This is a genomic window from Natronococcus amylolyticus DSM 10524 (assembly GCF_000337675.1).
In the GTDB taxonomy this organism is placed as follows: domain Archaea; phylum Halobacteriota; class Halobacteria; order Halobacteriales; family Natrialbaceae; genus Natronococcus; species Natronococcus amylolyticus.
Genome location: NZ_AOIB01000020.1, coordinates 1 through 56,586 on the forward strand (window position 1 = coordinate 1; position 56,586 = coordinate 56,586).

The following is a 56,586-nucleotide window of genomic DNA, read 5'->3' on the forward strand; positions in this document are numbered from 1 at the left end:
CTTGAATCGTCTATCGTATATGGGTCCAGTTCGGTGGTGCCGAATCGCGGACCGATCGGGCGTCACCGAACTACCAAGGCTCACATCAGATCCCATCTGTACGGCGGACCGCAGGGGTAGGATCCTCATTTCCTTCGGACGTATTCATAAGCCTCGAGGAGTACTTAACCCCTTCGAAGCTCGAGTTGGCACGTCCAATCCGACGGGCCGCCGAGCGGCGCCGTCGGGTTCTCGATTGCGTTCCATCCGAGTTCCCGTATGTACTTAAGGCCGTCGGATCGGCCCGTCCGGAACTTGCATCCGGAAACGGGATCGATCGTAGCCATCGAAGTCAACTACCGCACTCGTATGAGAGCGGTCGGGTTGGGATGGAGCGCCTGCCTCCGCGCCGGGATTCGGCCGGAGGGAACGCGGCGGGTGCGCCACGTCGTTCGCATTACTGACGAGTGCCCGGTGTGTATATAAGGCCGTCGTCTCGATCGGCGAGTGGTCCACGTTGATCGTTCTCGAGCAAGCGTGTAGTTCGATCGCGCTCCGGAAGGGAAGTAAGCGAAACGCGCACGAGACGGCAAGATCGACTCGAGACTTGTCCGATCCCGATCTCGAGCTGGACACCCTCCTGGTCCGAAGTCGTCCGTTCCGTCCCCCCAACGGCGATCGGTACGATTTAGCGGTAACGGGCTGTAGGGTCGCGTATGGATCGTTCGGGGTTCGTCAGACTCGCTCTCGTCGCGCTCGGACTCGTCGTCCTGAGTTTCTTCGTCCGCGGGTTCAGCCAACTTCTGTTCGGTCGTGGCGTCGCGGAGGTGCTCCAGGCGCCGTTCGCCGTAGTGGGGTTCGCGTTGCTGGTCTATCTCTTCCTCAGAGCGACTCTCGACGCGACCGGAATCTGGCCGATCGAACGGTCGGAGTCGTGATGGAAACGGTTTTTCGAACGCCGCGCAAAGAGCGGGATATGACAGTCGAGATGCGGGAGATCGCCGATCTCGGACCGGACGACCGGGTCGCGTTCTTCGAGCGCGACGCCGGTATCGAGGCCGTCAGAGGCGACGTCCGGGAGATCGTCGACAGAGTACGGGAGGAGGGTGACGTCGCCGTTCGGGAGTTCACGAGCGAGTTCGACGGCGTCGAGGTCGGCAACCTCGAGATCACCGACGATTGCGAGCGCGCCCTCGAGGCGGTCGACGACGAGCTGCTCGAGGCCATCGAGACAGCCGCAGCGAACGTCCGGGAGTTCCACGAGGCCCAGCTCCCCGAGGACTGGCGCGAGGAGTTCGGCGACGGACGGGAACTGGGACGGAGATTCCGTCCGCTCGAGCGCGTCGGCGTCTACGTCCCCGGCGGCTCGGCGGCCTACCCCTCGAGTGCAATCATGGGCGTCGTTCCGGCGGTCGTCGCGGGCGTCGACCACGTCGTCGTCGTCACCCCGCCCGCGGAGGAACTCAGCCCGGCGACGCTGGCGGCGATCCACGTCGCGGGCGCGGACGAAGTGTTCAGCGTCGGCGGCGCGCAGGCCGTCGCGGGGCTGGCGTACGGAACCGAGACGATCACGAACGTCCAGAAGATCGTCGGCCCCGGAAACAAGTGGGTCACGGCGGCCAAAGCCGAGGTTCGGGGTGACGTCGAAATCGACTTCCTCGCGGGGCCGAGCGAGGTCGTCGTTATCGCCGACGGCACGGCCGACCCGGAACTCGTCGCGAGCGAGCTGGTCGCCCAGGCCGAGCACGACCCGAACGCGTCGGTCGTAGCCGTCACCGACGACGAGGCGACCGCGGCGGCCGTCGTCGACGCCGTCGACGAGCAGGCGAGCGCACGCGAGCGCGAGGACGTGATCCGAGAGACGCTCGCGAACGACGCCAGCGGCGTGCTCCTCGCTCGCTCGATGAGCGAGGCGATCCTCTTCACCGAGTCGTACGCGCCCGAACACCTCTCGATCGTCGCCGAGGACGACGAATCGATCCTCGAGCGGATCGACAGCGCGGGTAGCGTCTTCCTCGGTCCGGAGACGCCGGTCGCAGCGGGTGACTACGCGAGCGGGACGAACCACGTGCTGCCGACCAACGGGTCCGCGCGGATCACTGGGGGCCTCTCGGTCGAGACGTTCCTGCGGTCGACGACCGTCCAGCGCCTCTCCGCCGGGGCTCTCGCCGACCTCGGGGAGACGGTGACGACCCTCGCCGACGCGGAGGGACTCGAGGCCCACGCCGAGAGCGTTCGGCGTCGACTCGACCGGAACCGGGACACGTAGCCCGATCCTACGCGCGGTAGGCACTGTCGATACACATCACTAATCTGTAATTGGATTTACGTAGCTGCGGAACAGAGTACCAGAGGAAATGGAGCCGTGTCAGGTCGATCCGACCGATGCACGCGTCCTCGAACGAAACTACGATTACGCACAGAAGAACGTTCGACTGCTCTCGATGTGGTACGAGTGCGACCTCGAGCGGATAATCGAACTGCTCGCAGAGAACGACATCGAACTCTCGGCGAACGACGAACGGCTGTTCGGGACGTACTATCGGTCGGTTCAGCAGCGCCCGCGCGTATAGGGCGAAAACGGGGTATCGATGGTTGACGACGGACTCGGAGCCGTGCGAACCGCGAGTCGACCCGCTCTCGGGGGTCGGGAATTCGGCGTCAAGGTTAACACCGTTGCGCGGGAAGGGACGTACATGAGCACCGATAGCGTGGACGGCGCGAGCGCGGAGACGCGTCCAGAGATCGAGGTAACCGAGTCGGCAGCCGAGCAGGCGCTGTCCCTGCTCGACAGCGAGGGGCTCGACGCCGGGGTGGCCGGCCTTCGGCTGTTCGTCCAGCAGGGCGGCTGTGCAGGACTGTCCTACGGGATGCGGTTCGACGACGCACCCGACGAGGACGACACGATCTACGAACACCACGAGCTACGGGTGTTCGTCGATCCGGCGAGTCTGAAGTACATCGAGGGAAGCATCCTCGACTACGAGAGCGGGCTGCAGGCCGAAGGGTTCCACGTCGAGAACCCGAACGTCGTCAGCGAGTGTGGCTGTGGCGAGTCGTTCCGGACGTAGTTACTCCTCGAGTTCGAACGCGACCGTTACTTCGGCCTGATACTCCCGGTTCTCGGCGCTTGCGATCTCGACGCCGAGTTCGTCGACCTCGACCCAGTAGACGTTCTGAAGGGTGTTCTCCGCGCGGTCGATCGCGTCGTCCGCGGCGTCGTCGAAGCTCTCCGTACTCGTGCCGATCAGCGTGATCTTCTTGAATACCATCGCCCGTAATCGTACACCGCTGCGGGTATTCAATGTATGGTCGGTGATAGCAAGACGCCGGTGAACGAGACGGTCTCCGCTGCCCCACAGACGGTTCGTCAACGCTTTTGGCGTCCCCACCGCAGTACGGGATATGAACGGCTCCGACGACTCGATCGACGTCACCGAGATCGACGAACTGACCCCACCGGACCGGACGCTGATGGGACCGGGTCCCAGCGACGTCCACCCCCGCGTGTTGCGAGCGATGAGCACCCCGCTCGTCGGCCATCTCGACCCCTCGTTCGTCGAGATCATGAACGAGGTACAGGAGTTGCTGCGATACACGTTCCGGACCGACAACCGGTGGACGATCCCGGTCTCGGGGACCGGCTCGGCCGCGATGGAGGCGGCGATCGGCAACGTCGTCGAACCCGGCGATACGATGCTGGTGCCGACGAACGGCTACTTCGGCGGCCGGATGGCCTCGATGGCTCGCCGCGCCGGCGGCGACGTCGTCGAGGTCGACGCGCCGTGGGGCGAACCGCTCGAGCCGGCGGCCGTCTCGGACGCGCTGGCCGAACACGATCCCGACGTCTTCGGCTTCGTTCACGCCGAGACGAGTACGGGCGTGCTCCAGCCCGACGTTGCCGAACTCACGGCAGCGGCTCACGACCACGACGCGCTGGTGATCGCCGACACCGTCACCTCGCTGGGCGGGGTCGAACTCCGCGTCGACGAGTGGGACATCGACGTCGCCTACTCCGGCCCCCAGAAGTGTCTCTCCTGTCCGCCCGGCGCGAGCCCGCTGACGCTGTCCGAGACGGCGATGGAGAAGGTCCTCTCCCGCGAGGAAGAGCCCCGGTCGTGGTACCTCGACCTCTCCCTGCTCGAGGGCTACTGGGGCGACGAGCGCGCGTACCACCACACCGCACCCGTCACGAACGTCTACGCGCTGCGGGAGGCGCTCCGACTGGTTGCCGAGGAGGGAATCGAACACCGCTGGGAGCGCCACGAGCGTCTGGCCGGCGCGCTGAAAGCCGGCGTCGAGGGGATGGGTCTGGAGATGAACGCCCCCGATGAGTACTGGCTCCCGAGTCTGAACGCCGTCCGAGTTCCCAACGGGGTTGACGACGGCGAGGTCTGTACCGAACTGCTCGAGCGCTACGATCTCGAGGTCGCGAACGGACTCGGCGATCTGGAGGGTGAGATCTTCCGCGTCGGCTGTATGGGCCACTCCGCGCGACCCCAGAACGTGATCTACGCGGTGACGGCGTTGGGTGACGTCCTCGAGTCGATGGGGGCGGACGTCGACCCGGGCGCCGGTGTAACTGCGACGCGCGGGGCGCTGGAGTAACGTTGTTCGGAGAAGGGAACGCGGGTATCAGGCGGAGACGGGCGGTCCCGACGGAACGCGTTCGACCTGATAGTCGTCGCCGTCGACGACGATGATCGCCCACTCGTAGCTCGGATCCGTGCGCTCGAGTTCGCGCTCGAGTGAGTCGGCGTCCTCCGGTCGGGCGACGAAACAGTGGAACTGTCCGGCCGCGGACGGAAGCGTTCCGGGCTCGAGGACGGGATTGACGTGGACAACCTTCCACTTTCGTTCGGCGCGAAACACGGGGCCAGTACCTTCGACGGTGTAACCCAGGTCGGCGAAAATCGACTTGGCCTGTTCGACGAGACGCATGTTAACAGGTCCCATTCAATACAGAGTATGTGACCCACCCTCATAAATCTAGGTCTGGCACATGCATTCGGCTGGGGAGCAAAAGATCGCGAACTAATATCGGCGATCGGACAACGACTACAAGGCGACTGTCCGTCCGAACGACAGTAAGCCACGATTGTCGTCGGTAGTCGCCGAACGTGGCACGTCACCGCTCGAGTCAATTGCGGTTACTCGTGGGCGGCGTCCCACTCGGTCGGCTTTCGGAAGTTCCCGCATTGGTTACACTGAATACGTCCCATCGAGTCCATCGCGTTGTCGAAGCTCTCGCAGTTGGTACAGAACCAGCCGTACCGTTGCCGTGTCTCGGGCGACTCGTAGGCGACGAGAAACGGTCCCTTGGATCCTCTGTCGCCGTCCGTTTCCGAGACGTAGACGGTGTCACCGTCGGCGGTCGACCTCGTTTCCATACTCGCCGATAGTATCGCTCGGAGTAAAGGACTGTCTCTCCGAACCCATGCGAGTTAGTCCCTTCCGTGTGAAAAATTGGCGTGCAGAACTGTCCCAACTGAAAGGTTTACCCGGGCGGGTACCGTCCGACTTTGTGATGACGTTGGTCGTGGTCCCCGTCCGATACCCTCTGTCGAAACACTCCAGACGAACCCTCGAGCGGGCGATCGAGGTCGCTCGCGAGCGCGACGCGGAGCTGACGATTCTGCACGTCGATCTCTACCAGAACGGGAAGAAGGTGAGCCGCATCGACCTCAAGGATGCCGTCGAATCGACGTTCGGTCGGATCGAGAACGCCCGGTACGTCGTCCGAACGGGCTTTCTCGTCGAGGAGAGCATCCTCGACGAGGTCGCCGCCGAGGAGGCCGATGCCGTCGTGATCGGAACCAAACAGGCGAGCCGGCTGCGCCGTCTCTTTCGGCGGTTTACCGACAACCCCGACATCGACGGCTACCTGCGAACGCACCTCGACTGTGAGGTTATCACCGTCGAGGGAGCCCGCGCGAGGTAACGATTACTTGTCGGGGTTTGCTGTGTCGCCGTCGGCGTCGACTGTGGGACCGACGTTCGGACGGGCCGTCTGGGAATCGTCGACGACCACTCTTGCGGTTCCGCTGTCTGCATCGAAGACGTGGTGGCGGTGGGGGTAGGCGAACTCGATGTCGGCGTCGGCGAAGCGTTCGCGGACCGCCGTCCGAACCGCCGATCGGGCGACCGCCTGCTTGTAGGGGTGTTGAACCCAGAAGAACAGCTCCAGCACGATGCCGTTGTCGGCGTACTCCCGGACGTTACAGATCGGGGCGGCGGCGTAGCGTGCGCTTCCGATCCGGATGTCGGGTCCGCCGGTGATGACGACGTCGACCGACCGCGCCGCCCGCTTGGCATGGTTGCGGGCGGCCTCGAGGTCACTCTCGTAGGTGATCTCGAACTCGAGGGAGAGTCGCGTTCGCTCGTCCTCGGCCGAGTAGTTGATCACGTCCCGTTGCTGGATCTCGGAGTTTGGAATGACGATGAAGGTGTTCTGAACGGTGAAGATCTTCGTGTACCTGATGGTGATATCCTCGACGAACCCGGTGTGGCCCTCGTCGACGATTTCGATCATATCACCGATCTCGTACGGTCTATCCGCCAGTACGAACAGGCCGTTGACGAAGCTGCCGACGAGCGGTGCGAGCACGACTGCGACCACGGCCGAGATGACGGTCACCGAGAGGAGGATCTGCGTGTCGCCGACGCCGAGAATGCCGGCGACGACGATGAGGGTCACGAACAGAACCGAGAACCTGACCGCTCGCAGGACCGTTCGCGTCACGCTCGGTCGTTCGATGCGACGCGCGACGGTCCGACCGGTCAACCGAACGACGAGCTTCGAGAGGTACCAGCCGACGACGATCACGACGGCCGCGAGGAGGAGCTGGCCGACGATTCCGGGAATCGCCTCGGGAAGTATCTCGTTGGTGCGCTCGAGGGCTTCCTCCTCCGGAACCTGTGCGACCTCCAGCATGGCAGCACACTCATGGGCGGCGTGGTTAAGGGTTCTGACCGTCATCGACGCCGAACGGTGACTCGATTTCCGAATCCGGTAGTACTCGCGTTGTAATAAATCATTTATCCGTCCGAATCCTGCCATCGGGTATGGCACCAGACGAACTTCGCTCGACCGTCGAGCGGGTCGGGGATCGGTTCAACCTCGGCGAGTACGAGATCGACGCCTACCTGACCGTCCTCGAGCAGGGACAGCTGACCGCAAGCGAGATCGCGGATCGGACCGAGATTCCCCAGCCTCGCGTCTACGACACCGTTCGCAGTCTGAGCGACCGGGGACTGGTCGAGCTGCGCGAGTCCCGACCGATGAAGGTCGTCGCGATCGATCCGGCCGACGCCTTCGACGAGGTCCAACACTCACTCGAGCAGATGATCGACGAACTCGAGGCCAGGTACACGGCGCCCGCGCGGGACACCGAGGCGGTGTCGCTCGTCAAGTCCCGTTCGACGATCCTGCGCTATCTCGAGGAGATCATCGCTGACGCCGAGTACGAGCTCTCGCTGTCGCTGACGCCCGATCTCCTCACCCGATTCGAGGACGAGCTTTCGGGGGCGCTCGACCGCGGCGTGAGCATCGATCTGATCGTGACCCCGGCCGCAGAGGCGCCCGCACCGGACGATTTCGACTACACCGCTATCGCGACGACGACGCGTGCCCGACGCGGGATCACGACGCCGGTGCTCGCCGTCGCCGACGGTAACTACTCCATCTACGCGACACAGGACGCGCTCCGGGACGACAAGGACCGCTACGGCGTTATCTTCAACCGCTCCGCACTCGGGTTTCTGGTGTCGGGCTTCTTCGGTACCGTGCTCTGGACGACCGCCGAGGAGACGCTCGGCGAGGACGCGGATCCTCGAAGCTACCCGCGAAAGTACGCCTCGATCCGACGCTGCGTGAAGGACGTCATCGAGGAGGGGGGAGAGTTCTACGCGACGATCGTCGGCCAGGACGTCGCCGTCGGCGGCCAGCGGGTCGTCCGCGGCCAGATCATCGACGTCTCCTTCGAGGTCAGCGAGGAGGTCGCCGCGATCACCCTCGAGAACGAGGACGGCTCGGAGGTGACCGTCGGCGGCCGGGTCGCCGCCCTCGAGGACGTCGAGGCTCACGAGATCCACATCGGCAGACACCGACCGCCCGAACTCGAGGAGTAGTCGCTCGAGTGCGGAGAGTAAATCTCCGATCGTAACGGTATTCGACGATTACGCGGTCCGTTCGTGGAGATTTTCAGCACATTGTGACCTTTATACGCCAACGATTAAGGTTCTGAGAGTGGTCGCGAACAGGGATGGTGCAAGACAGGTGTGAGCATACAACACCCACCAGCGTCTCTCGCCGATCGTTCGTCGCGGCGGCCTCGGTGGCCGGCGCCGGATCGGTCGGGATAGCGGGATGTCTCGGCCGCGGTGCGGAGGAGGGGGCTGTCGTCGTCTACGGCGACACCGACTTCCAGAACATCATGGATCCGGCGGGGGAGTTACATCAGGCGCTCTGGGACGCGGGTCTCGACGAGGCCATCACCGTCGCGGTCCGCACCGGACCGGACGAGACCGAGCAGCGCAGATCCGCCGCACAGTCCGCACTCCAGGCGGGGCGATCCGAGCCGGACATCTTCATGATGGACAGCGGATGGACGATCCCGTTTATCTTGCGCGGCCAGACGGTCGACCTCGAGGATCGGCTCTCGAGTGACACCCTTGGCCTGATCGAGAGCGACTACCTCGAGGCCGCAGTCGAGACCGCTCGCCACCCCGAGAGCGGAGAACTGCACGCACTGCCACTGTTTCCCGATTTCGGGACGATGCAGTTTCGACGGGATCTCGCCGAGGATGCCGGCTACGACACCGACGACTGGGGGACCGAGCCGATGTCCTGGCAGGAGTTCTCCGAGGTCGCGGCCGACGTTCGCGCCGACTCCGGTGTCGACTTCGGGTTCACCACGCAGGCGGCCGCCTACGAGGGGCTGGCCTGCTGTACGTTCAACGAGGTGATGAGCACCTGGGGCGGCGCGTACTTCGGCGGCCTCGACGAGCTGTTCGAGGCGGGTAACCGCGAGGTTACGGTCGACGAGGAGCCGGTCCTCGACGCCATTCGGATGATGCGGACGTTCGTTCGCGGCGCCGAGGACGAGTACGCCCTCGAGGGGTACGAGCAGATCGCCCCGACCGCGATCGCCCAGTACACCGAGGAGGACGCCCGCGGTCCCTTCGCGGCCGGCAACGTCGTGATGCATCGCAACTGGCCGTACTCGATCGCGATCGCTCACGACGACGGGATGGGCGACCAGGTCGGGATGATGCCGATGCCCTACGGCGTCGAGGAGGACGAGGCCCTCTACGACGGGGTCGGAGGGACCGCCGCTGCACTCGGTGGCTGGCACCTGACGCTGAACCCCGCAAGCGAGAATCAGGAGGAGGCGCTCCAGGTGCTGGACGCGTTCGCGACCGAGGAGGTCATGCTCACGATCTTTGCGATCCAGGGCTGGATCCCACCGATCGTCGAGCTGCTCGAGGAGGTCGATCCCGAGGAAACCGGTCCCGTCGCGGAGTACGCCGAGACCATTCAGATTGCGGGCGAGAACGCTGTTCCCCGGCCTGTAACCGACATCTGGCCGGAGCAGTCGGCACACATCTACCAGGAGATCAACAGGGCCTACCGGGGCGTGAAGTCACCCGAGGAGGCGATGACCGACCTGGCGGACCGACTCGAGGCCAGCGAGGCCGACGTAGGTGAGCAAGATGTCGAGTGATACCGGAATCGGCAGCGAGACCCCCGAACGCGAACGAACTGGCAACGCCGTCGTCAACTGGATGGAGGGGTTGAGCGAGGCGGCCTACGCCTACCTCCTGTTGATCCCCTCGTTCCTGTTGCTCGCCTTCATCGCCTTCTACCCGCTACTCATGACGTTCGTCATGTCGCTGCGGGAGGACCGAACGCGGGGTGCGGAGACCCTGGGCGGGTTCGTCGGCGTCGAGAACTACGTCGACGTGCTCACGGGTGACGTCAGGCTGGCCCAGCAGTTTCTGGACGTGTCGCTGACGGCGTCGTTTCCCTTCGTCGACTTCGGCGTCCCGCTCCTCCAGCAGGCGCTGTTCGTCACCCTCGGCTTCGCCGTCATCAGCGTCTTCTTCGAGACGGTCTTCGGCTTCGGGCAGGCGCTGATCCTCGACCAGGAGTTCCGCGGCCGGCGCTGGGTCAGGGTCGCGATCATCCTCCCGTGGGCCGTCCCGATCGTTATTCAGGGGATGATCTTCTTCCTGCTGTTCCAGCCGGAGGTCGGCTTCGGGACCGACCTGATGCAGTGGCTCGGCCTGTTCGGGCCGAACCCGCTCGCGGACAGCGGGGACGCGTTCGTCATCGTCCTTGTCGCCGACATCTGGAAGTCGACGGCGTTCATGGCGCTGCTGATCCTCGCGGGGCTCCAGAGCGTCGATCGGAGTCTCTACGACGTCGCGCGCGTCGCGGGTGCCTCCCCCTGGCAGCGGTTCAAACTGATCACGCTGCCGCTGATTCTGCCCGCCTTACTGGTCGCAATGTTGTTCCGGACGATGGACGCGATGCGCGTGTACGGGCTGATCGAGTCGAGCGTCGGCTGTACGACGGTGCCGTCGCTGACGTGTATGGTCGTCGAGGCGATGTTCGGCGGCACGCGCATCTTCGGGACCGCGGCGGCCGTCGCGTTCATGACCGCGCTGGTGATCGGACTGTTCATCTCGGTGTACATCGCCCTGTTCCGGGATACGGAGGCGGGATTCTACTGATGAGCCCAAATGACTACGACGAGACACGAGACGACGGAACCGCCTCCGAATCGAGCGACGAGAGCGCCAACGTTCGTGGAAACCGGACGGATCCGCGCCGTCATCTCCCGGACGGCGGTCGGGCTCCGAGTCGTCTCGCCGACGGTGGCGCCACACTCGGGGCCGGCGGTGACGCCGAACTCGATCGCGGCCCGTTCTCGCGGTGGGTCGACCGATCGATCCAGAATCCCCAGCGCGTCTACCGGGCGATGTTCTACGTCGCGGCGATCTTTTTCCTGTTCACGACGCTGTTTCCCTTCTACTGGCTGTTGATGGTCGCGCTCACGCCCGAGGGACAGCTCCGGGACATCGTCTTCACGCCGAACGGGTTCAATCCGGGCGCGTTCGTCGAGGTGTTCCAGACCCTGCCGTTTCACTGGTACATGTTCAACAGCTTCGTTATCGCGACAGCCTCGACGGTGCTGGTGCTGGTCGTCGCCAGCCTCGCGGGCTACGCGTTCGGTCGCCTCGAGTTCCCGGGGAAGACGCCGCTGATGTTGCTCGTGTTGGTCGTGTCGTTCTTCCCGCCGGCGGCGTTTTTCATCCCGCTGAACGACCTGTTCAACACCCCCGTCGAGATCCTCGAGCCGGTGATGAGCGACGGGACGCTGTACAACACGCCGGGGGCGATGGTGATGCCGATCTCGGCTATCTTCATGCCGCTGGCGATCTTCATCCTCACGACCTTCTACGCCCAGATTCCCGACGGGCTCGAGGACGCCGCTCGGGTCGAGGGAACCACCCGATTAGGCGCGCTGTTTCGGGTCATCATCCCGCTGTCGGCGCCCGGCGTCGCGACTGCCGGCGTGTTGACGTTCATCGCGGTGTACAACGAGTTCTTCTTTTCGTTCCTGATGACCGACGGCGAGGCAGAGAACTGGGCGCCGATCCTCGATGGGATTCTGGGCTACCAGGGCCAGTACGAGATCCTGTTCAACCTGATGGCCGCTGCGAGCATCATCGGCGTGCTCCCGGTCGCGATCCTCGTGATCGTGGCCCAGGAGAAGATCGTCAGCGGGCTCACCGCGGGCGCACTCAAGGAGTAAGACACTATGGCACGAGTACGACTCGAACACGTTACGAAACGCTACGACGATGTCGTCGCGGTCGACGACATGAACGTCGAGATCGAGGACGGGGAGTTCGTCTGCCTCGTGGGTCCCTCCGGCTGCGGGAAGTCGACCACGATGGAGACCATCGCCGGGTTGACTCGCCCCTCGGAGGGAACGGTGTACATCGGCGACACCGACGTCACGAACCTCGCTCCCAAGGATCGGGGCGTCGCGATGGTCTTCCAGAACATCGCGCTGTTTCCCCACATGGACGTCTTCGACAACGTCTCGTTCGGCCTCCGACTGCGGACGTTCGACGACGACGAGGTCGAACGGCGCGTCGAACAGGCCGCCGACATCGTCCAGCTCGAGGGGATGCTCGACCGGATGCCCGACGAGATGTCCGGCGGCCAGCGCCAGCGGGTCGCGATCGCCCGGGCGATCGTCCGCAACCCGGACGTATTCCTGATGGACGAGCCGCTCGCGAACCTGGACGCCAAACTTCGGGTTCACATGCGAACCGAACTCCAGCGACTCCACCGCGAACTGGAGACGACGATCATCTACGTCACGCACGACCAGGCCGAGGCGATGACGATGTCCGATCGGATCGCGGTCATCAACGCGGGCGAACTCCAGCAGATCGATCCGCCGCTGGTCTGTTACAACGAGCCCGCGAACCTGTTCGTCGCCGGCTTCATCGGCTCGCCGTCGATGAACTTCGTCCGGGGCGAGGTCGTCGCCGACGGCCTCGAGACGAAGAACTTCACGCTCGAGTTCGACCCCGCGGGAGCGACCGGCGTCGGCGTCGGCGACGACGTCACCCTTGGGGTCCGGCCCGAGGACGTCCACCTCTCGAGGGACGCCGACGATCTCTCCCGACCGACGAAGGGGGTCGAGGTGACGACCGACGTGCTCGAGCCGATGGGCGACGAGATCTTCGTCTACCTCGTGCTCGACGAGGGGGCCGAGCGGACGATGGAGGAGGACCCGTTGGACTCCCCGGATCAGCTCCTGATGAGCGTCTCGCCGGACACCGACATCAGCGAGGACGAGACCCTCGAGGTTGTTCTGGACGGGTCGAAGATCCACCTGTTCGACACCGCGAGCGGCGAGGCGCTCGTCCACGGAATCGCCGATCGTTCGGGGTCGGATCCGGGGACAGCGCCGACCGAAGCCGAAGACTGAGTTTCGTTTCGTTGCCGGTTCGATAGTTTCGACCGCAACCGAACGGCGGCGGCGGGCCGATAGACTCACCTACATAGAGAATAGCTACCAGTAGACTGAGCGAAACGCGTTCGTGCCACGGGAGGTGTCAGTGAACGAACGACGGAACAAAGGAAATCGAATACCAAGCCCCGCACGACTCCCGAATTCGAACCGCCGATCGAACCACCACACCCCCAAGCATGACCACATGACAACAGCACGAGGCGACATCAGAACCGGTATCGTTGGACTCGGGAACATCGGTCGCTACCACGCCGAACGCCTCCTCGAGCTCGACGTTCCGCTGGTCGGCGGGATGGACGTCGCGGCTGACGCACGAACCCGTTTCGCCCGTCGATACGACGTCGACGTCTACGACGATCACCACGAACTGTACGACGCCGTCGACGCCATCATCATTACGACGCCGAACAAGTACCACGAGGAGTACGCCGTCGGCGCCTTCGACCGGGACCTCCACGTCCTCCTCGAGAAGCCGCTCGCTCACTCCCTCGAGAGCGCCGAACGGATCGCGAGCGCTGCGGCCGACAGCGACGGCTACTGCATGGTCGGGTTCAACAATCGGTTCGCGAACACGGTCCGAATCGTCAGCGACCGGATCGAACGGGGCGAACTCGGCGATGTGTCACACATCGAGGCGAACTACGTCCGCCGACGGGGGATTCCGGGGCGCGGGTCGTGGTTCACCCGGCGCCAGATCGCGGGCGGCGGCGCGCTGATCGATCTCGGCGTCCACGCCATCGATCTCTCGCTGTACCTGCTCGGCGACCCGCCGATCGCGGAGGTAACCGGCGTCACCCGCGGCGAGTTCGGCTCTCGAGAGGAGTACGCCTACCTGGACATGTGGGGCGACGACGCGGGGCCCGCCGGCTTCGACGTCGACGACTCCGCTAGCGCGTTCATCCGGACCGCGGACGACCGAACGATCTCGCTCGAGGTCGCCTGGGCGACCAACCGTCCGGAGAACAACGAGTTCGTCGTTCGCGGAACCGAGTCCGCCGCGGTGTTCGACCTCCTCGACGGCGATCTCTCCGTTCACTCCGCGAGCACCGCCGGCCCGGACCACCTCGAGGATACCTCGATCGAGACCAGACAGAACGACACCCACACCGAGGAGCAGCGATCGTTCTTCGACTCGATCGCGGCCGGCGAGGTCGGCAACGAGAGCATTCAGCAGGCCCTTACCGTCCAGCGGGTGATCGACGGGATCTACCGCTCGAGCGAGACGGGTCGGACGGTCGCGATCGACGAGGAGTAGCCGGGGCTCACTCACGAAAGCGACCGACGGCCGTCTCTCCCGTCGACGGATCGGTCACGTCGACCCGACCGTTACCGGAGACGGTGATGTCGTATCCGGCGTACTCAAAGGAGAGTGATAGCTCGGTCGATGGATCGCTCCGAAACAGTGCGTCGAGCGCCTCGGGGTCGACGACGGCGTACAGCGGTTCGTAGGCCGGCGGCTCGATCGCCGTCACGTCGACCCCCTCGTGTTCGGCGACTGCCTCGATGATCACCCGTATCGGATACTCCGCTCCGTCGGCCGTCGACGGATCGCTCGGAGCGGTCATACGAGCAGTACCAGACACCTACGAATAAGGGTAGTGGTCCGTGTACGTTTCTGACAACCGTCCAGTACGGTCCGCCTACCCCTCGTCGCGGGCGTCCTCGAACGTCGCGATCGCCTCCTCCCGTCTGTTCGCGTGGTCGACGATCGGCTCGGGGTAGTCGGGGGCGAGTTCGGCTCGCTCCTCGGTGTCGAGGTCGGGCCACTCGTGGATCCGATCAGCCGGGACGTCCTCGAGTTCGGGGACGTGTTCCCGGATGTAAGCAGCGTCGGGGTCGTACTCTCGACCCTGTTTCGTCGGATTGAACACCCGAAAGTACGGCTGGGCGTCCGCCCCGGTCGAAGCCGCCCACTGCCAGCCGGCGACGTCGCTCGAGGTCTCGTGATCAGCGAGGTAGTGCCGGTACCAGTCGTACCCCTCGCGCCAGTCGACCAGCAGATCCTTCGTCAGGAACGAGGCGACGAGCATCCGAACCCGGTTGTGGACCCATCCCTCGGACCGAAGCTGGCGCATCCCGGCGTCGACGATCGGGTACCCGGTCTCACCAGCCCGCCAGGCTGCCAGTTCGTCCGGATCGTTTCGCCACTCGAGGTCGCTCTCGTAGCCGCTGAAATCCTCCGTGACGGTCTCGGGGTTGAACGCCAGCAGGTGAACGTAGAACTCCCGGAACGCTAGCTGCCGGCGAAACGCGACGACGCTCTCACGGGCGTCCTCGTCGGGCGCGTCCTCGAGCGCCCGTTCGGTTTCGACGTACACCTCCCGGGGGCCGATCGTTCCCCACTTGAGGTGTGTCGACAGACGGGAGGTCGTCCCGGCCGCGGGGACGTCCCGTTCGTCCGCGTAGCGGTAGATCGCGTCCGAGCAGAACGTCTCGAGGCGCTCCCGCGCCGCGTCGCGGGTTACTGCTGGGGGGTCGGCGTCGGGCTCGTCGAATCCGAGTTCCGAGAGTGACGGGATCGGGTTGGCCTCGCTCTCGCTTGCGTCCTCGAGGTCGGCGAGCTCGTCGGTTGTCGGTGCCGGCGCGGGATCGGCTTTCTCCCGGTCGCGCCACTTCTTCCAGAAGTAGGAAAACACCGAGTAGTGGTCGCCCTCGTTCGGCGAGATCGATCCCGGCTCGTGGTGAAGGCCGTCCGTAACCGACTCGTGATCGATCCCCTCCTCCTCGAGGGCCGCCCGAACCGCCTCGTCTCGCTCGGCGGCGAGTCCGCTGTAGTCCTCGTTCCAGACCACTCGAGCGGCGTCGCGCTCGGCTGCGAGGGAGGGAATTACCTCCCTCGCGTTCCCGCGGACGACGAGGAGATCGGAGCCGCGGTCGCGGTACCATGCCCGGAGATCGGCGAGCGCCTCGAGGAGACAGGCGACGCGGACCGGCGAGGCGTACTCGAGAATCGTCGGGTCGAGAACGAACACGGGGACGAGCCGATCGGCTTGGGCAGCCCGGGCGAGGGCGCGGTTGTCGACGCCCCGCAGGTCCTTGCGGTGCCAGTGAACGATCATATTCGGTGCGACACGGCTAGGGGGGAAAGTTTTGGACCCTTACTCGATTGGGAGTCACTCGCTCCCTGGCTTCCCGATCCGATCGAATCGTCTGGCGAGGTACCGGCGACCGGTGGAGACGATCCCGTCGACGGTGTAGTTAACGCCGATGTAGACGCTGATCAGGGCGAGGACGGTCCCCGCGACGACATCCAGGAACCAGTGAATACCTAAATACATCGTCGACAGCGCGACACTGATGGCGAGAAAGCCCGACAGCGGAACCCACAGCGGGTACCGGTCGCGAGTCAGCCAGGCCAGGAAGAACACCGTCATCGATAACGACGTGTGCAGCGACGGGAAGACGTTCGTGTTCTGATTGACCTGATTGGTGAGCGTCCGCGACTGCGGGAAGGCGTCGTACAGCAGTGGTTCGAACACCAGCGGATCGAAGTTCCGGGGACCGTAGGCGATAAAGAGCATATAACAGACCAGGCCGATCCCGTAGTTGGCCGTAAACGCGAGCAACAGCGTCGACAGCTCCTCCATCTCCTCGAGCGCGAAGTAGGCGACGATCGGGAACAGCAACAGGAACGCGTAGCCGTAGATGTAGATGAAGACGAAGAACTCGGTCAGCGCCTCGGTCTGGATCGACTGGAGGAGGACGACCGGCGTCTCGCCGAGCAGTCGCTGCTCCAGCGCGAACAGGGTGTGAGTGATGTTGTGTCCGACCACCCGACGCTCGAGACGCAGGACGACGTCCCGGGTGGACCACCGCAACGCGAGCACGACTCCGAGCGCGGCGATCGGCAGCAGGCAGGCCTCCAGTCGCCATCGATAGCCCCGAACCGCGGCGACGAGACGGCGGGGCCCGACGAACACGAGCGTCGCCGTGACGAGCATCGTCGTCACGACGAGCGCGAGTTCGAGGACGACCTGGGCGAGGGTCATACGGGATACGTACGTCGCGGGAGACATTAATACGGCCCGGTCGGATCATCGCCGTCTCGTACGGGCGACTGGACATCGTCGGAGCGAGCGTGAGCCGTGCTACGGTCGCTCCGGGTACTCGGGACGGCAGACCGTCCGGATACTCGGGGCAACAGACGGTCTCACTCGAGCAGAGCGCCGTCCTCGTACCGATAGTTTTCGGCCTCGAAGAGCGATCGTGCCTCCTCCGCGTCGACCTCGCCGTCCGAGCCCGGAAACGCGGTGAGCTCGGTCTCCTCGTCGGTCAGTTCGCTTTCGCGAACGCCGAACAGCGAACTCAGCGATCGGGCCGGCTCCGCGAATCCGTCGAGCAACTCGGCAGCGGCGTGATCCCGGTCGAGCAATCGCGAGAGAAGCCGGCGGAAGTGGGGGTTGCCGAGCTGTTCGTGGTGGCTGTTGTAGCCGATCATGTAGAACTCGTCGGTCTGTTCGGTTAGCACGGACCGACCCGGAAGGTCGCTGACTCGTCCGGTCTCGTCGGCCGGGAGCGGGGTCCCCGTGAGGTCGATCTCCTCCTCCTCGAGCAGGTCGACGACTGCCCCCGAGTTCGGCGCGACGACGAACCTGATCCCGTCGAACTGCGGAAACTCCTCGACGACCGAGGGTCCGTCGTCCGCGTCATAGAGGGCGTGATCGGTAAACGGAACGAGCTCCACCTCGGTGTCGTCGGTGACCGCCTCGAGTTCGAACAGTCCAGAACCGACCGGTTCCTCGTTGTCGTGAACGAGCGCCTCGGTCTGGCGTTCGCCGACGACGGTCGACCGGGGTTCCCAGACGTGAGCGGGCAACACCGGAACCTGAAACGCCCGGATCGCCGTCTCTCGGTTCGTGGTTCGAAGCGAGAACTCGACCGTTCGGGAGTCGACCGCCTCGACGCTCTCGGCGAGACTCTGCTGGCCCCGATACTGGGGTGCGGGGACGCCGCTCTCGGTCTCGCCGAGGGACGTATCCCGAAGGAATCGATGGGTGAACGCGACGTCCTCGGCATCGAGAGACTCCCCGTCGTGCCAGCGCTGGTCGTCTCGCAGGGTGACTCTCGCCTCGAGCAGTGAGCCGCCGTCCCACTCGACGTCCTCGGCCAGCCAGGGGATCGCCCCGTCGTCAGTCCGATACACGAGCGGGTCGTAGAGCAGCGCCAACAGCGCGGGAATCTGGTTGGAGTCGACGACGATCGGATTCATTCGGCTGGTGAGCGCCTCGCCGAAGACGCCGACCTCGAGTGGGCGGTCCTGCGGCCCCTCGTCGGGGGGCTCCGAGAGAATCTCGAGGTAGTCGATCGGCTGGTACGGCGGGCCCGAAACGGTCTCCGACAGCGTCGCTCCGACGGCGCCGATCCGGGACGGAAAGGCGACGGTCGTGTACGGGACCGTCTCGGTGAGGTGGTCGAACAGCTCCGAGAGCACCCGGTCGCGGTCCTCGTCCGCGGTGGTAAGCTGGGTCTCGAGCAGATCGTCGGCGGTAACGTCCGAGAACTGAAACGGGTTCTGCCAGCCCGCTTCGGTGGCGTACCGAGAGTGCAACAGCCCGCGAAGCGCGTCGTACTCGTCGATACCGGCGTGTCTGGCGACGAAGACGTCGTAATCGCCCTCCAGCAGAACGTTGCGGTGTAACTCCGCTTTGGCGATCGGCTCGAACGTCGCGTCGATTCCGGCGGTCTCGAAGTTCTCCCGAAGCTGGCTCGCGATCTTCGCGGCGATGATGTCGTCGTCCGCGGGGACCGCTTTGATCGTCAGCGAGACCTGGTCCGGACCGGGACTCTCGGCGCGAGACCAGAGCCTCTCGGTGCAGCCGGCGAGCGAGCCGGTGATACCGGTGGCGGTCCCCGCGAGTACTCTCCGACGCGTCGTCGGAGAACCGACGTCCTCCATATACGGAACGGTATGGTACCGCGGTGTATAGGACTTACTCCCGAAGCGACAACTCGTATATCCGCCGTACGGAAGATCTACCGCGCCATATCACGACCTGGAGCTGCTCTGCTAGGCGGAGGAAACGTTAAGAGAGTTGATTGTGTACGTCAGATCCGTCTCCCGTCGCGACTCCCGGCTGGACCGATCGGTCCGCGATCGAACGCGTCGGAGGCCGACAGCGTGATCCCGATGACAGACAGAAGCCTTCACCTTCCGGTCGCAGCACAGCCCTCGGTCGACTCGCTCGTCGAACTCGCGGCGCTCGGCGAGTCCCACGACTACGAGTACGCCTGGCTCCCCGAGACGTGGGGCCGGGACGCGGTCACCGTCCTGACCGCGATGGCTCGAGAGACCGACGAGATCGGGCTCGGCCCGAGCATCGTCAACGTCTACTCCCGGTCGCCGGCGTTGCTCGGCCAGACGATGACGACACTCCAGGAAGTCGCCGACGGACGGCTTCGGGCGGGAATTGCGCCGAGCGGTCCCGCCGTTATCGAGGGCTGGCACGGGGTCGAGTTCGACCGTCCCCTCCGGCGGACCCGCGAGTATCTCGAGATCATGCGCGCGGTGATGAGCGGAGAGACGGTCAACTACGACGGCGATATCTTCTCGCTGGCGGGGTTTCGACTGCGCTGTGAACCCCCGTCCGAACCTGTCCCGATCGACGCCGCGGGAATGGGACCGAAATCAGTCGAACTTGCCGGTCGGTTCGCCGACGGCTGGCACGCGATCGTCTTCACCCCCGACGGGCTCGCGGACCGTCTCGAGGATCTCCGGCGCGGGATGGAACTCGGTGACCGCGATTCCGACGACGTCCGCGTCACGCTCTCGGTGACGGCGTGTGCGCTCGAGGACGGCGATCGCGCCCGCGACCTCGCGCGCCAGCACCTGGCGTTTTACGTCGGTGCGATGGGAACGTACTATCGGGAGTCACTCGCTCGGCAGGGGTACGAGGAGGCGGCCAACGAGATCGCCGCCGCGTGGGCCAGCGGCGAACACGACCGTGCCGTCGAGCGGATTCCCGACGCACTGCTCGACGACCTCGGTGCTGCGGGAACGCCCGAACGCGCCCGCGAGGAACTCGAGAAGTTCGCGGCTATCGACGGCGTCGACGATCTCGCGATCGGATTTCCCCGCGGCGCCGACCGGGACGAGATCGAGGCGACGATCGAAGCGCTCGCACCCGACCACTGAGAGAGCGGACGAGAGCCGTCGCTACGGGGAGAGCGAGGACGGGAACGGACCCGTAGCCGACACGAGGAGCTGCAAAACGGAGCGGAAATCCCTCGGTGCAGAGGTCGATCGCTGCAAGCATCGGGCGCCGGTCCTGTTACCGTGACGAGATCCCGTAATCGACGTGTACTTCGGGTGTGCTCGCCGAGTCGGACATCTCGACGCCGTTCCAGTCGACAACATAAACGTTGGCCATCTGGCCCGAGAAGCGAAACCGCTGGACGCCGACCTCGATCGTTCCTTCCGCGACGCCACCCGAGACGACCGTCCCTTCCGCAACGGGATCGTCCGCGAGCATTTCGATCTCGCCGTCGACCGCGATCTCGAAGTTCGACGGCACCCCGCGGCCGACGATCGTAACCAGATTCGGAAGCCGATCGTCCCGGCTACCGGAAGCATCGTTCTGCACCGAAGTGTCTGATGACATAATTCCATAAGTTGAGCATTCCGGCATAAGCTTTCTTGTGCAATAAAAAGTAGCTCAAAATTAAATACAACGTTCCGAACGGAACGGCCCCGGAAACCACCAGTCGTGGTTACTTCGTCCGCTGGACCGTGTGTCCGCTGCTATCGAAAGAGTGTTCATCGTACATCATAATAAGGATTTCTGATACTGTACTGCGGGTGAGGCGTCCGCGGTGTCACGTTGCCGACCGATGGTGGGTCGTCTCGAGGGGCGAACACAGCAAGCTCATTCGATCGGGAGCGGGGTCGTCTCGATGCTCCCTCGCCGTCCGTCTAGCACGTCGAACCGCTCCCCCCGCCGGCGCTCGAGCCAGTGCAGCAGTCGCTCGGCCCACTCGAGTTTGCGGGCTTTCGTTGGGCCGACGGACGGGTCGTCGAACGCCCAGCCGACGAACCGGAGTCGGGCGGCCCCCAGGTGATCCGCGAGAAAGGCGGCCCGATCGCCGTCGGTAAACCCCCCGAGATTTCGGACCGGACCGCGGGACGCGACCTGCGTCGTCGGCAGGACCCAGTCGTCGCGACAGCCGGGAACGACCGCCCGAAGTTGCGCCACGTTGTCGCCGTGAGCGTGAACCGCAACAGGCGTCTCCCGCTCGGTCAGTCGCCTGACGGTGTCGGGGTTCTTGTCGAGATCGGTGACCATGCAGTCGACGCCGACGCCGGCTTCGAGAAGGGTGTCGGCGGCCGTCGAGGCGGCGAAGACGACGTCGGCCTCGCGGGCATCGTCGAGTTCGTCCGACAGGTTCGGGCCGGCCCCCGCGATCGCGACGGTCGCTCCGTCGGCTGCGTCGAGCCGCTCGAGGTCGAACGGCTCCGTGAGTGAGGCCAGGACGTCCCGTGCGCGCTCGTCGCCGTCGCGGTCGTAGCCGAAATCACGGCGAATCGCCTCGTACACCGGTTCCCACTCGTCGAACTCCATACGCGTACTCTACGCTGCTGGCGTATGTGTCTGTGCGTTCCACTGATGGCGTGTGTGTCTGTGCGTTTCGCTGCCAGTATCTGTATCCGTGCGTTCGACGGAGATCGGCGTCGTTACTGGTCGACGTAACACCACAATAATTCCGTGTTGTGGGCCGGGCGTCGCCTCCAGAGTACCCCTACCCGGGAGACCGCCCGGCGTCCATCACGTCCTTTCGGAGCCTCCGACATAAGCTTTCTCTTGACTTACCAGTTCGATTGAACGGACTCGAGCGGACCGATACTGCCCGCTCTCCGTGTAAATGGCGTCGAGGACGCCGATCGCCGATGCGTTCCTCAGTCGGTCCGCCCACCGAACGCGTCGGCGATCACGGCCGCGTCCTGCGTCTCCGCGACGTCGTGCGTTCGGACGACGTCCGCGCCGCGTTCGATCGCCATCGCCGTCGCCGCCAGACTCGCCGGGAGGCGGTCCTCGGTCTCCCGGCCGACGAGATCGCCGAGGAAGTTCTTCCGGTTGATCGAGACCAGCATCGGTCGCTCGAGTGATCGAAACTCCGCGAGTCGGCGGAACGTCTCCCGGTCGTCGTCGACGGTCTGGGCCTCGCTCCAGCCGCCGAAGGCGGGGTCGACGATCGTCCTGTCGGTGAGACCGTTCTGTTTCAGCGCCTCGTACACCTGATCGACGTAGTCGGCCTCGGCGGCCCAGTCCGGCGACTTCCGGGTGGCCCAGTCGGTTTCCTCGACCGCACCGGGTCGCTCGAGATCCGGCGGGCTGGCCATCTTCGCGACGACGGCGTCGTGGGCCTTACAGACAGCCGGCATCTGTGGATCCGCGAACCCGCAGATGTCGTTGACCATGTCGAACCCCCGCTCGAGGGCCGCGTCGGCGACCTCGTGGTATCGGGTTTCGATCGAGAAGACCGCCTCGCCCTCGACGCGGTCGATCGTTTCGCAGGCGACGTGGAGCCGCTCGAGTTCCTCTTCGGCCGACAGCACCTCGAAGCGCTTGTTCGCCGACTCGAGGCCGACGTCGACGATGTCGGCACCCTCGCCGATCAGGTCCTCGTCCACGTAACGGGCCGCCTCGCCGGGGTCGTCGTAGACGCTCGGATCGTACGGCGACTCCTCGCTGACGTTCAACACACCCATGATTCGGGTCGGATGCCCGTCACCGATCCCGAGTCCGGCCGCGTCGACGCTGTGCATACCGCCACTGAGGAGGCGAGGTAAAAAGCTACCGCGGTCCCGGCGAACGGCGACGTGCAAACCGTATCGCGAACGGTCGGCAGTACTCGATCGGCTACGAGTCGCTCTCGAGCGGAGCCAGCCGGGAGTCCCGGAGGAGGACCTTCTTGACGATGGCGGGGTTCTCGAGCAGGCGGTGTTTCGCATGGGCGCCACGGCCCCGTCCCCGACCCTCGCGTTCGGACTGGATGACGTTCAGGAAGTTCTGCTCCTGAAGGATCTCCTGAACCCGTCGCTCGGAGAGGACGTCGAAGTCGAGCCGGCGGGCGACCTCCTTGTACTGGTTGTAGATGATCTTCGTCGGGAACTCCTTCTCGGAGCTGTTCTCGGTCAACAGCGTCAGCGAGTAGAGGATCGCCTTCGCCTGCTGGGGCGAGCCCTCGATCAGCTCGTTGAACCGGTCGGCCTCGGTCTTCTCCTTGGCGTCGCGAACGTGGTCAGCGGTGACGCGGTCGGCGTTCTGTTTTTTCGCGATGCGGCCCGCGTTCCGGAGGATGTCGATCGCCTTGCGCGCGTCGCCGTGTTCCTGGGCTGCCAGCGCGGCCGTCAGCGGGATGACGTCCCCCGAAAGCACCTCGTCGTGGAAGGCGTCGCGGCGTTTTTCCAGGATCTCGACGAGCTGGTTGGCGTCGTACGGCGAGAAGACGAGCTCGTCCCGCGAGAGGCTCGACTTGACCCGCTCCGAGAGGTGGTCAGGGAAGTCGATCTTGTTCGAGATACCGATAATACCGATGCTCGAGTCCGAGATTCGGCGGTTCTCGCCCGCTCGCGAGAGCTTTCGCAGCACCTCGTCGTTCTCGAGCATGTCGATCTCGTCTAAGATGACGATAGTGACGTCCGTACAGCGATCGACGGCCTGCCAGAGCCGCTTGTAGTAGTCACCGGTCCCCAGCCCGCGGTCGGGAACGGTGATTCCGCTCTGTTCGGGGTCGTTGACTAACTGGGCGATCGTTTTGACGATCGACGCCTCGGTGTTCTGTTCGCCACAGTCGATGAAGGCGTAGTTGACCGTAACGTCGTCGCGCTTTGCCTCCGATATGACCCGCTTGGTCACCGACCTCGAAATCAGGGATTTGCCGGTTCCGGTCTTCCCGAAGATAAACAGGTGGTTCGGCTCACTGCCGAAGATAGCGGGGTTCAGGGCGTCCGCAACGCGTTGCATCTGCTCGTCGCGACCGACGATCCGGTCCGGGCCGGGCAGGTGCGTGATCTCGAGCAGCCGCTCGTCGGCGAAGATCGGATCGTCGTATCGGAAGAGCGGATCACGGTCGTCGTTCGCGGACATTGCAGTACCCCGTCCCTTCCAACCGGACTAAAATAAAGGTATGGAGATCAGTCGCGGATGTAAACCAAACGCGTGAGGGGCGCTATACCGCATCTAAAGGCCATCCACTTGGTCCGGAAGATATCGCCGGCCTCGCGCTTGTGAACGGGGCGGACGCGTGGGAACCTCCGACGGGCACCCCCCTCGCGGATGTAACGGGTTCCGAGCCCCGCTACTCTGCGGGAACCTCCGGCCACCTTCCCGACCCGGAAGGGAGGAGAGATCCGAAAAATCAGTACTGGCCGTATGAGGAGCCGAAGGCAGCGTTGTTACCGGTTTCCGTTCGTGTCAACCGATCCGCGGGAGGACACACACCTCCGTCGCGGATGTAACGCCGAACGGGTGGGGGGTCTCGAGCTAAGGGCCGAAATTCGACGGTTTCTGTCGCTGAGAATATACATTTACAACCGCGACGGAGGTGTGTAACCGATCAGAACCCTCCCACACCTGTACAGCGTTACAAACGCGAAGGGGGTGTGTCCCCTCGAAACGGAACGCTCGACCCGGGTGGACCGCCTCGAGAAGGTCGAAACCGTCGAAGAAAAGAAGAAGCGAACGGACGGAGAGAGTGTTCTCACGGCCGAGAACGATCACGGACGGCGGTTGGCAGTAGATACGGGAAGTCGAACGATGCTTCGGGAGTTGGCCTCAACGTACTACTACTAGACTAGTTCTTCTTACTAGACTAGTTCTCTCTTCTCCTCCACCCATCCACCTACTCCACCTATTGTACCCATTGCATTTATTGCACCCATTAAATAACCCCTACAACTCACACCTATCGATTCTATCGTAGAAATCCTGCAATTCTCTTCTCTTCACCGCTCCGATGACGTCGCTCACCGAGAGACACCTTCTCATGACGACATCGCCAGCCCGGATCACTCTCGCTACCGCTCGAGCGCTCCCCCTCGAGTCAGCTTCCGGCTCGAGACGCGTCCGGGACCAGTCGACTTTTGCGAGCGGCCTCGCTACCGACGGTATGAACCGCCGACTCCAGTCTCTCCCTCGAGTCGACGCTCGCACTCGAGTACGCCGAAACAGCTTCCGCCAGCGACGGCCGAACCATGACTGAACCGACCGAACCAACCACGGACGACCCGAACACGACCGCCGCCGACCGAACGCCGCCATCGGTTGCCATCGTCGACGCGAAGACGCCGGGCAACGTCGGCACCATCGCCCGCGCGATGAAGAACTTCGGATTCGAGGACCTCCTGCTCGTCGACCCCCCCGAGCTCGACCCCGACGGCGAGGCGTACGGATTCGCCGGGCAGGCCCGAGAGGATATCCTCCCGAACGCGACCGAGCTCTCGTTCGACGAGCTCGCCGAGAGCTACCATACGATCGGCTGTACCGCGGTCACGAACGAGGACGACCGCAGCCACATGCGCTACCCATACTCGACGCCGGCCGACTTAGCCGAGCGACTGCCGACCATCGAGGCGCCGACGGCGCTGGTCTTCGGTCGCGAACGCGTCGGGCTCACCAACGAGGAGCTCGCGCGGATCGACGAGATCTGTGCGATCCCCGCGAGCGAGGACTACCCCGTGCTGAACCTCGGTCAGGCCGCGACGGTGACGCTGTACGAACTCCGTACGCTCACGCTTCCCGCCGACGGAACGCAGCTACCCGACCTCGAGCGCACCCGGGCACCGGAGCCGACCCTCGATCGGCTCTACGACCAGTGGGGCGCCCTGCTCGAGGAGCTCAACCATCCCGACGAGAAACGCGACAAGACGATGCGGATGCTCCGGCGGGTGTTCGGCCGCGCGGATCTGACCGAACGCGAGGCGAACACGCTGCTTGGGGTTCTCCGCAGAGCGACGGAGCGCCCCGCCGAGGACTGAGATCCGTTCGGTATCCGAAGACGAACCCGTTCCCCACCGGACCGCGAACCGTTCCCTATTCGGAGACGGACCACGCACCTCTCAAAAACGAATCGTCGAGCGTGAACGATCGACGCTTCGCAGTTCTACAAATTCGAAGTTTGGCGGCTCTATCGATCCGGAACCGCCTGAACGGGTTTCCGATCCGCGACGCGCTCTACCGACGTCCGCGTGTAGCCGCCGTCCTCGGCGATCGTCCCGGTCCACCCGCAGTCCGGACAGGTCACCAGCCCCTGTCCGTCGACGAGCCCTTCACCGCAGTCGGGACAGCCATCCGATCGCGGCGCCGGTGCCGTCTCGGCACCGGTGTCATCGCGCTCGAGACCGTTCGCCTCCACGTCGCTACCCTCGTCGATACCGATCGGATCCGCCGATACGAGACCCTCGCCACATCGGATGCGAGCGATCACGTCCTCGGTCGTGATCGTCTCTTCGTCCGTCGAGTGCGGGTAGGCGGCCACCAGTTCGTCGTCGGCGTAACACTCGAGACACAGCAGCGGGGTCACGAGGACCTCGCGACGCTCGTCGGTCACCTGCGAGGTCGCCGTCCGGGTTCGGAACGGCGGTTGGATCGAGACGTTTCGTCGGTCGGCCCACTGTTCGAATCGATCGTAGGTCTCGAGGACCTCCTGGTAGGGACTGTTCTCGGACAGCCGCACCTCCTTCGGCCAGCTCCGCACCAGCAGTTCGTCGATCGTTCCCTCCTCCTCGCAGGCGCGCAGGCTCTCGACCTGACTGTCGACGGGCTCGAGCAGCAACGGTGCCCGCACGTGACACACCACGGTCAGTGTTCGTGTTTGTGCGTTCATACTGGATCCCCTCTGTCGTGTGAGCTAGCCAACGTTACTTTGTATAAACCTTTGTGAGGGTGCTTCCCGAGGCATTCGATACCGGTTGTCGTAAGCCGTGTCTCGTCGTCGGTGTCGAGTCCTCAGTCGGCGCTCGACTCCGGACTGACCGCCTCGGTATCGCGAGGGACACCGCCGTCGGTTCTGGCCTCGGCGGGAGACGAGCGGCGAGTCTCGGTCGGGTTTCGCAGCGTCCGAATCACGGCGGTCGGGCGTCGGAGCATCTCGGGTCGACGTTCGAGGACGCGAGCAAGCCGTCGGCGCTTGATGACGGCGAAGCCGGCGAGGATCGTCACCAGACCCAGTATCGTCAGCGAGTCGACGACGTATCCCAGTAGGACCCAGCTCACGCCGATCGCGACGGCGGGCTCGGCGTACCCCACCAGCGCGACCTGGGTCGGTCCCGATCGGTCGAGCAGCTGGAAGTACAGCAGGAAGGCGAACACGCTCGAGACGAGCGTCAGGTAGGTAAACGAGAGCAGCGCCGTCGGCGTCACGTCGATCGCGGCAACCGACTCGCCCCGGAGCGGGGCGCCGACCAGCAACACTGCCGCGCCGACGAGCATCGCCCAGGCCTGCAGCGTCTCGAGGGGAAGCCCGGCGTCGAGCGGCCGCGCGAGAACGGTCCCGACCGCGAACGCGATCGCGGCGCCGAAGACGAGCCCCGCACCCAGCAGGAGCTCGGTGTCGAGCCCCGCCGGCGAGGGACGAACGACGGCGACGACCCCGATCAGGCCGAGCACGAGCCCGACGACCCCCGCGGACGAGAGTCGCTCCCGCGGGAGGATCGCCCCGGCGAACGCGGCGGTGAGGATCGGTGCGGTGCTGGCGACCGTCGCCGCGATCGCACCCGGAACGTACAGCTCGCCGACGTACAATAGCGCGTGGTAGAACGCGATGAGGAAGAGCCCGGCGACGCCGACCGAGAGCCACTCGGTCCGATCGACGGGTCGGAGCCGATCGGTCACGACGGCAGCGTAGCCGAAGACGATCAGTCCCGCAACCCCGTAGCGGAGCCCGGCGAACAAGAGCGGCGGCACGTACTCGAGACCGATCTCGATCGCGACGAAGGAGGTTCCCCAGCAGATTGCGAGGATCGAGAACAACACTAAATCTCCGTATCCAGACCGAAAGAGCGCGCGTCGAATCATAGAACGTTCGAAATCAGTCGATGCACTTAGACCCTTCTACAACAACTCTCTCGAGATCAGATGCAGAATTACACATATGATTTCGATCCGAGCCAGTCCCCGAAAAGAGGGGTTGCTATTAGAGAAAGATCCAACATCGAGCGTCCGAGTCGAAAGGCCGATCACGCCATCGCTCGAACTTGCGGTATGGACGAACGCGACGTGCGCCTGCTGAAGGCGATCTCCGAGCGCGAGACGGGCAGCCCCGAAGCGCTCCACGAGGCGACGGGAATTCCAGTGTCGACGATCCACTACCGGCTCAACAACCTCCGCGAGGAGGGGATCATCGCCAACGACCGCTACGAGATCGACCTCGAGGAGCTCGGCCTCGACGTTACGGTCATCGTCGAGATCCACGCCGACTACCGGGGTTCCTACGAGGAGTTCGCGGACCGCCTGCTGACCGTCGAGGGCGTGACGAACGTCTACTTCACGATGGGCGAGACCGACTTCATCGTCGTCGCCCGCCTCAGCGAGAGCGGGATGGTCGAACGGCTGATCGCCGAGTTCGAACAGCTCGAGGGCGTCGACCGCACCGACTCGACGTTCGTCATCTCGGCGATCGAGGAGCGGGAGGCCCTACAGAGCTACAAGCTGGAAACGCTGCTCGAGGAGCTGGTCGACTAAGCAGATCGATAGCGCCTTCGAACTTGGTCATCGTCGCCGCGGTTCCGAGGGGCCGCTATGTAGCGAGTGCGAATGGAACGTCCGGCCTCGAGTCTGCAGTGCCGATCAGCCGCCGCTGGGTGGGACTGAAAGCGGCTGGGCCGCTCGAGGAGCGAGGCGGCGCAAGCACTGGAACGAACGGAGTGAGTAAAGTCGTTCGAAAGACGCTTCGCGTCTTTCGTGAGTGAGCGAATCGAAGATTCGCGATCTCCGCGAAACCGACGGTTTCGCTTGATGACGAGAGAGCTTTGCTCTCTCGAACCACGCGTAGCGAGCCGCAGCCCTCGAGCAACGGGAGAGCTTCGCTCTCCCGAGGATCGCGGACGCGAAGCGTCCGCTCAACGCGCCAGGGGCTTTCGGGGTGATGCTGACGGATAGCAGGACCTGCTCGCACGAACACAGGGGATGCCACACCCTCCCCAACCGACTCGCTCACTCCCTTCGTTCGTCCCTCGCACAATGTCGTCGACCGTCCTCACTGACGTTCGGCCGGTCTGCTCACGGGTCACTCCTTCCCCGTTCGCTCTTTCGAGGCGTTCCCTTCGGTCGCGCCTCGCCGACAGCGCGCGCCACCGCAGGTGGAATGGTCGGACCGAGCTGAGACATCATTCACCTGTACGCAACGCGTGATTTTGCTCGAGCATACCCCACACACTACGCGAATCGCCGATTCCGCTGGAACTTTGACCCGGTACCGTTCCACTCTGTACCATGGCACAGGAGCAAGCCGAGGTCGCCGGCCCGCTCGACGCGTTTCGGCAGTTCTTCTCGCTTCAGCGGGACGTGCTGGTGCTGTCGCTAGCGATGTTCGCGTTCAGCCTGGGCTTTCAGATGACGAACCGCTTTCTTCCGGATTACCTCGTGTACCTCGGCGCGGGCGGGTTCGTCGTCGGGCTGTTCGCCACGCTGGGCAACGTCATCGGTGCCGTCTACCCCTACTACGGCGGGGTCGTCTCCGATCGCGTCGGCTCGCGGTACGCCCTGACGGTCTTCGGCTTCCTCTCGACGTTCGGCTTCGCAATCTGGCTTGGCTCCGCCTACGTTCCCGCGATCGACCTCGGCGTCGTCGTCCTCGAGCCGTGGGTGTGGGTGTTCGTCGGGCTACTAGTAGCGCAGTGCTGGAAATCGTTCGGCATTGGCGGCCACTACGCAATCGTCAAACAGGCGACCGAGCCGAGTCGGCTGGCCCGCGGGTTCGCCAGCACGGAGACGTTCCGTCGGACCGCGTTCCTGATCGCCCCGCTAATCGTCGCGGCCCTGGTCGCCGACGAGCTCATGCCCGGGTTCCTGTGGGTCCTCGTAATCGCGATCGTCTTCGCAGTCCTCGGGACGATCGTCCAGCACCTGCTGTACGAGGCCGACGCCGACTCCGTCGGCAAGGAGTTCGAGGGCGTTGGCCAGATCGTCGGCGACCTGCAGGCGCTGCCCGACCCGCTGCGACCGCTGCTCGTGGCAGACACGTTCGTCCGCTTCGCCAACGGGATGGTGTACGCCTTCTTCATTCTCGTAATCACTCAGCTGCTCGAGATCGGACTGACACTCTCCTTGCCTCTCGTGGGGACGATCAACCTCTCGCCCGCGGCCTTCTTCGGCGTCCTCCTGGGCGTCGAGATGTTCGTCGCGCTGTTGACGATGGCACCGACGGCTAAGGTCGCCGAGTACGTCGGCCTCAAACCGGTCGTCGGCCTCGGGTTCTTCGTCTACGCGATCTTTCCCGTACTGCTGATCTTCGGTCCCCAGTACCTCGGCGGAATCGACGAGGCGTGGCTCCTCGTCGCGCTCTTTGCCTTCTCCGGGCTGCGGTTCGCCGGCCTCCCCGCTCACAAGGCGCTCGTCGTCGGCCCGGCCGAACAGGGGGCTGGCGGCCGCGTGACGGGTTCGTACTACCTGATTCGTGGCGCGATCGTGATTCCCAGCGGCGCGCTGGGCGGGTTCCTCTGGCAGTTCGTCAGCCCCGAACTCTCCTTTACGATCGCTACCGTCGTCGGGATGATCGGCGTCGTCTACTTCGCGCTCTTCGGCCAGGAGTTCGAGGCCTACCAGTAACGACGCTGCTCGCCCGCAACCATCACCTCGAGCTCGGAGCCGAACTCGATCTCCAACTCAGGCCCGCTGCTGGATCTCCTCGCGCAGCAGCCGACTGACGAGGTCGCCGTCGGCCTTCCCGCGAAGCGCGCCCATGCACTCGCCCATCAGGCCAGAAAAGGCCTGCATCCCTTCCTCCTCGACCTGGTCTTCGTTTCGCTCGACGACCTCGACGATAGCCTCGCGGACCTCGCTCTCGTCCGCGCCGCCGAGCCCTTCCGCCTCGGCGGCCTCCTCGGCCGTGCGATCGGGCTCCTCGGCGAGCGCCGCGAGCAGGTCACCCACACCCTCGTTGGGGAGGTCGCCGTCGTCGGCCATCTCGAGCACCGCCTCGAGGTGCTCCCGCTCGAGGTTCTCGACGGGGACGTCGTCCCGTCGCAGCTCGGTCAGCGTCGACTCGAGAGTCGAGGCCGCGAGCGTCGGGTCGATCCCCGCTGCGGTGACGTCCTCGAACAGCGGCATCCGGCGGCCGTAGGCGACCTGCTCGGCCAGTCCCTCGCCGAGGTCGAACTCGTCTTGGTAGCGCTCGACCTTCTCGGTCAGGAGTTCGGGCTCGGGCACCTCGCTCGGATCCGGCTCGACGGGCGGAACGTCCGTCTCGGGATACATCCGCGCCGCGCCGGGCAGCGGCCGCAGGTAGCGGGTCGTCCCGTCGTCGTTCGCGCCACGGGTCTCCTCGGGAACGCCCTCGAGGGCCGTCCGGGCGCGCTCGGCGACCGCCTCGATCGCCGACTCGGCGGTCGCGGTGTCGTCGGCGACGATGGCGACCGCGTCCTCGGGATCGGCGCCGACGGCCTCCCGCAGGGCTGCGACCTCCTCGTCGGTGACGCCGTAGGCGGGCAGCTCGTCGGTGTGGAAGATCCCCCCCGCACCGTGGCGCTTCGCGTGGTCCGAGAACTCGGTGCCGAGACGGCGGTCAGGGGCGATCTCGCGACCCACGAGGCCGTCGAACCCCTCGAGGAGAACTGCCATCACGGACCCACCGGAACTCAGGGCGCCGCCGATGACGCCACTGTCGGTATCCTCGAAGACGTCGCTCGCGTTCTGGATCGCGCCTACGGACGCCTCCCGCGCCGCGAGTTCGTCGCGGATCTCGACGAGCTCGACCTGGCGGGCGACCTCGTTGCGGACGATGTCGTCGATGTCGTCGAGACTCTGGACGCCCTTGATCTCGACGCGGGCGCCCTCGGCGATGGAGACGTTGACGTCCTGGCGGATCGTCCCTAAGCCGCGCTTTACCTTCCCCGTCGAGCGAAGCAGCATGCCGATCCGCTCGGCGGCCTCGAGGGCCTGCTCCGGCGACGAGATGTCCGGACTGGTGCCGATCTCGACCAGCGGAATCCCCAGCCGATCCAGGCTGTAGCGAACCCCATCATCGGTCTCTTCGACCCGCTGGGCGCTCTCCTCCTCGAGCAGCAGGTCCTCGATCCCGACCGCGCCTGCACTCGTCTCGATCTCGCCGCCGGTGGCGATCAGCGTCGAGCGCTGGAACCCCGACGTGTTCGAGCCGTCGACGACCAGCTTTCGCATGACGTGGGCCTGATCGACCGGGTTCATCTCCATCAGCTGGGCCACCTCGAGGGTCGTCTCGAGGGCCTCTCGATCGAGTTCGTGGGGCGGCTCGTCGTCCTCCTCGACGAGGCAGGTCGAGTCATACGCGAGGTACTCGAACTCGCGGTCGACCTTGCTCTCCTCTAAGGCGGCGTCGTCGATCTCGCCCAGCTCGCTGCGAGTGGGGTGGAGATAGCGGGTGAACCGCCGCGTCGATTCCTCGGGTTCGCGCAGTTCGGTCGGACACTGGCAGAACAGCTTCGTCGCCGTGTCGAGTTGCTGGTGGATCTCCAGCCCGGCGACGAGTCCGAGCTCGTCGTAGTCGTACTCGGTCATTGACGGCCACTCTGGGGCGCGAGGGTAAAAAACCGTTCAGTCCGGCCCGCGGACGCGAGCGGTTCGTCCGCCGACCCCGTCGGCCCGTTCGTCCTCGCGAACTCAGTCGTCGTCGGCCTCGAGTTCCGTCCTCGACGGTTCCGTCCGAGTCGCCGCCTCGGCGATCGCCTCGAGGACGTCCGTGGGCGGGGTCACGACACCGCGCTGCCGGCAGCGCTCGTACAGTTCCCGCGCTCGCTCGCCCGCGTGGTTTCGCTCGGTGAACGGCCGGTCCTCGACAACCGCGATCGACTCCCTACCGGCGAGCTCCTCGAGTAACAGTTGATTCCCGGCGCCGACCTCGAGATCCGCCACGACTGTCACGCCGGCGGCCTCGATCGCTCCGCGGACCGCCGCCCGGTCGACGTCCGAGAGCGGAGCGAACGGCTCGACCGAGATCGTCTCGAACCCCTGCCCGCGGGCGAGTTCGGCGGCGGCGTCGCCGCCCGTGACCGGGCCGACCGTACACGTACAGTCGGCCGCGGCGAGTTCAGCGACGACGCTCGCGGCCGTTGAGCCGCCGCCGACGACGTGGACCCGATCGGGAACGGTCGCCTCTGCGTCGGTTGCCCGAAGCGCGCTCACCGTCGGCGTCCTCGTCACCGGGCTCTCGGTTACGACAGCGTTGGCGTCGAACGCCGCGGCGAGGACGTTCCGGTTCAGTACCGATTCCGGGGGGCCTGACTCGAGGACCGCTCCCTCCGAGAGGACGACGAGTCGGTCGCAGTACCGCGCAGCCAGATCCAGATCGTGGATCGCGGCGACGGCGGTGCGGCCCTCCGCGACGAACTCGCGAACGAGCTCGAGCGTCTCGATCTGGTGGTTGACGTCGAGACTTGCCGTCGGCTCGTCGAGCAGGAGAACGGGGGTTTGCTGGGCGATCGCCCGCGCGAGGACGACCCGCTGGCGCTCACCGCCGCTGACCTCGTCGATCGGTCGGTCGGCGAACTGCGCCGTGCGGGTTCGCTCGAGGGCGCGATCGACCGCTTCCCGATCGGCCTCACCGGGCGGCGAAAAGCGCGATCGGTGGGGGTACCGGCCCATCTCCACGACGGTCCGGACGTCGAACGAAAAGGAGAGGCCGGTGTTCTGGGGGACGACCGCGACCAGTCGGCTCGCGCCCTTCGAGGACCGCTCGTGCAACGGCGCGCCGTCGACGTCGACGGTCCCACGGTCGGGCTCGAGCGAGCCGCTCATCGCCCGCAGCAGCGTCGTCTTTCCCGCCCCGTTGGGGCCGACGAGACCGACGAACTCGCCGGGCTCGATCGTGAGGGAGACGTCCTCGAGGACGGCCGTCTCGCCGAACGAAACCGCAACGTCCTCGACGTCGATCCGTGCCCCCTCTCTCGCGGTCGGCAGCGCGTCACCGTCGGTCACAGTGCGTGCACCTCCCGGCTCGTCAGCAGGTAGAGGAAGAAGGGCGCGCCGACGGTCGCGGTGACGATGCCGACGGGGACGATCGGCAGCCCGAAGGCGCCGACGCGGGCGACGGTGTCGGCGATCACGAGAAAGGAGGCCCCCGCGAGTGCGCTTGTCGGCAGCAGGATCCGGTGGTCGGGGCCGACGATCAGGCGCATCATGTGGGGGACGACGAGGCCGACGAAGCCGATGACGCCGGCGACGGCGACCCCCGCGGCAGTGACGAGACTCGCCAGTGCGAGCAGGAGGAGCTTGGTTCGCTCGACGCTCACGCCGAGGTTCTGGGCGTCCTCCTCGCCGAGCAGGAGGACGTTCATCTCGCGGGTGTAGGCGCCGAGCACGAGTACGCCGACGAGCGTGACGGGGAGCGCGAAGCCGACGTCGCCCCAGCTACTGCGGTGGAGGTGACCCATCATCCAGATGACGGCCTCCCGGAGGTTCTCGCCGCTGTGGACGACCATAAACGAGATCACCGCGCCGAGAAACGCCTGAATCGCGACGCCCGCGAGCAGCAATGTCGCGACCGGGGTCCGCCCGCCCTCGGTCGCGATGGCGTAGACGAGGAAGGCGGTGACCAGGGCGCCGACGAACGCGGGCAGGTGGACGCTCCCGATCGGCACCAGCGCCGGAAACGCGATGGCGGCGACGGCGCCGACCGCGGCGCCCGAGGAGACGCCGATGATCGACGGATCGGCGAGCGGGTTTCTGAAAAAGCCCTGCATGACCGTTCCCGCGGCCGCCAGCGCGAAGCCGACCGTCGCGGCCAGCAGGATGCGGGGCAGCCTGACGTCCGCAACGATCGTCCGGTGGGTCGCCGGCACCTCGTGGGCGCCGACGCCGGCGAGGTTGAGGATCACTCGCGAGACGGTCAGTGGGTCGATCCGAACCGGGCCGAGTGCCGCGCTCGCGATAACGACGCCGACCAGCAGCGTCGAGAGCGCGACCGACCACGCGACGATACGGTTCGGAGCGGACACGGCTGCAAACTCGCTTGCAGTAGACAAATATTTGTTGGAGTGCCTCGCAGTGTCGGCTGATGCGAAATTCAGTGATCGTTTTCGTTGCGGTGCTGACGGCGCTGGCCGCGTTTGCTCCCGCCGCCGCAGCGGGAGGGGGGATGGCCGACGTCGCACAGGAGGAACCGACCTGCGAGTTTCCGTTCGAGGGGGAGGATGCCACAGGGGAGACGGTAACCGTCGATGAGGAGCCCGAGTCGGTCGTCGCCTTACAGCCCAGTGATGCACAGGTGATGCACGAGATCGGGGCCGAAGACAAGCTCTCGGGGATGCCCGTCGGCGAGTACACCGACTACCTCGAGCCAGACGAGGAGCTCGACATCACCGAGGACGACGGCGTCACGCCCGTCACCGAGGAAATTATCGACCGTGATCCCGACGTCGTCCTGGCGGCCGCCGCCCTCGAGGGCGACGACGTGATCGACCAGCTCCGGGACGCCGGACTCGACGTCTACGTCTTCCCGACCGAAGAATCGCTCGACGGCGTCGCCGAGAACGTCCGTCTGACCGGCGAAATCGTCGGCGAGTGCGATGGCGCCGAGGACGCCCTCGAGGAGTTCGAGGAGCGCCTCGAGACCATCGAGTCGACCGTCGAGGACGAGGACCACCCGCTCGCGTACTACGAGATGGGTGACGGGTTCACCGCGGGCGAGGGTACCTTCCAGGACGAGATCATCACCACCGCCGGCGTCGAGAACCTCGGCGCGGAGGCCGGCATCGAGGGCTGGGCCGAGATCAGCGACGAGGTCGTCGTCGAGGAGGATCCCGAGTGGATTATCTACGGCGAATCCTGGGGTGACGAGCCTCCGGTTAGCGAGGCCGCGATGGGGACGACCGCCTACCAGGACGAGCAGTTCGTCGCGGTCGACGACCAGTTCATGAGCCAGCCCGGTCCGCTCGTCGTCGAGGCGATCGAGGAGATCGTCGCCGAGGTCCACCCCGAGGCGTACGCCGAAGCGACCGACGAAGCCGAGGACGACGCCGCGGACGAGACCGACGATGCAGACGACGAGGCGGACGCTGACGACACGGCAGCCGACGACGCCGACGACGCCAACGACGCAGCCGAGGACGACGACTCGATCCCCGGCTTCGGCGTTCCCGCAGTCGTCGCCGCGCTGGTCGCCGTCCTCGCCGTTCTCGCTCGCCGTCGGTAGTATCGACTCACACACCGCCGACCGACCATCCGCGCTCGAGGGACCGACTCGAGCGCGGACCCGACGCTTTTGAAAAGTGTTTACCCGGAGGCCGCTCGAGTCGGAGGTATGGTCGAGAACGTCATCTGGCCCGCCTATCTCGATGCCGACCTCTCCCGGGCCGAGGGACGACGCGTCGCCGAGGAGCTGGCCGTCGAGGAGCCGACGGTCGACGAGATCGCAAAGGCCGTTCAGCAGATCGGCTACGACGCCACGATCGAGCGCGAGAAATCCTACTCCCGGGAGCACTGGGCCGATCGCGGCCGAGTCGTCGTCCGGGGGTCCGACGACTCGAAGAACGACCTCGTCCAGGCCGTCGCGGCGTACGTCGTCGCGATGCGAGACTGATGCGCCGGGTTGGCCAGGTCGTCCGTACCGCCCAGGGGCTCGCAATCTTGCGGGCGAACCCGGACACCGACGACGACCGCCTCCGCGAGGAGATCGGAACCATGGTGCTCGACGACTCGCTGGAGTCGGTCGGCCGGGTCGTCGACGTCTTCGGCCCCGTCGACGGTCCCTACCTGGCGGTGACGCCGGACGACGACGTCCACCTCCCGACGCTGGTCGGGTCGGCGCTGTACGCGCGCTGATCTCTGACGAGGGCTCGAGGGGGTAACGAAAAGCACCAAGAGGAGCGGGTGCGAACGCCGCGCCATGGACCATCGGACCCGGGTGCTCGCGGCCGTCGGCGCGACCGTGGCGCTGTTTCTGGCCGTGCAACTCGGCGCGCTGGCGCTGATCGAGCCGTTCCACGACGCCGACCGCCAGGCCGTCGAGGACCCGGAGAACCCGACCAACAGCCTGGTCTACTTCGCGGTGATCCTCGTCGCGACCGGATTCATGCTCGCGACGTTCCGGTACGACCTCGAGTGGGTCATCAGGGCGCTGGTCATCGGCGTGAGCGTCTTCCTCGCCTGGTTCGTGCTCACCGAACTCGTTCCGCCGGTGGTTACGGCGGGGCCGGTCAACGTCGTCGCCGTCGGCGCAGCCCTGGGTGTCGGCGCCGCACTCCTGTTGTATCCGGAGTGGTACGTCATCGACCTCACCGGCGTGCTGATGGGCGCCGGCGCCGCCGCGCTGTTCGGGATCAGCTTCGGTCTCCTGCCCGCGATCCTGTTGCTCTCGGCGCTTGCGATCTACGACGCTATCAGCGTCTACCGGACCGAACACATGCTCGATCTCGCGGAGGGCGTGATGGATCTCAAGATTCCGGTCGTGCTGGTCGTTCCGACGACGCTGTCGTACTCCTACCTCGCCGACGGCTCCGAGGCGTCGCTCGAGGACGATCGAGAGGGCGGTGAGCCGGGTCCCGACGAGCGCGACTCGGGTCGGGCCAAGGAAGCCTCGGCCGACGGGACGCCGACCCCCGAAAGCGAACCCGACTCACCAACGTCACCGGAAGCCGACTCCGACGCCGAGAAGCCGGCCGACGCCGGCCGCGACGCCCTGTTCATCGGGTTGGGTGACGCCATCATCCCGACGATCCTGGTTGCCAGCGCGGCGTACTTCCTCGAGGCGGGCGCGCTCGAGGTCCCCGGCATCGCGCTGAACGTGCCCGCGCTGGGGGCGATCCTCGGAACGCTGGCCGGCCTGCTCGTGCTCATGGGAATGGTCTTGAAGGGGCGACCCCACGCCGGGCTCCCCCTGCTCAACGGCGGCGCGATCGGGGGGTACCTGCTGGGTGCGCTCGCGAGCGGCGTCTCGATCGCGACCGCGCTCGGCCTCTAATCGGAGAGCGGTTCTTCCTCCTCGCGGCTCTCGACGATCTCCGCGTCGACGTCGTCGTCGTGCTCGAGCCCCTGGACCATCACGTCGATCCGATCGCGCTCGGAGTCGATCGGGAAGTCCTCGAGGTCGGGGTAGACGCCGACGATCACGAGGTAGTCGTCGTCGTGCTCGAGCTGGGCGATATCGAGCAGGATGTCGATCCCGTGCTCGCCGTGTAACACCGCCTCCCCCTCGAAGGTCTCGAGCGTGATCGTCTCCTCGAGCGCGCTCACCGACCGCTCCCCGACGGACTCCTCGATCCGCAGCTCCTCGTACTGGGTCTGGATCTCCTGAACGAGCTCCTCGTTTTCCATCTCGCCGACGGGATTGAACTCCTCGCCGGCGACGCTGACCTGCGGCGTCGAGATGACGGCGAACACGCCGGCCTCGATCTCGCCGCCGAAGATGTCGAGCGGGAGGTCGATCGGCCGGGTGTACTCGGAACCGTAGCTGGTCACTTCGATCTCCTGGCCGGCGACCGACTCGGTGGAGACGATCTCCTCGGTCCCCTGGTACTCGTAGCCGGTGTCGTCGGTCGCGCTCTCGGCGACGACCGCCGGCGTGGCCGAAAACGTCGTCGCGTCCTCGAGGAAGTCGTCGAGACAGCTGGCCGACACGCTGACTCCCCCGACCGCGCCCGCGGCGACGAACTGTCGTCGGTTCATCTAGCCTGAAAGAACCGCTTGCCGGGCATAAGTGGCGCGGCCGACTCGAGGCGTCCGTTTCGTGATCAGCAGTTCAGCGGAAGAGTTTCGACAATCCTCCAATCAGTGACGGTTCTACCTCCCGACATGAGTAGTATGGACCGTCCGGCGTTATGTCTGCAGTGCGAATGGAACGTTTGGCCTCGAGTCTCCAGTACCGGTCAACCACTGCGGGGGTGGGACTGAAAGGGGCTGGGCGTTGAGCGGACGCAAAGCGTCCGCGATGCTCGGGAGGGCTTCGCTCTCCCGTTGCTCAAGGAGCGAGGCGAAATAAGCACCGCAGGGAGCAACGCGACCGAGGAGCATGGTTCGAGAGAGCACAGCTCTCTCGTCATCAAGCGAAACCGTCGGTTTCGCGGAGATCGCGAATCGAAGATTCGCTCACTCACGAAAGGCGCAGAGCGCCTTTCGAACGACAGCGAGCCACAGCCCTCGAGCGGGACAGGAGCTTTCGGGGTGATACTGACGAGTAGCAGTCCTGCTCGCACGAACACAGGAGATTGCTACGTCCTCCCCAGCCGATTCGCTCACTCCCTGCGGTAGTTCGCTCATCCCTCGCGCAGTATCGTCGACCGCCCTCGCTTTCGCTCACGGTTCCCTTCGGTCACCGTTCGCTTTTCGAGGCACTCGCATACTCGCACCTCGCGACGCTCGGTCGGTCGACAGCGCACGCCACCGCAAGAAGAACGGTCGGACCGAACTGATACGTGGTCCGCCTCTATGGAACGCAATGTCTACGGATCAATCGGCAGACCACTTTTCGCTTGTCAATCGACACCCACCGACATTCTGCGAAACGGTCGACTTTCGATATAACAGGATGAGGTTTACTCGACGCAGGGCGGACAGTCCGAGGACGACCGCCGATCGCACCGCTCGGAAAAATCGTCGAACGAGACGCGCGAAACCGATCCGGCCTGAGAAGAAGTCGTCGACCGCTACTCGCCGGAGGGGAGCCGATAGCTTGCCCCCTCGTCGGTGTCCTGGACCTCGACGCCGAGCCCCTCGAGCTCGTCGCGGAGCTCGTCGGCTCGCTCGTAGTTCCCCGCCTCGCGTTCGTGCTCGCGCACGTCGAGTACGAGTTCGACGACGTCGCCGGCCAGCTCCGCGCTGCCGTCGGTCTCGCCGGTAAAGGAGAGCCCGAGTACGCTGCCGAGTTCCTCGAGGGTCTCGACGGCCTGGCGCAGTCCGCGGTAGTCGGCCTGCCCGCCCTCGCTTCCCTCGAGGTGGCGGTTGATCGCCGCCGCGATCTCGAGCAGTGCGGACTGGGCCTCGCGGGTGTTGAAGTCGTCGTTCATCGCCTCCCTAAAGGCCTCGCGGGCCTCGTCGACCGCCTCGCGGAGTTCGCCGTCCTTGACTTTGGTGCCCGCGTTCGGGGAATCGATCGCTGCGGTCGCCGCCTCGTGGGCTCGCTCGAGGCGGTCCCACCGCTCCTCGGCTTCGGCGATCGTCTCGTCGGAGTAGAGCTGCTGGCTGTTGTACGAACCCGCGGTGAGGAACGTGCGGACGACGTTTGCCCCCCAGCGGTCGACGGCCTCGTCGACGGTGACGAAGTTGCCGAGGCTCGAGGACATCTTTTCTTCGTCCATCTGGAACAGCTCGCAGTGGAGCCAGTAGTTTGCGAACTGCTGGTCGGTCGCCGCCTCGGACTGGGCGATCTCGTTTTCGTGGTGGGGAAAGACCAGATCGCGACCGCCGACGTGGATGTCGAGGGTGTCACCGAGGTGGGTCGTGCTCATCGCCGAGCACTCGATGTGCCAGCCGGGGCGGCCCTCGCCCCACGGCGACTCCCAGGTCAGCGCGGTCTCGCAGGCCTCCTTGGCCGGCGCGGCTCCCTCGTGGCGGTGTTCCTCGATCGCGTCGCTGTCGACGCCGTCGGCCTTCCAGAGCGCGAAGTCCGCGGGGTTTCGCTTCTCGGAGCGCTCGTCGGGGTCGCCCTGGGATTCGATCTCCTCGAGTTCCTGGTTCGAGAGCTTGCCGTACTCCTCGAAGCTGGTGACGTCGAAGTAGACCGAGCCGTTCGCCTCGTAGGCGTACCCCTTCTCCAGTAAGGTCTCGACGAGGGTGACGATCTCGGGGACGTGCTCGGAGACGCGGGGGTAGACCTCCGCCCGCAGGAGGTTCAGCGAGCGCATGTCCGCGAGGGTGCGTTCGATGTAGGTTTCGGCGACCTCGCTCTCGTCGTCGCCGAGGTCGTCCTCGCCGACGCGAGCGACGATCTTCTCGTTGACGTCGGTGAAGTTCTCGACGTGGCGGACGCCGTAGCCGAGCTGTTCGAGCCAGCGGTGCATGACGTCGACGTGGACCCACGAGCGGGCGTGGCCCAGGTGGGGCGGGTCAGAAACCGTCAGGCCGCAGTAGTAGAGCAGAACGTCGTCGGGATCCTGCGGCTCGAACGGCTCCGTCTCGCCCGTCAACGTGTTCGTCACGTTCAGGGTCATTACAGGGGTGTATCCGCGGCCTGCAGTTAAAACGTGTCTTTACCTCCGAAGCGCTACTCCCGGACGGGAACGGCCTCGAGGGCGTCCTCGACCGTCCGAAGGGCGTCGGCTCCCGCGACTCCTTCCACGACGAGCATCATCGCCCCTTCCCCGACGCCGGCTGCGGTCGGCTCGATCCCCTCGATCCCGAGTCGTTCCAGCGTCGTCCCGAGCGCGACCGTGTCGACGTCGCCCGTCGCGACGATCGCCGTCAGGTCGCCGCTGTCGGACCTGAACGACGTCCCGCCGATCGCGAACAGCGCCGTCTCGGGCTGGGAGCCGTCGATCGAGGCTGGCGTGATTCCGCGTTCCATCCTGACCCGAACCTCTCGAGCGTCGGTCCCGTAGGCAGGAAGCTCCTCGGCGTAGCGGCGGATCGCCGTCGCGACTGCGTCGGTCTCGCCGTCGACGTCGAGATACCGGGCTGCCGCGGTGTAGTTGACGACTCCGGCCCGCAGTGCGTCGACGAGAAACGGGCTCCCGTCGACAGCTCGACGCGTTTCGCTCGCGAGCGACATAGATGTACAGCTGTGACACACAACCGCGGAGGGATAAGCCTCGTGGTCGGCGGCGACCGCGGTGCTTTTGCCGCGAGCGCTCCATCGATCGAGTATGAAACCCGACGACGTCGAAGCCGTGATCGAGTCCGAACTCGAGGGCGCCGAGGCAACCGTCACGCACGCACGTGACAAACACGACGACGATCACCTCGCCGCGACGGTCGTCTCGCCGACGTTCGAGGGCGAGTCGCTCGTCGGCCAACACCAGCAGGTGTACGACGCCCTCGAGGACCACATGACGACCGATATTCACGCCCTCGAGCTGTCGACGTACACGCCCGAGGAGTACGACGACCTCGAGTAGCCGGCGTCGGTCGGCCTGCGACCGCCTTCCGATCCGTCTCCACCGACGGTCGAACCACAGGATACTCGTGTTCGCTCGCGAGAACGTTCGTATGGAGTCGCTTCACCCGCGAATCAGGCTGTTGTGGATCGCACAGACGGCGATCCTGGCGGCCGTGCTCGGTGCCGTCCTCGTCGCCGTCGACCGGTGGCTCGTCCCCGTGCCGACGGCCGGACTGGTGGGTATCGTCGCCGTCGCGGCGGTCCTCGGAATCGCCTACGCCGTCCGGCTCTACCAGATCTGGCAGTTCGAACTGCAGGGCGACGCCCTCTATCTCGAGCGCGGTGTCATCACGTTCGTCGAGACGGCCGTCCCGTTCGTTCGGGTCCAACACGTCGACACGCAGTTCGGCCCCGTCGAGCGAACGCTCGGACTCTCGAGCGTCGTCGTCTACACGGCAGGCTCGCGAAACGCCGACGTTCGGATCCCCGGACTGACGCCGGATCGCGCCCGGAAGCTACAGGATACGCTCCGAGAACTCGCCGTCGAAAGTGAGGCCGACGACGCCGTATGAATCGGCTCCACCCCTTCAGCGCGGTCGTCTACGCGCTTCGGTACGGCCTGCTGTGGCTGTGGGTTCCGTTCTTCCTCGTCACCGCCCTCGCGGGGACCGTCGCGGCCGTCAGCATCGCCTGGCTGCCGGTGGTCACGGCGCTTGGCTTCCTCTTTGGCGCCGCGTACGGTATCGTCTACTACTACCGCTTCGAATACGGAATCACGCCGGACACGTTCGACGTCGCCTCCGGGGTCGTCGCGCGTCGCTCCCGCGAGATACCCTATCGGCGGATCCAGAACGTCGACGTCCGCCAGGGCGTGTTACAGCGCGTCCTCGGGCTCGCGGTCGTCACCGTCGAAACCGCTGGCGGCGGCAACAGCGAGGCGGCACTCCAACTCGTGAGCAAGTCGGAGGCCGATCGCCTCCAGCACCAGATCCGGCGTCGAACCGCCGGCGTCGACGCCGACGACCCCGACCGAGCCACCTCCGAGGCATCCGAGGACGGCCGACCACTCGACGATGAACCGCTCGACGAGCAGCCGTCTCGAGTCGATAGAACTCCCGAGACGCCGCCGGCTTCCGAGACGCGACCCCGGCGCGAACCGACCGAACCGAGCCGAAAACGGCTGTTCGCCCTCGATTCTCGAGAACTGCTCCTCTACTCGCTGACGACGCTGCGGCCAGCTGCCCTCGCCGCCGTTGGATTCCTGTTTTTCTTCGCGACCGATACGATTCTCGACTTCCTCGTGACCCTCTCGCAGCCGTTCGGCGGTCCGCAGGACCTCCAGACGGGCGACACACAGAGCTACGGCGTCCTGACGGTCGTCTCGATGATAAACGGGATCGTCATTACCTACCTCGTCAGTGTGGCCTACACCTTCGCGACGTACTACGACTTCCGGCTCGGTCGGGTCGACGAGGACTTCGTCTACGAGCGAGGGTTGCTCCAGCGCTACAGCGGCTCGATCCCCGCGGAGAAGGTACAGTCGGTGACGATCACCGACAACCCGCTCCAGCGGCTGATCGACTACGCCGGACTGTGGGTCGAGACGGCCGGCTACGGCCCCGACAGCAGCGGCGGCAGCCAGTCGGCCGTTCCCATGGCCCGCGCGGCTCACGTCCACCGGTTCGCGGAGAACCTCACGCACGTCGAAACGCCCGCGTTCGCGAGTCCGTCGCCGATCGCCCGCCGTCGATATCTCGTTCGCTACTCCCTGATCGCCGCCGTCGTCGTCGCCGCCGCCCTCGCACTCGCACAGGTGGCGCCCCTCGAGCGGTGGTATCTCGCCGCGGTCGTCTTTGCGGCGGTCCCGCCCGCGGCCCACCTGCGGTACGTCCATCTTGGCTACTACGTCGGCGAGGACCACCTGGTGATCCGCCGTGGATTCTGGCGCCGACGGACGACCGTGATCCCCTACTTCCGGATCCAGACCGTCTCCACCCGACGATCGGTCTTCCAGCGCCGGCTCGGCATCGCCTCGCTGGTCGTCGACACCGCCAGCTCGCGGACGCTGTTCTGGGATACCCCGACGATATACGACGTCGACCTCGAGGACGCCCGTGGCGCCCACCGAACCGGCCGGAAGCGTCTGCAGTCGGCCCTGCGAGAGCGGGCTCGCGCCGACGACGCCGGCTTTTCGGTGGATTTTACCTGACCCCTCTCGAGGTGTCGGGTATGACACGCGACGACGAGTTCCGCACCGAGGAGGACAGTCTCGGCGAGATGCAGGTGCCGGCCGACGCCTACTGGGGCGCCCAGACCCAGCGCGCGATCCAGAACTTCCCGATCTCGGGGATTTCGTTCAGTCGGCGGTTCGTCCGCGGGCTCGGCGTCGTCAAGAAGGCCGCCGCCCAGGCCAACCGCGACCTCGGCCTGGTCGAGGACGACGTCGCCGAGGCGATCGTCGAGGCCGCGGACGAGGTCATCGCCGGCGAGCACGACGACCAGTTCCCGGTCGACGTCTTCCAGACCGGCTCCGGGACCTCCTCGAACATGAACGCCAACGAGGTCATCGCCAACCGCGCCGCCGAGCTCATGGGAAGCGAGATCGGCGACCGCGTCGTCCACCCCAACGACCACGTCAACTACGGTCAGTCGTCCAACGACGTGATCCCGACCGCGATGCACGTCGCCTCCCTCGAGGCCGTCGAGAAGGATGTTATCCCCGCACTGGATACGCTCCGGGAGTCCCTCGAGCGCAAAGAGGAGGAGTTCGACGACGTCGTCAAGACGGGTCGAACCCACCTCCAGGACGCGACGCCGGTGACGCTCGGCCAGGAGTTCGGCGGCTACCGCACCCAGGTCGAGAAGGGGCTCGACCGCGTCGACAAGGTTCGGAACCACCTCGCGGAGCTCGCGCTGGGCGGCACCGCGACCGGGACGGGGCTGAACACCCACGAGGAGTTCCCCGGCCGCGCGGCGGAGTACATCACGAAAGAGACCGGCGTCCAGTTCCGCGAGGCCGACAACCACTTCGAGGCCCAGGCGGCCCACGACGCGATGTCCGAAGCTCACGGCGCCCTCCGAGTCGTCGCGGGCTCGCTGAACAAGATCGCCAACGATCTTCGGCTACTGGCCTCCGGCCCGCGAAACGGGCTGGGCGAGATCGAACAGCCCGAGAACCAGCCCGGCTCCTCGATCATGCCCGGCAAGATCAACCCCGTCGTCGCCGAGGCGGTCAACCAGGTCCACAAGCAGGTCGTCGGCAACGACGCCGCCGTCTCCGCGGGCGCCGCGGAGGGCCAGATCGACCTCAACCTCTACAAACCCGTCCTCGCCCACAACTTCCTCGAGTCCGCGGAGCTGATCGCGAACTCGAGCCAGATCTTCGCCGAGCGGTTCGTCGACCCGCTCGAAGCCAATCGCGAACACTGCGAGGAGCGCGTCGAACAGTCGATGGCGATGGCCACCTCGCTGAACGTCCACATCGGCTACGACAAGGCCAGCGAGGTCGCCAAAACGGCGCTCAAGGAGGACAAGACGGTTCGCGAGGTCGTTCTCGAGAAGGGCTACCTCGACGAGGAGGAGGCCGACGAGGTGCTCGACCCCGAGAAGATGACCCAGCGCGGTATCCTGGGCCGCGAGGAGTGAGCCCGGCGTTCCGAACGGACGTCTCGTAGCTCACCGCCGGATCAACTCGAGTATCGGCCCATCCATCACAATCCTGTCATAGCGTGACAGGGGTCGGCCGCTCGAGGGTGCGTTCTCGGGAACGTCTCGCGAAACGAAGCACACGGACTCGAGTACTATCGACTACTGATCGTTCTTTCTTGTCTGTCGGTCGAACCCAAACCAACCGAATGAGGCCGAATCAAGCGCGATCCGGGCGCAAGAAAAGAACCCAAGCAGTTTTTACGGATGCTCGCGTCAGACGAAATATGCACACCTGTCGTAACTGCAACCAGTCGTTCCAGACCGAGCTCGCCCTCGAACTCCACCGGGATACCTGTGAGAAAGCCCAACTGTTCTGTCAGGTATGCGGCGACCGATTCCGCGAGCGAGACGCGACCGAGGACGGGTGGCACTACGAGTGTCCCGCCGAGGACTGCGACGGAGAGGGGCTCCGAGAGGATCTCTATCAGGTCGACGACGTCCGAACGGCGACACACTGACCGCCCCGGTTTTCCGCGCTTTCTCCCTCGATTCGGGGTTCTATCCGTTTCTGACTCCTGCCCGATTCCGAGATCCGACTTTTTATTCGCACCCCTTCCCTTCGATTCCTCATGGAGCGACTCAATCCCCGGGTCCGCGTCGTCTGGCTGTTCTTGGCGGTATTCCGGGCTGGAATCGTCGGCGGATTTCTCGTCGGCGCCGCGCTGGTACTCTCAGAGACGGGGCTATGGGCGAACTCGCCGGACCTACTCGTTCCGGGTGCGATCGGTCTCGCGGTCGCCCTTGGACTCGTCCGCATCATCGTCGCCTGGCGGCGCTACGCCGTCTGGCGCTTCGAGGTGCAGGACGACGGGCTCTACATCGAGCGGGGGGTCTTCACCCGGATCAAGACCGTCGTCCCCTACGTCCGCGTCCAGCACGTCGACTCGAGGCGGTCGCCGATCGAGCGAACGACCGGGCTGGCGACGGTCGTCGTCTACACGGCGGGCTCGCGAAGCGCCGACGTCGCGATCCCCGGACTGACGCCAGAGCGAGCCGAGCAGCTCCGTGAGGACCTGCGCCGGCTCGCGATCGAGAGCGAGGGTGAGGACGCGGTATGAGAAAACTCCACCCGCTCTCGATCGCGGTCAGATCGATCTCGCGCAGCGTCAACGTCGGGCTCCTCTTTTTCATCGCCGGCGTCTTCGCCTCGCCTGGCGGTGCCGGGGGGACACTCGTCTCCGTCGGCGGGATGGTGTTGCTCGGAATCGTCGTCGCAGTCGTCTACGAGGTCGCCTACTACGAGCGGTTCCGGTACGAACTCACGGCGGACACGTTCGACGTCGCCTCCGGGGTCCTCGCGAGGCGCGACCGGGAGGTTCCGCTGCGACGGATCCAGAACGTCGACGTCCGTCAGCCGGTTCTCAGCCGACTGTTCGGGCTCGCGGCCGTCCACATCGAGACCGCCGGCGGCGGCCAGACCGAGGTCTCCCTGCAGTACGTCGACGAGGAGGAAGCTCGACGACTCAGACGCCAGCTTCGCCGCGGCGCGCGAGCCGAAGACGACGAGGGCGAGGAGTCGGCGTCCGAGACTCGAGACTCGAGCCCGGACGACGAAGAGGAGCTTCTCTTCGAGATCGAACCCCGGGAGCTGGCGATCCTCAGCGTGTTCACGATCGACCCCGGGGCCAGCCTGCTGGGCGGAATCGCGCTGTCCTTTCTCAGCGGGTTCGACCCGTCGACGCTGATCCCGGCCGACCTGGTCGACGGCCTACCCGGCGCCGAGGGTGGGCTCGTCGCCCTCGCGTGGCTCGTCGTCCTGTTCCTGCTCGCGGCCTGGGTCGTCAGCGCCGTCCTCACCTTCAACCGCTACTACGGGTTCCGACTCACCCGCGGCGGCGACGAACTCTACTACGAGCGGGGGCTCGTCCAGCGCTACAGCGGAACGATCCCCCTCGAGAAAGTTCAGACGCTGACGATCACCGAGCGCGTGCCGTTCCGGTGGTTCGGCTACGGCGCGCTAGCGGTCGAAACCGCCGGCTACGCGCCCGGGCAGGGCTCTCGAGGGACGGAGTCGGCGATCCCGCTTGCGGGCTACGACCGCGTCGTGGGCCTGGCCCGATCGATCGAGCCCTTCGGCGAGGTCGACCTCGAGGCCCCGCCCAAGCGCGCACGGGAACGGTACGGCGTTCGGTACCTGCTGGTCGTCGGTGCGTTGGTCGGCGCCGGCTACCTGCTCACGACCGCGACGGCGCTCGAGCGGTGGTACCTCCCCGCTGCCCTGATCGTCCTCGTCCCCGCCGCGGCCCACCTGAAGTGGCGCAATCGGGGCCACCAGCTCGGTGACCGCTACGTCTTCACCCGAACCGGGTTCTGGAACCGGACGACCAAGGTCGTCCCCTACTACCGCGTCCAGGCGGTGTTGCACACCCAGTCGATCTTCCAGCGACGGCGCCGCCTGGCGAGCGTCACCGCCGACACCGCCAGCTCGGCCTCGCTTCTCGGCCGCGCAGCGACCGCCTACGACATCGACGACGAGCGCGGGCTCGAGATGCAACTCGAGATCGAGGAGCGGTTGCAGGAACGGCTTCGGGCACGAAAGCGAGAGCGGACGGTCGGAGAGTGGTTTCAGCACGACCTTTCGAACGACGAATCGGCCGGTGACGACTCGGAATAGCCCACGTCTGCCGTTCGCCGAACTCGGTCGTAGCGTCTCTCCGTCGAACCGCAACCGATCGAATCGATATATCGAAATAGGATTTACGAGTCCATTTTCCATCATCCGATACCCTCATACGGACCGATCATTCCAATAGACACCTCACTGTAACGATATGTTTTCATTGTGTGCTCCCGGATCGCCGGAGACGTAGCACATCACAACGAGTCGGACACGGTGAGGAGTCGGCAACGGGGCCCCTATATAGTTGGACTGGGAACGGCTGAACTCGAGTGTTGCGGACCGAGCGAGTGTGCAAGCCGCGGTTCGTCCAGACGCCTCGGGGCCCACCCTCGTTGCTGTAGCAAGTGAGGAAACCATCGCTTCGAACCTCGTTACGCTCCGTCGCTCCTGGTACAAACGCGATCGTAGCGACCGCTGTCCCTCAACTACGCGGGCGTATCGATATCCGGTACACCCGTCGAAGTTCGGGACCAGTGTTGTAACGCCCTCACTCCCCGACCGGAGCCCTCGTGACCCTTCACAGCCACGACGGAGGTGGTACTGGGGGGTCAGGAACTCGATGCTGTTTTCGCCGCTTTCCGTTCGGATCGTCTCGACTAGAGACGCGACTCCCACCACCGGGTTCCGACGCCCGTCGGAGTCGAACCGAAACTCACTCGAGGTCACAGCGGGACGGCGCAGAAGGCTCGGCTGTAGCCGTCCGCAGAACGCGACACGTTCTGCAGCCGAGATGAACCGACGATTCGCCGACCGTCGGAGAGCGTAACACTCCAAAAGGCTTCACGAGATCGAAGATCTGCGAACGTGAGAGCAAGTACGGATGCACTCGTTGACCTCGAGTGTTACCGGAAGGGTACGTCCAACGGACCCAGAGGTATAGTAGACGCTGAAACGATTGACACACTGACACTCTGTCGTACGGTGATCAGATGTACACTGACGCTCAGCGTCTACTATAGCCGGTGGGACGAACTGTCTATTCGAAATCCGGATAGACGAGTGCACTGTTCCGACTCCCGCGCCGAAGCCTTCTGAGAAGTCTCTCGATGAGAGTACCGGGAACGTAGAGCTTTCCTCAGGGGGGGTGAAGTACGGGAGTCAGCTGTCATGCCCACGAACTCACTCGTGGGGCGCCGACCGAATACGTCCCGTCCCCATAGCCGACGGTCCCGGGGAAAACTCTCGGAACCGGAGGTCAATGGAGGAACCACTCTCGGCCACCCTGTTCGGGGGTAACCGAGAGCGACAGAAAGTGTTACCGTCCGGTGAATACTCCTGTATCGCGTCCCGTGCTATTAGCGATAACAACGACAAGGGACCTCTCGTCCAACGATAGGGGAACCAGAAGCGATTCGGTATCGAGACTCCGGGTGCGGGGGTCGTAGCGACCTTTCATCGAAGCAGGTAGTTCAGTGACATCCCTCCGGGTCAAGCGCTTCGAGAGAACCTCGCACTCTCGTCAGCGAGCGAAACCAACGGTTCGCGGACCTCACCGAACGGACCGAACGGTGTCACCGACACCGTCGTCATCACGAGACCGCGTTGCCGTCTCGAACGACTTCGTTCCGCTCAGTCACGAAAGACGAACTCTTCCGTACGACCCCAGGACACTCTCGCTGTACCGCTGTAGAGGGCGTCGAATTTCCCTCGAGCGCCGGTGTTCACAGGACCCTTCGGTCACTTGCGGACAGCAACTCAATAACCCGTCGACGATTTGGTTCGGTTCGCGTGTTCGACTACCGAACAGTAGCGTCGCTGACCGACCCGCGGCTGTTCGCGTCCTCCCTAGTCGTCCTCGATCGGAGCGATTCCTCTTCACAGAAGGGCCGCGATTCGCTCGCGTTCCCTTTCTCGAGGCTTCGATACATCTTGAACTTTAGTCCCATCGATTAGCTGACTGTATCCGGAACTACGGACCTAGCCCCATCTAAATACGGACTCGTGACCAAAATACACTGCGATAACTAAGTCACGAACTCGAGATAAGGATCGTTATCCCGAAATACAACAAGGTTGATGGTCCGCGCGTCTGAGTAGTCGTGTATGGCTGACTCGACGGAGACGTCTAAATCGTCTGTCAGAACGTACGTTCCTCCCTACCAGAAAGAAGAGTGGCAATCTCACGCCGACGACCTCGGAATGAGTCAAAGCGAGTTCGTTCGGACGATGGTCCAGGCCGGACGACGCGGATTCGAGGGCGACCTCGAGGAACCCGGTTCTCCGGACGAAGACCCCAGGGGTAACGCCCTCGAAACACGTCTCCTCGAGTTACTGTCCACTGACACCTACACGTGGGACGAACTCCTCGAGGCGGTTAGCGACGACATCGAGTCTCGCCTCGACGACACGCTCGAGGAGCTCCAGGCCGAGAACCGGGTTCGGTACAGCGGACGCCACGGCGGGTACACGATCGTGGGTGACGATGGCGAGTAGCGTCGACGCCCCCGACACGATCGAGGATCCGATCGCGTACTTCCTGGACGACCAGCGCTACCACGGCAAGAGCGAGCGCACCCTCGAGGCCTACCAGCGAGTGCTCCGGCAGTTCGAAGCGTTCGTTCGCGAACGCTTCGACGCCGAGGCGGTGTCGGCGGTCGGTCGACGGGAGTGTATGGCCTGGGTGCACTCGCTACGCGAGCGATTCGAATCGAGTACGATCGCGACCTACGCCTCCTATCTCAACCGCTTCTACGAGTACATGAATCGGGTCGGCGCGTTCGAGGAGAATCCGATGGTACTCGTGATGGAGGAGCTGTCCGAATCGATCGACGCGAATCCGACCCGACGGGATATCTCGGTGCCGGAGATGCGCGAGTTCGTCGGCTCGATCGCTCATCCCCTCGAGCGCGCGGTCGTCGTTACCCTGCTGAAGACGGGGATGCGGGTGGGTGAACTCTGTAACCTCGATTTGCGGGACTGTCACCTCGCGGTTCCGGAGCTCGATCTCGAGTGGACGCCGCGGGTGGAACTCGAGCGACGCCCGGCCTCGCTGTTCGTCGACCCCGAACTGGCACGCGGGCGGACGGTCAACGGCGAGGAGCGAACGGCCTCGAACAAACGAAAGCGGGAGACGGTGATTCCCGTCGACGACGAACTTCGGCAAGTGCTGCTCGAGTGGCTGGCGATCCGGCCGGATCCGGTGTCGCCGGCCGACCCCCTCTTTCTCGACACCCGCGACAGCTGGGGCGAGCGACTCGAGCCCGCGGACGTCCGGTACGTCGTCGAGAAACACGCCCGGGAACGAGGTTGGTACCGAACGGGCGGCGGGGCGACCGAGAACGTCACCCCCCATTACTTTCGGCACTTCTTCACGACCCACCTGCGGGATCGGACGGGTGATCGGGGGATTGTCAAGTATCTCCGCGGAGACGTCGCAAGCGATATCATCGACACCTACACCCACAACTGGGGCGATCAGGTCCGGACGGTCTATGAACGGAACGTCTACTCGCTGTCCTGATCGCGTCCGGCTCGACGCTCGAGCGAGGGAACTGGGGGACTACGGGAGACGGCTCGAGAGCGGTGGCCGTCGATCGATCTCCTCGAGGTGCGCGCACTCCCGACCGCTATCTCGCTTCGGTCGCCGCCGACCCTCCGGAAGCCGAGGTAGCGGACGCGTCCGACGTGGGACCTACCGGGCTACCGTCGGTCGGTCACTATGATCAGACCGAGTTACTCCCTCGAGGGGAATCGGTGAACCGTTCGCATCGGCGGGAATTAGTGGGGTCTCGGCCTGCGGATACACAGACCGATGCGTCGCGGTCGTGGACGGTCTCGGCCTCGTGCAGGCTACGAGTCGATTCCTCACGTTCCATTGGACCGATGGTGCGTCGGAGCGCGGTCGATGCCGAAAGTTGTCGCAGTTGCCGTCACCTCGGGGAACGTCGGACGGGGAACTCGAGGGTCCGAGAGGCGTTCGTCACTCGAACTCCGTTAGGCGTCGTTCGTGTCCGACCGCCATCATGACAGCTCTCGACGAAACGGTTTCCCTCGAATCCGAGCGACTGCCCTCGGACACATAAACCACATCTCGATATAGAAAATTCCGGAATCGATTTCGACGGTCGAAGTGGGAGATTCGGCCGGAGCAGACGCTCTCGAGCTGAGTATCGATCGTTTCGAGAACGAGAGGGTCAGTTCGGGAGCGCGAGTTCGGTGTCGGGGGCACCGCTCGTGAGCGCCGACCGCACCGCGGCGACGGCGTCGGTCACCTCTGACCCGTTCTCGAGCAACACCGTCTCGCTGGGGAACAGCTGTTCGCCGAGTACGAGTCCGTGCTCGCGGGCGGTCGAACCGGTGACCGTCAGGTAGACGCCAAGCCCCGCGTCGGCGATCGCGGCTTCCTCCTCGCGGCCCTCTGTGGGGTAGTGAAAGTCGACGCCGTCGAGCGTCTTCGTTCCCAGCACGGCCTGTACCAACCGTTCGTACCGGGGCTCGATACAGAGCGGTCCCTCGTAACCCTCGAGGAAGCCGCGGTCGATCGGCGCCTGCTGGGGCGCCGTCTCCGGGGTTGCCATCAGCGTGTGGTAGACGGTGTCGCCGAGTCCCGTGACGACGCGGACGTCGGTGTCGACGGGGTTGATCCGGGCGTTGACGTCGGCGATCCGGTTCAGCGGTTCGGGACGGAGTTCGACGACCTCCTCGAGCACCAGGTCGGCGCTGTCGAACCCGAGCGCGAACTCGTGGGTCCGCAGCGCGCGGAACGGCTCCTCGCGGCCGACGAGCTGGATCTCGGTACCGTTCCCGTCCTCGAGAGGAATCGTGACGCTGTCGAAGACGATCCGTCTGGGCTTGCCGGCCCGGTCGTCCCGCAAGAGGGTGTACTCGGGCTCGGTCGGATCGTCGACGGTGCTGTAGGTGGCGAGGCGATGGTAGACGTCCGCCTCGGCGTCGAGGCGTCCCTTGGTGAGGGCCTTTTCGTGGCGGAGCGTCGAGGTAACGTCGTCCGCGAGGATCGGCACGTCGAGGCGCGCGGCGATGCGATCGAGCACGCACTCGAGCGGGCGACCCTTTCGCGGAACGGCAATCGGAATCGTCTCGCCCATCGACCGGTTCTCGGCCATCGAGCGGTAAACGAGTTGCGTTTCAGGAAGGAATGCTACAGGTCGACACGATCGCCGATCTCGACGAGCTCGAGCCGATTCGGATACTCGAAGCTCTTGGCGTGGTGGTGGAGCACCTTCGGGTCAGACGTCAGGCCGCGCCACATGTCCCAGTGACTGGGCAGCAGGGCCTCGAGCTCGAGGTCGGCGGCGGCCTCGACGATCTGGTTCTCGTCGTTGTACCACCGCGTCCGCTTCGGCTCGCCGGTCTCCTTGTCGGGGATCCGTCCGACGGTGCCGAACGCGAGCGCACCAAGGTCGATGTCGTACGCCGAACCGATCCGTTCGAACTCCTCGGACGGTTTGGTGTCGCCGCCGTGGAAGAAGGTACCGGCCTCGTGTTCGACGACGTAGCTGACGGGGTGGGTCGCGTCGGGATCGTTCGCGCCCTCGACGTGGACCGTGAACTCGCCGATATCGATCGTCTCGCCCTCCGTCACCTCGACGAGCTGGTCGTCCGCGACGTCGTATTCCTCGGTCCAGGACTCGTCCTCGCGGGCGACGGTCAGGCTGTCGTCGGGCGCGTAGAACGTCGCGCCCGCGTTCTCGAGGATCGGCGCCTGGCTCGGGCCGTGGACGTGGTCGGTGTGTTCGTGTGTCGCGAGGACGGCGTCGGCCTCGCCGATATCCTCGGGGTCGAACGGAACGGGGATCATCCGCACCGTTCGAGGCGGATCGCCCACGCCGACGTACGGGTCGATGAAGATCGTCGTCCCGCCGGTGCCTTTGAGCACGAACCCGTTACAGCCGAGATACCAGACCGCGACGCCCTCGGGGGAGGCGTCCTCGATCTCGCGGACGAGCCAGTCGTCCCAGTCGCTGGATGTCATACTCGAGGATGTGCGAACCGGCTGGGTAAGTGTTGTGTCTCCCGACTCGGCATCCCTTCGAGTCCCGTCGACCGACGGTTAGTTCGACTTCGAGTTATTGTTGGTTACAGACCTTCCATTGCCAGGTGAATCTTGATGCGACGCCGTACTGGTGTGACTCACACATGTCGAACGATTCCATCCTCCCGACCGGACAGCGACGCGACGTACTCCAGACCGTCGGCGGACTCGCCGGGTTCGCGCTCATCGGCTCGACGTCGGCAGCCGGTGCCGGCGACGACGGTGACGTAGAGGGAGACGGTGCGACCGAGAACGGCCGGTACGCGCTTCCCGACCTCCCCTACGAGTACGACGCCCTCGAGCCACACATCGATGAACGGATCATGGAGCTCCACCATAGCGCCCACCACCAGGCGTACGTCGACGGCGCGAACGCCGCCCTCGATACGTTCGAGGAGATGCGCTCCGAGAGCGACTACGAGGATATCAAGGCCGCGAAGCGGGATTTTTCGTTCAACTTCTCGGGACACATCAACCACACCATCTTCTGGCAGAACATGAGTCCCGACGGCGGTGGCGAGCCGGACGGCGAACTCGGGGCCGCGATCGACGAGCAGTTCGGCTCGTTCGAGGCGTTCCGCGAGGAGTTCACCGCCACCGCGGAGAACGTGGAGGGCGACGGCTGGGCGATGCTGTTCTACGAACCGGTCGCGGATCTCCTGTTCATCGGACAGGTCGAATCGCAGAACGGGCTAGCCCACCAGGGCTCGATCCCGATTCTCACCCTCGACGTCTGGGAGCACGCCTACTACCTCCAGTACGAGAACGAGCGCGGGAGCTACGTCGAGGAGTGGTGGAACGTCGTCGACTGGGACGATGTCTGCGATCGTTACGAGTTCCTGACGCAGGTCGAGGCCGGAAAGGGCAAGGACGACGACCACGCCGACGAGACGGACGAATAATCGGCGCAACCGTCCTCGCGGCTGGACTGTGGGATTTGAGACGCTAAGACCGCACGTCGGCGACGATCGCGCCGAAGCCGACGACGAGAACGGCGATATCGACGACGGGGCCGGCGACCGGGAGCAGCGACAGCGCCGAGAGGACGAGCGTTCCCGCGAGCAACGCGGCCCAGCGGTTGTCAGTCCCGAGGAGTGCGGTCCCAAAACTCACCGAGACCAGCACGGTGCCGACAATGAAGGCGACGGCCAGCGCGAACAGTCCCGGAACGACGACCAGCAGTCCGATGACCGTAATCGCGAGCAAGAACCCGACGACGACCGTGAGAACGGTCGTGAGCAGTCCGAACGCCAGCGACTCACCGGGGTTCGATCGGATCCGTTCGACCAGGCGAGCCGTGTAGTTCGGGGCGAACACGAAGAGAAGCGCGCCGATGGCGAGCGTCACTACGATCTCGGCGACGAGTTCCCCGGCCGGGGACGCAAGCGGATCCGCCGTCTGGGCCGCGGCAGGCCTAACGAGAAGCCAGCACGCGACGGACGCGATCACGAGGAACCGGCGCTCGAGTGACACGCGCCGAAACAGTCACTGGACAATCATATACGCTCTAACCGAAAATGGGCAACTCGGTTACCAGGTGCCGTGGAACGTGTCGAACGAGAGGTTCTCGAGCGGCTCGTTGCCGACGGCGATCTCGTACTCGCCGGGCGTGAGCATCGGCTTGTGAAACTGCGGGCCGTCGTCGGTCGTGATGCGGGGACAGCCGGTGTTGACGAACGCGTCCATATCGAAGTTCCGCAGGCGGTCAGGCGTCACTTCGTCCATCGTGATGAGGTAGGCGTCGTCGTTGTCCGCGAGGATCTCCTGGGCCTGGTCCCAGCGACCCTGTCCGATCTTCGTACAGAAGATGACGCCCCACTTCTGGGCGTCCATCGCCTTGTGGACCGAGGCGTAGCGCTGTTTCAGGAACTTCTCCGTGTCTGCGACCGTGACGACGTTGTTGACGGGGTCGGCGATGACGACGTGTTTCTCGGGGTGTTCCATCGCCAGCCCGAGCGGGTGGAACTTCCCGCCGCCGACGTACAGTACCTGATCGGCGGGGACGTCCGCGCTGGCGTAGTTACAGCCGAGCACCTGCCCCTCGTGGGTGAGTCGCTCGTCGCCGCGACGAC

53 protein-coding genes and 1 pseudogene (1 of these 54 only partly in view) are annotated in these 56,586 nt (G+C 65.2%); 30 read left to right on the forward strand and 24 right to left on the reverse strand.

All coding sequences use genetic code 11. From position 1 onward, the window contains the following. The first annotated feature begins 695 nt into the window (after positions 1-695). The 4 genes from C491_RS08355 to C491_RS08370 all read left to right on the forward strand — a co-directional run bounded on the left by C491_RS08355 (position 696) and on the right by C491_RS08370 (position 3,050). The gene (locus tag C491_RS08355) at positions 696-917 is read left to right on the forward strand and encodes a hypothetical protein (protein WP_005555202.1); all 222 of its coding nucleotides are present in this window, start codon (positions 696-698) and stop codon (positions 915-917) included. Between the two features lie 38 nt (positions 918-955). After that, the gene (gene hisD, locus C491_RS08360; protein ID WP_049891650.1) at positions 956-2,248 is read left to right on the forward strand and encodes a histidinol dehydrogenase; all 1,293 of its coding nucleotides are present in this window, start codon (positions 956-958) and stop codon (positions 2,246-2,248) included. 88 nt (positions 2,249-2,336) lie between these two features. Continuing rightward, a complete protein-coding gene (locus tag C491_RS08365) occupies positions 2,337-2,552 on the forward strand; it encodes a hypothetical protein (RefSeq protein WP_005555205.1) in 216 nt (71 codons plus the stop codon). Positions 2,553-2,675: 123 nt separating this feature from the next. After that, positions 2,676-3,050, forward strand: coding sequence for a HesB/IscA family protein (locus C491_RS08370; RefSeq protein WP_005555206.1), 375 nt, complete (start codon positions 2,676-2,678; stop codon positions 3,048-3,050). Here the strand turns inward: C491_RS08370 and C491_RS08375 are convergent, their stop codons facing one another. Beyond that, on the reverse strand, positions 3,051-3,251 hold the full coding sequence (locus C491_RS08375; protein WP_005555208.1) for a dodecin: 201 nt from the start codon (positions 3,249-3,251) through the stop codon (positions 3,051-3,053). A 133-nt stretch (positions 3,252-3,384) separates the two neighbouring features. Between C491_RS08375 and C491_RS08380 the strand changes: the two genes are divergently transcribed. Beyond that, entirely contained in the window at positions 3,385-4,587 is a 1,203-nt protein-coding gene (locus C491_RS08380) for a pyridoxal-phosphate-dependent aminotransferase family protein (protein ID WP_005555209.1), read from the forward strand. A 27-nt stretch (positions 4,588-4,614) separates the two neighbouring features. Here the strand turns inward: C491_RS08380 and C491_RS08385 are convergent, their stop codons facing one another. Continuing rightward, positions 4,615-4,920, reverse strand: coding sequence for a DUF7116 family protein (locus tag C491_RS08385; protein ID WP_005555211.1), 306 nt, complete (start codon positions 4,918-4,920; stop codon positions 4,615-4,617). 209 nt (positions 4,921-5,129) lie between these two features. Next, positions 5,130-5,369 (reverse strand): DUF5816 domain-containing protein, encoded by a 240-nt coding sequence (locus C491_RS08390; protein WP_005555212.1) that lies wholly within the window; start codon positions 5,367-5,369, stop codon positions 5,130-5,132. A 137-nt stretch (positions 5,370-5,506) separates the two neighbouring features. Between C491_RS08390 and C491_RS08395 the strand changes: the two genes are divergently transcribed. Further along, on the forward strand, positions 5,507-5,920 hold the full coding sequence (locus C491_RS08395) for a universal stress protein (RefSeq protein WP_005555213.1): 414 nt from the start codon (positions 5,507-5,509) through the stop codon (positions 5,918-5,920). A gap of 3 nt (positions 5,921-5,923) precedes the next feature. Here the strand turns inward: C491_RS08395 and C491_RS08400 are convergent, their stop codons facing one another. After that, the gene (locus C491_RS08400) at positions 5,924-6,913 is read right to left on the reverse strand and encodes a mechanosensitive ion channel family protein (RefSeq protein WP_049891654.1); all 990 of its coding nucleotides are present in this window, start codon (positions 6,911-6,913) and stop codon (positions 5,924-5,926) included. Between the two features lie 131 nt (positions 6,914-7,044). On the opposite strand from C491_RS08400, the gene trmB reads away from it, so the two are divergent. From trmB to C491_RS08430, 6 genes are all read left to right on the forward strand, one after another. Further along, on the forward strand, positions 7,045-8,109 hold the full coding sequence (gene trmB / locus C491_RS08405) for an HTH-type sugar sensing transcriptional regulator TrmB (RefSeq protein WP_005555217.1): 1,065 nt from the start codon (positions 7,045-7,047) through the stop codon (positions 8,107-8,109). 134 nt (positions 8,110-8,243) lie between these two features. Beyond that, positions 8,244-9,704, forward strand: a complete 1,461-nt coding sequence (locus C491_RS08410; protein ID WP_049891635.1) for an extracellular solute-binding protein — start codon at positions 8,244-8,246, stop codon at positions 9,702-9,704. Next, positions 9,694-10,716, forward strand: a complete 1,023-nt coding sequence (locus tag C491_RS08415) for a carbohydrate ABC transporter permease (protein ID WP_005555220.1) — start codon at positions 9,694-9,696, stop codon at positions 10,714-10,716. The genes C491_RS08410 and C491_RS08415 overlap by 11 nt, the downstream gene beginning before the upstream one ends. Further along, on the forward strand, positions 10,716-11,801 hold the full coding sequence (locus C491_RS08420) for a carbohydrate ABC transporter permease (RefSeq protein WP_005555223.1): 1,086 nt from the start codon (positions 10,716-10,718) through the stop codon (positions 11,799-11,801). The genes C491_RS08415 and C491_RS08420 overlap by 1 nt, the downstream gene beginning before the upstream one ends. A gap of 6 nt (positions 11,802-11,807) precedes the next feature. Continuing rightward, on the forward strand, positions 11,808-12,995 hold the full coding sequence (locus tag C491_RS08425) for an ABC transporter ATP-binding protein (RefSeq protein WP_005555225.1): 1,188 nt from the start codon (positions 11,808-11,810) through the stop codon (positions 12,993-12,995). 229 nt (positions 12,996-13,224) lie between these two features. Beyond that, positions 13,225-14,295, forward strand: a complete 1,071-nt coding sequence (locus C491_RS08430; RefSeq protein ID WP_005555226.1) for a Gfo/Idh/MocA family protein — start codon at positions 13,225-13,227, stop codon at positions 14,293-14,295. 7 nt (positions 14,296-14,302) lie between these two features. Here C491_RS08430 and C491_RS08435 read toward each other — a convergent pair whose 3' ends face one another. From C491_RS08435 to C491_RS08450, 4 genes are all read right to left on the reverse strand, one after another. After that, positions 14,303-14,605, reverse strand: a complete 303-nt coding sequence (locus C491_RS08435) for a HalOD1 output domain-containing protein (RefSeq protein WP_005555227.1) — start codon at positions 14,603-14,605, stop codon at positions 14,303-14,305. A gap of 75 nt (positions 14,606-14,680) precedes the next feature. Then, complete coding sequence (locus C491_RS08440) at positions 14,681-16,099, reverse strand: cryptochrome/photolyase family protein (RefSeq protein ID WP_005555228.1); 1,419 nt, start codon at positions 16,097-16,099, stop codon at positions 14,681-14,683. 54 nt (positions 16,100-16,153) lie between these two features. Continuing rightward, positions 16,154-17,029, reverse strand: a complete 876-nt coding sequence (locus tag C491_RS08445) for a phosphatase PAP2 family protein (RefSeq protein WP_005555229.1) — start codon at positions 17,027-17,029, stop codon at positions 16,154-16,156. Positions 17,030-17,190: 161 nt separating this feature from the next. Further along, positions 17,191-18,936 carry an ABC transporter substrate-binding protein gene (locus tag C491_RS08450; RefSeq protein ID WP_005555230.1) on the reverse strand — a complete coding sequence of 582 codons (1,746 nt, stop codon included), beginning with the start codon at positions 18,934-18,936 and terminating at the stop codon, positions 17,191-17,193. Positions 18,937-19,167: 231 nt separating this feature from the next. On the opposite strand from C491_RS08450, the gene C491_RS08455 reads away from it, so the two are divergent. Next, on the forward strand, positions 19,168-20,172 hold the full coding sequence (locus C491_RS08455; protein WP_049891638.1) for a TIGR04024 family LLM class F420-dependent oxidoreductase: 1,005 nt from the start codon (positions 19,168-19,170) through the stop codon (positions 20,170-20,172). Between the two features lie 136 nt (positions 20,173-20,308). On the opposite strand, the gene C491_RS08460 is transcribed toward C491_RS08455, so the two are convergent. The 4 genes and pseudogenes from C491_RS08460 to C491_RS08475 form a co-directional block, all read right to left on the reverse strand. Then, complete coding sequence (locus tag C491_RS08460; RefSeq protein WP_049891639.1) at positions 20,309-20,638, reverse strand: hypothetical protein; 330 nt, start codon at positions 20,636-20,638, stop codon at positions 20,309-20,311. A gap of 264 nt (positions 20,639-20,902) precedes the next feature. Next, positions 20,903-21,595, reverse strand: a complete 693-nt coding sequence (locus C491_RS08465) for a 6-hydroxymethylpterin diphosphokinase MptE-like protein (protein ID WP_005555235.1) — start codon at positions 21,593-21,595, stop codon at positions 20,903-20,905. Positions 21,596-21,939: 344 nt separating this feature from the next. Further along, positions 21,940-22,800, reverse strand: a pseudogene (gene folP, locus C491_RS08470) (dihydropteroate synthase); the annotation flags it as partial. A gap of 94 nt (positions 22,801-22,894) precedes the next feature. After that, a complete protein-coding gene (locus tag C491_RS08475; protein ID WP_005555237.1) occupies positions 22,895-24,124 on the reverse strand; it encodes a Cdc6/Cdc18 family protein in 1,230 nt (409 codons plus the stop codon). A 1,106-nt stretch (positions 24,125-25,230) separates the two neighbouring features. Here C491_RS08475 and C491_RS08485 point away from each other — a divergent pair. Continuing rightward, entirely contained in the window at positions 25,231-26,013 is a 783-nt protein-coding gene (locus C491_RS08485) for an RNA methyltransferase (RefSeq protein ID WP_005555239.1), read from the forward strand. 149 nt (positions 26,014-26,162) lie between these two features. On the opposite strand, the gene C491_RS08490 is transcribed toward C491_RS08485, so the two are convergent. Beyond that, positions 26,163-26,861 (reverse strand): HTH domain-containing protein, encoded by a 699-nt coding sequence (locus tag C491_RS08490; RefSeq protein WP_083909295.1) that lies wholly within the window; start codon positions 26,859-26,861, stop codon positions 26,163-26,165. 122 nt (positions 26,862-26,983) lie between these two features. Continuing rightward, positions 26,984-28,051: a DMT family transporter gene (locus C491_RS08495; RefSeq protein WP_193787531.1), complete on the reverse strand. Its 1,068-nt coding sequence runs from the start codon at positions 28,049-28,051 to the stop codon at positions 26,984-26,986. Between the two features lie 186 nt (positions 28,052-28,237). Here C491_RS08495 and C491_RS08500 point away from each other — a divergent pair, with 186 nt between their 5' ends. Continuing rightward, a complete protein-coding gene (locus C491_RS08500) occupies positions 28,238-28,717 on the forward strand; it encodes an Lrp/AsnC family transcriptional regulator (RefSeq protein WP_005555242.1) in 480 nt (159 codons plus the stop codon). 750 nt (positions 28,718-29,467) lie between these two features. Continuing rightward, positions 29,468-30,802 carry an MFS transporter gene (locus C491_RS08505; protein WP_005555243.1) on the forward strand — a complete coding sequence of 445 codons (1,335 nt, stop codon included), beginning with the start codon at positions 29,468-29,470 and terminating at the stop codon, positions 30,800-30,802. 57 nt (positions 30,803-30,859) lie between these two features. Here the strand turns inward: C491_RS08505 and gatE are convergent, their stop codons facing one another. The 3 genes from gatE to btuC all read right to left on the reverse strand — a co-directional run bounded on the left by gatE (position 30,860) and on the right by btuC (position 35,163). Continuing rightward, positions 30,860-32,728 carry a Glu-tRNA(Gln) amidotransferase subunit GatE gene (gene gatE, locus C491_RS08510; protein WP_005555244.1) on the reverse strand — a complete coding sequence of 623 codons (1,869 nt, stop codon included), beginning with the start codon at positions 32,726-32,728 and terminating at the stop codon, positions 30,860-30,862. Positions 32,729-32,830: 102 nt separating this feature from the next. Continuing rightward, positions 32,831-34,144, reverse strand: coding sequence for a heme ABC transporter ATP-binding protein (locus C491_RS08515; RefSeq protein WP_005555245.1), 1,314 nt, complete (start codon positions 34,142-34,144; stop codon positions 32,831-32,833). Further along, positions 34,141-35,163: a vitamin B12 ABC transporter permease BtuC gene (gene btuC, locus C491_RS08520; protein ID WP_005555246.1), complete on the reverse strand. Its 1,023-nt coding sequence runs from the start codon at positions 35,161-35,163 to the stop codon at positions 34,141-34,143. The genes C491_RS08515 and btuC overlap by 4 nt, the downstream gene beginning before the upstream one ends. A gap of 59 nt (positions 35,164-35,222) precedes the next feature. Here btuC and C491_RS08525 point away from each other — a divergent pair, with 59 nt between their 5' ends. From C491_RS08525 to C491_RS08540, 4 genes are all read left to right on the forward strand, one after another. After that, entirely contained in the window at positions 35,223-36,359 is a 1,137-nt protein-coding gene (locus tag C491_RS08525) for a PGF-CTERM-anchored ABC transporter substrate-binding protein (protein ID WP_049891641.1), read from the forward strand. 108 nt (positions 36,360-36,467) lie between these two features. Further along, positions 36,468-36,746, forward strand: coding sequence for a signal recognition particle subunit SRP19 (gene srp19, locus C491_RS08530; RefSeq protein ID WP_005555248.1), 279 nt, complete (start codon positions 36,468-36,470; stop codon positions 36,744-36,746). Further along, positions 36,746-36,988 carry an H/ACA ribonucleoprotein complex subunit GAR1 gene (locus C491_RS08535; protein ID WP_005555249.1) on the forward strand — a complete coding sequence of 81 codons (243 nt, stop codon included), beginning with the start codon at positions 36,746-36,748 and terminating at the stop codon, positions 36,986-36,988. The genes srp19 and C491_RS08535 overlap by 1 nt, the downstream gene beginning before the upstream one ends. A 64-nt stretch (positions 36,989-37,052) precedes the next feature. Beyond that, positions 37,053-38,126 (forward strand): presenilin family intramembrane aspartyl protease PSH, encoded by a 1,074-nt coding sequence (locus tag C491_RS08540; RefSeq protein WP_005555250.1) that lies wholly within the window; start codon positions 37,053-37,055, stop codon positions 38,124-38,126. Here C491_RS08540 and C491_RS08545 read toward each other — a convergent pair. From C491_RS08545 to C491_RS08555, 3 genes are all read right to left on the reverse strand, one after another. Continuing rightward, entirely contained in the window at positions 38,123-38,830 is a 708-nt protein-coding gene (locus C491_RS08545; protein WP_005555251.1) for a DUF6517 family protein, read from the reverse strand. The genes C491_RS08540 and C491_RS08545 overlap by 4 nt on opposite strands. A gap of 977 nt (positions 38,831-39,807) precedes the next feature. Further along, the gene (gene cysS / locus C491_RS08550) at positions 39,808-41,310 is read right to left on the reverse strand and encodes a cysteine--tRNA ligase (RefSeq protein ID WP_005555252.1); all 1,503 of its coding nucleotides are present in this window, start codon (positions 41,308-41,310) and stop codon (positions 39,808-39,810) included. Positions 41,311-41,363: 53 nt separating this feature from the next. Continuing rightward, complete coding sequence (locus C491_RS08555; protein WP_005555253.1) at positions 41,364-41,867, reverse strand: DUF7523 family protein; 504 nt, start codon at positions 41,865-41,867, stop codon at positions 41,364-41,366. A 94-nt stretch (positions 41,868-41,961) separates the two neighbouring features. Between C491_RS08555 and C491_RS08560 the strand changes: the two genes are divergently transcribed. The 9 genes from C491_RS08560 (at position 41,962) to C491_RS08600 (ending at position 51,982) form a co-directional block, all read left to right on the forward strand. After that, complete coding sequence (locus tag C491_RS08560) at positions 41,962-42,213, forward strand: BolA family protein (RefSeq protein ID WP_005555254.1); 252 nt, start codon at positions 41,962-41,964, stop codon at positions 42,211-42,213. Positions 42,214-42,304: 91 nt separating this feature from the next. Beyond that, on the forward strand, positions 42,305-42,766 hold the full coding sequence (locus C491_RS08565; protein WP_005555255.1) for a PH domain-containing protein: 462 nt from the start codon (positions 42,305-42,307) through the stop codon (positions 42,764-42,766). Next, positions 42,763-44,403: a PH domain-containing protein gene (locus C491_RS08570; protein ID WP_005555256.1), complete on the forward strand. Its 1,641-nt coding sequence runs from the start codon at positions 42,763-42,765 to the stop codon at positions 44,401-44,403. The genes C491_RS08565 and C491_RS08570 overlap by 4 nt, the downstream gene beginning before the upstream one ends. A 20-nt stretch (positions 44,404-44,423) precedes the next feature. After that, complete coding sequence (locus C491_RS08575; RefSeq protein ID WP_005555257.1) at positions 44,424-45,839, forward strand: class II fumarate hydratase; 1,416 nt, start codon at positions 44,424-44,426, stop codon at positions 45,837-45,839. Between the two features lie 287 nt (positions 45,840-46,126). Continuing rightward, positions 46,127-46,360 (forward strand): HVO_2901 family zinc finger protein, encoded by a 234-nt coding sequence (locus C491_RS08580; protein WP_005555259.1) that lies wholly within the window; start codon positions 46,127-46,129, stop codon positions 46,358-46,360. Positions 46,361-46,471: 111 nt separating this feature from the next. Continuing rightward, complete coding sequence (locus tag C491_RS08585; RefSeq protein WP_005555260.1) at positions 46,472-46,960, forward strand: PH domain-containing protein; 489 nt, start codon at positions 46,472-46,474, stop codon at positions 46,958-46,960. Beyond that, positions 46,957-48,516 carry a PH domain-containing protein gene (locus C491_RS08590; protein WP_005555261.1) on the forward strand — a complete coding sequence of 520 codons (1,560 nt, stop codon included), beginning with the start codon at positions 46,957-46,959 and terminating at the stop codon, positions 48,514-48,516. The genes C491_RS08585 and C491_RS08590 overlap by 4 nt, the downstream gene beginning before the upstream one ends. 2,049 nt (positions 48,517-50,565) lie before the next feature. After that, positions 50,566-50,955 (forward strand): DUF5805 domain-containing protein, encoded by a 390-nt coding sequence (locus C491_RS08595; RefSeq protein WP_049891643.1) that lies wholly within the window; start codon positions 50,566-50,568, stop codon positions 50,953-50,955. Next, a complete protein-coding gene (locus C491_RS08600) occupies positions 50,945-51,982 on the forward strand; it encodes a tyrosine-type recombinase/integrase (protein ID WP_005555263.1) in 1,038 nt (345 codons plus the stop codon). The genes C491_RS08595 and C491_RS08600 overlap by 11 nt, the downstream gene beginning before the upstream one ends. 673 nt (positions 51,983-52,655) lie before the next feature. Here C491_RS08600 and C491_RS08605 read toward each other — a convergent pair. Both C491_RS08605 and C491_RS08610 read right to left on the reverse strand, forming a co-directional pair. Continuing rightward, entirely contained in the window at positions 52,656-53,567 is a 912-nt protein-coding gene (locus C491_RS08605; protein WP_049891658.1) for a hypothetical protein, read from the reverse strand. A 53-nt stretch (positions 53,568-53,620) separates the two neighbouring features. Then, a complete protein-coding gene (locus C491_RS08610; protein WP_005555265.1) occupies positions 53,621-54,454 on the reverse strand; it encodes an MBL fold metallo-hydrolase in 834 nt (277 codons plus the stop codon). A gap of 164 nt (positions 54,455-54,618) precedes the next feature. Here C491_RS08610 and C491_RS08615 point away from each other — a divergent pair, with 164 nt between their 5' ends. Continuing rightward, a complete protein-coding gene (locus tag C491_RS08615) occupies positions 54,619-55,416 on the forward strand; it encodes a superoxide dismutase (RefSeq protein ID WP_005555266.1) in 798 nt (265 codons plus the stop codon). A gap of 43 nt (positions 55,417-55,459) precedes the next feature. Here the strand turns inward: C491_RS08615 and C491_RS08620 are convergent, their stop codons facing one another. Next, the gene (locus tag C491_RS08620) at positions 55,460-55,987 is read right to left on the reverse strand and encodes a hypothetical protein (protein WP_005555267.1); all 528 of its coding nucleotides are present in this window, start codon (positions 55,985-55,987) and stop codon (positions 55,460-55,462) included. A 57-nt stretch (positions 55,988-56,044) separates the two neighbouring features. Beyond that, a protein-coding gene (dph2, locus tag C491_RS08625; RefSeq protein ID WP_005555268.1) for a diphthamide biosynthesis enzyme Dph2 crosses the window boundary here: on the reverse strand, positions 56,045-56,586 show its 3' portion. Its footprint extends 508 nt past the window's final position; only the last 542 of its 1,050 coding nucleotides appear in the window; its start codon lies off the right edge, out of view; its stop codon occupies positions 56,045-56,047.

Coding starts and splice junctions, on each gene's coding strand:
- C491_RS08355 (WP_005555202.1), top strand. CDS start 696: ATGGATCGTTCGGGGTTCGTCAGACTCGCTCTCGTCGCGCTCGGACTC.
- hisD (WP_049891650.1), top strand. CDS start 956: ATGACAGTCGAGATGCGGGAGATCGCCGATCTCGGACCGGACGACCGG.
- C491_RS08365 (WP_005555205.1), top strand. CDS start 2,337: ATGGAGCCGTGTCAGGTCGATCCGACCGATGCACGCGTCCTCGAACGA.
- C491_RS08370 (WP_005555206.1), top strand. CDS start 2,676: ATGAGCACCGATAGCGTGGACGGCGCGAGCGCGGAGACGCGTCCAGAG.
- C491_RS08375 (WP_005555208.1), bottom strand. CDS start 3,251: ATGGTATTCAAGAAGATCACGCTGATCGGCACGAGTACGGAGAGCTTC.
- C491_RS08380 (WP_005555209.1), top strand. CDS start 3,385: ATGAACGGCTCCGACGACTCGATCGACGTCACCGAGATCGACGAACTG.
- C491_RS08385 (WP_005555211.1), bottom strand. CDS start 4,920: ATGCGTCTCGTCGAACAGGCCAAGTCGATTTTCGCCGACCTGGGTTAC.
- C491_RS08390 (WP_005555212.1), bottom strand. CDS start 5,369: ATGGAAACGAGGTCGACCGCCGACGGTGACACCGTCTACGTCTCGGAA.
- C491_RS08395 (WP_005555213.1), top strand. CDS start 5,507: ATGACGTTGGTCGTGGTCCCCGTCCGATACCCTCTGTCGAAACACTCC.
- C491_RS08400 (WP_049891654.1), bottom strand. CDS start 6,913: ATGCTGGAGGTCGCACAGGTTCCGGAGGAGGAAGCCCTCGAGCGCACC.
- trmB (WP_005555217.1), top strand. CDS start 7,045: ATGGCACCAGACGAACTTCGCTCGACCGTCGAGCGGGTCGGGGATCGG.
- C491_RS08410 (WP_049891635.1), top strand. CDS start 8,244: ATGGTGCAAGACAGGTGTGAGCATACAACACCCACCAGCGTCTCTCGC.
- C491_RS08415 (WP_005555220.1), top strand. CDS start 9,694: ATGTCGAGTGATACCGGAATCGGCAGCGAGACCCCCGAACGCGAACGA.
- C491_RS08420 (WP_005555223.1), top strand. CDS start 10,716: ATGAGCCCAAATGACTACGACGAGACACGAGACGACGGAACCGCCTCC.
- C491_RS08425 (WP_005555225.1), top strand. CDS start 11,808: ATGGCACGAGTACGACTCGAACACGTTACGAAACGCTACGACGATGTC.
- C491_RS08430 (WP_005555226.1), top strand. CDS start 13,225: ATGACAACAGCACGAGGCGACATCAGAACCGGTATCGTTGGACTCGGG.
- C491_RS08435 (WP_005555227.1), bottom strand. CDS start 14,605: ATGACCGCTCCGAGCGATCCGTCGACGGCCGACGGAGCGGAGTATCCG.
- C491_RS08440 (WP_005555228.1), bottom strand. CDS start 16,099: ATGATCGTTCACTGGCACCGCAAGGACCTGCGGGGCGTCGACAACCGC.
- C491_RS08445 (WP_005555229.1), bottom strand. CDS start 17,029: ATGACCCTCGCCCAGGTCGTCCTCGAACTCGCGCTCGTCGTGACGACG.
- C491_RS08450 (WP_005555230.1), bottom strand. CDS start 18,936: ATGGAGGACGTCGGTTCTCCGACGACGCGTCGGAGAGTACTCGCGGGG.
- C491_RS08455 (WP_049891638.1), top strand. CDS start 19,168: ATGACAGACAGAAGCCTTCACCTTCCGGTCGCAGCACAGCCCTCGGTC.
- C491_RS08460 (WP_049891639.1), bottom strand. CDS start 20,638: ATGTCATCAGACACTTCGGTGCAGAACGATGCTTCCGGTAGCCGGGAC.
- C491_RS08465 (WP_005555235.1), bottom strand. CDS start 21,595: ATGGAGTTCGACGAGTGGGAACCGGTGTACGAGGCGATTCGCCGTGAT.
- C491_RS08475 (WP_005555237.1), bottom strand. CDS start 24,124: ATGTCCGCGAACGACGACCGTGATCCGCTCTTCCGATACGACGATCCG.
- C491_RS08485 (WP_005555239.1), top strand. CDS start 25,231: ATGACTGAACCGACCGAACCAACCACGGACGACCCGAACACGACCGCC.
- C491_RS08490 (WP_083909295.1), bottom strand. CDS start 26,861: ATGAACGCACAAACACGAACACTGACCGTGGTGTGTCACGTGCGGGCA.
- C491_RS08495 (WP_193787531.1), bottom strand. CDS start 28,051: ATGATTCGACGCGCGCTCTTTCGGTCTGGATACGGAGATTTAGTGTTG.
- C491_RS08500 (WP_005555242.1), top strand. CDS start 28,238: ATGGACGAACGCGACGTGCGCCTGCTGAAGGCGATCTCCGAGCGCGAG.
- C491_RS08505 (WP_005555243.1), top strand. CDS start 29,468: ATGGCACAGGAGCAAGCCGAGGTCGCCGGCCCGCTCGACGCGTTTCGG.
- gatE (WP_005555244.1), bottom strand. CDS start 32,728: ATGACCGAGTACGACTACGACGAGCTCGGACTCGTCGCCGGGCTGGAG.
- C491_RS08525 (WP_049891641.1), top strand. CDS start 35,223: ATGCGAAATTCAGTGATCGTTTTCGTTGCGGTGCTGACGGCGCTGGCC.
- srp19 (WP_005555248.1), top strand. CDS start 36,468: ATGGTCGAGAACGTCATCTGGCCCGCCTATCTCGATGCCGACCTCTCC.
- C491_RS08535 (WP_005555249.1), top strand. CDS start 36,746: ATGCGCCGGGTTGGCCAGGTCGTCCGTACCGCCCAGGGGCTCGCAATC.
- C491_RS08540 (WP_005555250.1), top strand. CDS start 37,053: ATGGACCATCGGACCCGGGTGCTCGCGGCCGTCGGCGCGACCGTGGCG.
- C491_RS08545 (WP_005555251.1), bottom strand. CDS start 38,830: ATGAACCGACGACAGTTCGTCGCCGCGGGCGCGGTCGGGGGAGTCAGC.
- cysS (WP_005555252.1), bottom strand. CDS start 41,310: ATGACCCTGAACGTGACGAACACGTTGACGGGCGAGACGGAGCCGTTC.
- C491_RS08555 (WP_005555253.1), bottom strand. CDS start 41,867: ATGTCGCTCGCGAGCGAAACGCGTCGAGCTGTCGACGGGAGCCCGTTT.
- C491_RS08560 (WP_005555254.1), top strand. CDS start 41,962: ATGAAACCCGACGACGTCGAAGCCGTGATCGAGTCCGAACTCGAGGGC.
- C491_RS08565 (WP_005555255.1), top strand. CDS start 42,305: ATGGAGTCGCTTCACCCGCGAATCAGGCTGTTGTGGATCGCACAGACG.
- C491_RS08570 (WP_005555256.1), top strand. CDS start 42,763: ATGAATCGGCTCCACCCCTTCAGCGCGGTCGTCTACGCGCTTCGGTAC.
- C491_RS08575 (WP_005555257.1), top strand. CDS start 44,424: ATGACACGCGACGACGAGTTCCGCACCGAGGAGGACAGTCTCGGCGAG.
- C491_RS08580 (WP_005555259.1), top strand. CDS start 46,127: ATGCACACCTGTCGTAACTGCAACCAGTCGTTCCAGACCGAGCTCGCC.
- C491_RS08585 (WP_005555260.1), top strand. CDS start 46,472: ATGGAGCGACTCAATCCCCGGGTCCGCGTCGTCTGGCTGTTCTTGGCG.
- C491_RS08590 (WP_005555261.1), top strand. CDS start 46,957: ATGAGAAAACTCCACCCGCTCTCGATCGCGGTCAGATCGATCTCGCGC.
- C491_RS08595 (WP_049891643.1), top strand. CDS start 50,566: ATGGCTGACTCGACGGAGACGTCTAAATCGTCTGTCAGAACGTACGTT.
- C491_RS08600 (WP_005555263.1), top strand. CDS start 50,945: ATGGCGAGTAGCGTCGACGCCCCCGACACGATCGAGGATCCGATCGCG.
- C491_RS08605 (WP_049891658.1), bottom strand. CDS start 53,567: ATGGGCGAGACGATTCCGATTGCCGTTCCGCGAAAGGGTCGCCCGCTC.
- C491_RS08610 (WP_005555265.1), bottom strand. CDS start 54,454: ATGACATCCAGCGACTGGGACGACTGGCTCGTCCGCGAGATCGAGGAC.
- C491_RS08615 (WP_005555266.1), top strand. CDS start 54,619: ATGTCGAACGATTCCATCCTCCCGACCGGACAGCGACGCGACGTACTC.